The 55,389-nt window shown below is 73.1% G+C and carries 51 protein-coding genes, 4 pseudogenes and 1 riboswitch (1 of these 56 only partly in view); of the genes and pseudogenes, 24 read left to right on the forward strand and 31 right to left on the reverse strand.

The annotated features are described in order from the left end of the window. Positions 1–80: 80 nt before the first annotated feature. Positions 81–125 (forward strand): annotated as a pseudogene (locus ABD207_RS32060) (hypothetical protein); the annotation flags it as partial. A gap of 44 nt (positions 126–169) precedes the next feature. On the opposite strand, the pseudogene ABD207_RS01500 reads toward ABD207_RS32060, so the two are convergent. The 6 genes and pseudogenes from ABD207_RS01500 to bioB all read right to left on the reverse strand — a co-directional run. Next, a pseudogene (locus tag ABD207_RS01500) lies at positions 170–609 on the reverse strand (ABC transporter permease); the annotation flags it as partial. A 4-nt stretch (positions 610–613) separates the two neighbouring features. Then, positions 614–1,405: an ABC transporter ATP-binding protein gene (locus ABD207_RS01505; RefSeq protein ID WP_344009359.1), complete on the reverse strand. Its 792-nt coding sequence runs from the start codon at positions 1,403–1,405 to the stop codon at positions 614–616. Positions 1,406–1,546: 141 nt separating this feature from the next. After that, complete coding sequence (locus tag ABD207_RS01510) at positions 1,547–2,230, reverse strand: class I SAM-dependent methyltransferase (protein ID WP_344009361.1); 684 nt, start codon at positions 2,228–2,230, stop codon at positions 1,547–1,549. 375 nt (positions 2,231–2,605) lie between these two features. Next, positions 2,606–3,331, reverse strand: a complete 726-nt coding sequence (bioD, locus tag ABD207_RS01515; RefSeq protein WP_344009363.1) for a dethiobiotin synthase — start codon at positions 3,329–3,331, stop codon at positions 2,606–2,608. 6 nt (positions 3,332–3,337) lie between these two features. Continuing rightward, entirely contained in the window at positions 3,338–4,618 is a 1,281-nt protein-coding gene (locus ABD207_RS01520; RefSeq protein ID WP_344009365.1) for an adenosylmethionine--8-amino-7-oxononanoate transaminase, read from the reverse strand. After that, a complete protein-coding gene (bioB, locus tag ABD207_RS01525) occupies positions 4,611–5,912 on the reverse strand; it encodes a biotin synthase BioB (RefSeq protein ID WP_344009367.1) in 1,302 nt (433 codons plus the stop codon). Before bioB ends, ABD207_RS01520 begins: the two co-directional genes overlap by 8 nt. A gap of 146 nt (positions 5,913–6,058) precedes the next feature. Here bioB and ABD207_RS01530 point away from each other — a divergent pair, with 146 nt between their 5' ends. Beyond that, positions 6,059–7,186 carry an 8-amino-7-oxononanoate synthase gene (locus ABD207_RS01530; protein ID WP_344009369.1) on the forward strand — a complete coding sequence of 376 codons (1,128 nt, stop codon included), beginning with the start codon at positions 6,059–6,061 and terminating at the stop codon, positions 7,184–7,186. A 104-nt stretch (positions 7,187–7,290) separates the two neighbouring features. Here ABD207_RS01530 and ABD207_RS01535 read toward each other — a convergent pair whose 3' ends face one another. Together ABD207_RS01535 and ABD207_RS01540 are read right to left on the reverse strand one after the other, a co-directional pair. Beyond that, positions 7,291–7,521: a DUF397 domain-containing protein gene (locus tag ABD207_RS01535; protein ID WP_344009371.1), complete on the reverse strand. Its 231-nt coding sequence runs from the start codon at positions 7,519–7,521 to the stop codon at positions 7,291–7,293. 9 nt (positions 7,522–7,530) lie between these two features. Then, positions 7,531–8,391: a helix-turn-helix domain-containing protein gene (locus ABD207_RS01540; RefSeq protein ID WP_344009373.1), complete on the reverse strand. Its 861-nt coding sequence runs from the start codon at positions 8,389–8,391 to the stop codon at positions 7,531–7,533. A gap of 211 nt (positions 8,392–8,602) precedes the next feature. Between ABD207_RS01540 and ABD207_RS01545 the strand changes: the two genes are divergently transcribed. Further along, positions 8,603–9,064 (forward strand): ATP-binding protein, encoded by a 462-nt coding sequence (locus ABD207_RS01545; protein ID WP_344009375.1) that lies wholly within the window; start codon positions 8,603–8,605, stop codon positions 9,062–9,064. 135 nt (positions 9,065–9,199) lie between these two features. Here ABD207_RS01545 and ABD207_RS01550 read toward each other — a convergent pair whose 3' ends face one another. The 3 genes from ABD207_RS01550 to ABD207_RS01560 all read right to left on the reverse strand — a co-directional run bounded on the left by ABD207_RS01550 (position 9,200) and on the right by ABD207_RS01560 (position 11,190). Further along, entirely contained in the window at positions 9,200–9,673 is a 474-nt protein-coding gene (locus ABD207_RS01550) for a C40 family peptidase (RefSeq protein ID WP_344009377.1), read from the reverse strand. Positions 9,674–9,676: 3 nt separating this feature from the next. Continuing rightward, positions 9,677–9,858, reverse strand: a riboswitch (cyclic di-AMP (ydaO/yuaA leader). A 386-nt stretch (positions 9,859–10,244) separates the two neighbouring features. Next, positions 10,245–10,553 carry a hypothetical protein gene (locus tag ABD207_RS01555; protein WP_344009379.1) on the reverse strand — a complete coding sequence of 103 codons (309 nt, stop codon included), beginning with the start codon at positions 10,551–10,553 and terminating at the stop codon, positions 10,245–10,247. 7 nt (positions 10,554–10,560) lie between these two features. Beyond that, entirely contained in the window at positions 10,561–11,190 is a 630-nt protein-coding gene (locus tag ABD207_RS01560; protein WP_344009380.1) for an ATP-dependent Clp protease proteolytic subunit, read from the reverse strand. 84 nt (positions 11,191–11,274) lie between these two features. Here ABD207_RS01560 and ABD207_RS01565 point away from each other — a divergent pair, with 84 nt between their 5' ends. The 4 genes and pseudogenes from ABD207_RS01565 to ABD207_RS01580 all read left to right on the forward strand — a co-directional run bounded on the left by ABD207_RS01565 (position 11,275) and on the right by ABD207_RS01580 (position 14,902). Beyond that, entirely contained in the window at positions 11,275–11,577 is a 303-nt protein-coding gene (locus ABD207_RS01565; protein WP_344009382.1) for a type II toxin-antitoxin system Phd/YefM family antitoxin, read from the forward strand. Positions 11,578–12,297: 720 nt separating this feature from the next. Then, positions 12,298–12,874, forward strand: a pseudogene (locus ABD207_RS01570) (urease accessory protein UreF); the annotation flags it as partial. Between the two features lie 85 nt (positions 12,875–12,959). After that, positions 12,960–13,067: pseudogene (locus ABD207_RS32065) on the forward strand (urease accessory protein UreG); the annotation flags it as partial. Positions 13,068–13,294: 227 nt separating this feature from the next. After that, positions 13,295–14,902 carry an alpha/beta hydrolase gene (locus ABD207_RS01580; protein WP_344009384.1) on the forward strand — a complete coding sequence of 536 codons (1,608 nt, stop codon included), beginning with the start codon at positions 13,295–13,297 and terminating at the stop codon, positions 14,900–14,902. An 85-nt stretch (positions 14,903–14,987) separates the two neighbouring features. Here the strand turns inward: ABD207_RS01580 and ABD207_RS01585 are convergent, their stop codons facing one another. Then, positions 14,988–15,713: a lysophospholipid acyltransferase family protein gene (locus ABD207_RS01585; RefSeq protein WP_344009386.1), complete on the reverse strand. Its 726-nt coding sequence runs from the start codon at positions 15,711–15,713 to the stop codon at positions 14,988–14,990. Positions 15,714–16,045: 332 nt separating this feature from the next. Between ABD207_RS01585 and ABD207_RS01590 the strand changes: the two genes are divergently transcribed. Then, positions 16,046–16,495 carry an RpiB/LacA/LacB family sugar-phosphate isomerase gene (locus ABD207_RS01590; protein ID WP_344009388.1) on the forward strand — a complete coding sequence of 150 codons (450 nt, stop codon included), beginning with the start codon at positions 16,046–16,048 and terminating at the stop codon, positions 16,493–16,495. Beyond that, a complete protein-coding gene (locus ABD207_RS32070) occupies positions 16,411–16,638 on the forward strand; it encodes an integrase core domain-containing protein (RefSeq protein WP_425580608.1) in 228 nt (75 codons plus the stop codon). Before ABD207_RS01590 ends, ABD207_RS32070 begins: the two co-directional genes overlap by 85 nt. 61 nt (positions 16,639–16,699) lie before the next feature. Here ABD207_RS32070 and ABD207_RS01600 read toward each other — a convergent pair whose 3' ends face one another. The 4 genes from ABD207_RS01600 to ABD207_RS01615 all read right to left on the reverse strand — a co-directional run bounded on the left by ABD207_RS01600 (position 16,700) and on the right by ABD207_RS01615 (position 22,008). Next, positions 16,700–19,198: a SpoIIE family protein phosphatase gene (locus ABD207_RS01600; protein WP_344009390.1), complete on the reverse strand. Its 2,499-nt coding sequence runs from the start codon at positions 19,196–19,198 to the stop codon at positions 16,700–16,702. A 146-nt stretch (positions 19,199–19,344) separates the two neighbouring features. Beyond that, a complete protein-coding gene (gene rocD / locus ABD207_RS01605; protein WP_344009392.1) occupies positions 19,345–20,571 on the reverse strand; it encodes an ornithine--oxo-acid transaminase in 1,227 nt (408 codons plus the stop codon). Then, entirely contained in the window at positions 20,568–21,380 is an 813-nt protein-coding gene (gene ddaH / locus ABD207_RS01610; RefSeq protein ID WP_344009394.1) for a dimethylargininase, read from the reverse strand. Before ddaH ends, rocD begins: the two co-directional genes overlap by 4 nt. A 124-nt stretch (positions 21,381–21,504) precedes the next feature. Beyond that, the gene (locus ABD207_RS01615) at positions 21,505–22,008 is read right to left on the reverse strand and encodes an Lrp/AsnC family transcriptional regulator (protein WP_344009396.1); all 504 of its coding nucleotides are present in this window, start codon (positions 22,006–22,008) and stop codon (positions 21,505–21,507) included. Between the two features lie 99 nt (positions 22,009–22,107). On the opposite strand from ABD207_RS01615, the gene ABD207_RS01620 reads away from it, so the two are divergent. The 4 genes from ABD207_RS01620 to ABD207_RS01635 are packed head-to-tail and all read left to right on the forward strand — an operon-like array spanning position 22,108 to position 26,163. Beyond that, on the forward strand, positions 22,108–22,863 hold the full coding sequence (locus ABD207_RS01620; RefSeq protein WP_344005138.1) for a LytR/AlgR family response regulator transcription factor: 756 nt from the start codon (positions 22,108–22,110) through the stop codon (positions 22,861–22,863). A 10-nt stretch (positions 22,864–22,873) separates the two neighbouring features. Then, positions 22,874–23,233 (forward strand): hypothetical protein, encoded by a 360-nt coding sequence (locus ABD207_RS01625; protein ID WP_344009398.1) that lies wholly within the window; start codon positions 22,874–22,876, stop codon positions 23,231–23,233. An 18-nt stretch (positions 23,234–23,251) separates the two neighbouring features. Further along, positions 23,252–24,964 carry a sodium/solute symporter gene (locus ABD207_RS01630; protein WP_344009399.1) on the forward strand — a complete coding sequence of 571 codons (1,713 nt, stop codon included), beginning with the start codon at positions 23,252–23,254 and terminating at the stop codon, positions 24,962–24,964. Further along, entirely contained in the window at positions 24,961–26,163 is a 1,203-nt protein-coding gene (locus tag ABD207_RS01635; protein WP_344005147.1) for a sensor histidine kinase, read from the forward strand. The genes ABD207_RS01630 and ABD207_RS01635 overlap by 4 nt, the downstream gene beginning before the upstream one ends. A gap of 51 nt (positions 26,164–26,214) precedes the next feature. On the opposite strand, the gene ABD207_RS01640 is transcribed toward ABD207_RS01635, so the two are convergent. From ABD207_RS01640 to ABD207_RS01660, 5 genes are all read right to left on the reverse strand, one after another. Then, complete coding sequence (locus ABD207_RS01640) at positions 26,215–26,391, reverse strand: hypothetical protein (protein ID WP_344009401.1); 177 nt, start codon at positions 26,389–26,391, stop codon at positions 26,215–26,217. Between the two features lie 141 nt (positions 26,392–26,532). Then, a complete protein-coding gene (locus ABD207_RS01645; RefSeq protein ID WP_344009403.1) occupies positions 26,533–27,483 on the reverse strand; it encodes a cytochrome c oxidase assembly protein in 951 nt (316 codons plus the stop codon). 130 nt (positions 27,484–27,613) lie between these two features. Further along, positions 27,614–28,639 carry a 6-phosphofructokinase gene (locus ABD207_RS01650; protein ID WP_344009405.1) on the reverse strand — a complete coding sequence of 342 codons (1,026 nt, stop codon included), beginning with the start codon at positions 28,637–28,639 and terminating at the stop codon, positions 27,614–27,616. Positions 28,640–28,899: 260 nt separating this feature from the next. Next, positions 28,900–29,628, reverse strand: a complete 729-nt coding sequence (locus tag ABD207_RS01655) for a type 1 glutamine amidotransferase (protein ID WP_344005158.1) — start codon at positions 29,626–29,628, stop codon at positions 28,900–28,902. Positions 29,629–29,645: 17 nt separating this feature from the next. Further along, positions 29,646–30,884, reverse strand: a complete 1,239-nt coding sequence (locus ABD207_RS01660; RefSeq protein WP_344009407.1) for a Mur ligase family protein — start codon at positions 30,882–30,884, stop codon at positions 29,646–29,648. Positions 30,885–31,032: 148 nt separating this feature from the next. On the opposite strand from ABD207_RS01660, the gene def reads away from it, so the two are divergent. Beyond that, complete coding sequence (gene def / locus ABD207_RS01665; protein ID WP_344009409.1) at positions 31,033–31,596, forward strand: peptide deformylase; 564 nt, start codon at positions 31,033–31,035, stop codon at positions 31,594–31,596. A gap of 741 nt (positions 31,597–32,337) precedes the next feature. Here def and ABD207_RS01670 read toward each other — a convergent pair. Further along, a complete protein-coding gene (locus tag ABD207_RS01670) occupies positions 32,338–32,979 on the reverse strand; it encodes a TetR/AcrR family transcriptional regulator (protein ID WP_344005167.1) in 642 nt (213 codons plus the stop codon). Positions 32,980–33,152: 173 nt separating this feature from the next. Here ABD207_RS01670 and ABD207_RS01675 point away from each other — a divergent pair, with 173 nt between their 5' ends. Together ABD207_RS01675 and ABD207_RS01680 are read left to right on the forward strand one after the other, a co-directional pair. Continuing rightward, positions 33,153–34,379, forward strand: a complete 1,227-nt coding sequence (locus ABD207_RS01675; protein ID WP_344009411.1) for an acyl-CoA dehydrogenase family protein — start codon at positions 33,153–33,155, stop codon at positions 34,377–34,379. Between the two features lie 169 nt (positions 34,380–34,548). Beyond that, positions 34,549–35,211 (forward strand): TenA family protein, encoded by a 663-nt coding sequence (locus tag ABD207_RS01680; protein ID WP_344009573.1) that lies wholly within the window; start codon positions 34,549–34,551, stop codon positions 35,209–35,211. Between the two features lie 22 nt (positions 35,212–35,233). Here ABD207_RS01680 and ABD207_RS01685 read toward each other — a convergent pair whose 3' ends face one another. The 5 genes from ABD207_RS01685 to ABD207_RS01705 all read right to left on the reverse strand — a co-directional run bounded on the left by ABD207_RS01685 (position 35,234) and on the right by ABD207_RS01705 (position 40,058). Beyond that, the gene (locus ABD207_RS01685) at positions 35,234–35,470 is read right to left on the reverse strand and encodes a DUF6213 family protein (RefSeq protein ID WP_344005176.1); all 237 of its coding nucleotides are present in this window, start codon (positions 35,468–35,470) and stop codon (positions 35,234–35,236) included. A 25-nt stretch (positions 35,471–35,495) separates the two neighbouring features. Next, a complete protein-coding gene (locus tag ABD207_RS01690; RefSeq protein ID WP_344009413.1) occupies positions 35,496–36,881 on the reverse strand; it encodes an NADP-dependent succinic semialdehyde dehydrogenase in 1,386 nt (461 codons plus the stop codon). A 73-nt stretch (positions 36,882–36,954) separates the two neighbouring features. Beyond that, positions 36,955–37,419: an NUDIX hydrolase gene (locus ABD207_RS01695; RefSeq protein ID WP_344009415.1), complete on the reverse strand. Its 465-nt coding sequence runs from the start codon at positions 37,417–37,419 to the stop codon at positions 36,955–36,957. Beyond that, positions 37,416–38,954 carry an ATP-dependent DNA ligase gene (locus tag ABD207_RS01700; protein ID WP_344009417.1) on the reverse strand — a complete coding sequence of 513 codons (1,539 nt, stop codon included), beginning with the start codon at positions 38,952–38,954 and terminating at the stop codon, positions 37,416–37,418. The genes ABD207_RS01695 and ABD207_RS01700 overlap by 4 nt, the downstream gene beginning before the upstream one ends. Before the next feature lie 117 nt (positions 38,955–39,071). After that, entirely contained in the window at positions 39,072–40,058 is a 987-nt protein-coding gene (locus ABD207_RS01705; protein ID WP_344009419.1) for an NAD(P)/FAD-dependent oxidoreductase, read from the reverse strand. A 79-nt stretch (positions 40,059–40,137) separates the two neighbouring features. Here ABD207_RS01705 and ABD207_RS01710 point away from each other — a divergent pair, with 79 nt between their 5' ends. The 6 genes from ABD207_RS01710 to ABD207_RS01735 all read left to right on the forward strand — a co-directional run bounded on the left by ABD207_RS01710 (position 40,138) and on the right by ABD207_RS01735 (position 45,561). After that, positions 40,138–40,722 (forward strand): helix-turn-helix domain-containing protein, encoded by a 585-nt coding sequence (locus tag ABD207_RS01710; protein WP_344009421.1) that lies wholly within the window; start codon positions 40,138–40,140, stop codon positions 40,720–40,722. A 169-nt stretch (positions 40,723–40,891) separates the two neighbouring features. Then, positions 40,892–41,869 (forward strand): NADPH:quinone oxidoreductase family protein, encoded by a 978-nt coding sequence (locus tag ABD207_RS01715; protein ID WP_344009423.1) that lies wholly within the window; start codon positions 40,892–40,894, stop codon positions 41,867–41,869. Further along, complete coding sequence (locus ABD207_RS01720) at positions 41,866–43,047, forward strand: acyl-CoA dehydrogenase family protein (protein WP_344009425.1); 1,182 nt, start codon at positions 41,866–41,868, stop codon at positions 43,045–43,047. The genes ABD207_RS01715 and ABD207_RS01720 overlap by 4 nt, the downstream gene beginning before the upstream one ends. Beyond that, positions 43,044–44,138, forward strand: a complete 1,095-nt coding sequence (locus ABD207_RS01725; protein WP_344009427.1) for an acyl-CoA dehydrogenase family protein — start codon at positions 43,044–43,046, stop codon at positions 44,136–44,138. The genes ABD207_RS01720 and ABD207_RS01725 overlap by 4 nt, the downstream gene beginning before the upstream one ends. Positions 44,139–44,388: 250 nt before the next feature. After that, positions 44,389–45,252 carry a phosphatidylinositol-specific phospholipase C/glycerophosphodiester phosphodiesterase family protein gene (locus ABD207_RS01730; RefSeq protein ID WP_344009429.1) on the forward strand — a complete coding sequence of 288 codons (864 nt, stop codon included), beginning with the start codon at positions 44,389–44,391 and terminating at the stop codon, positions 45,250–45,252. Positions 45,253–45,366: 114 nt separating this feature from the next. Then, the gene (locus tag ABD207_RS01735; protein ID WP_344009432.1) at positions 45,367–45,561 is read left to right on the forward strand and encodes a hypothetical protein; all 195 of its coding nucleotides are present in this window, start codon (positions 45,367–45,369) and stop codon (positions 45,559–45,561) included. 361 nt (positions 45,562–45,922) lie between these two features. Here ABD207_RS01735 and ABD207_RS01740 read toward each other — a convergent pair whose 3' ends face one another. Both ABD207_RS01740 and xylB read right to left on the reverse strand, forming a co-directional pair. Further along, positions 45,923–47,134: an ROK family protein gene (locus ABD207_RS01740; RefSeq protein WP_344009434.1), complete on the reverse strand. Its 1,212-nt coding sequence runs from the start codon at positions 47,132–47,134 to the stop codon at positions 45,923–45,925. A gap of 103 nt (positions 47,135–47,237) precedes the next feature. Further along, positions 47,238–48,683, reverse strand: coding sequence for a xylulokinase (gene xylB / locus ABD207_RS01745; protein WP_344009436.1), 1,446 nt, complete (start codon positions 48,681–48,683; stop codon positions 47,238–47,240). A gap of 139 nt (positions 48,684–48,822) precedes the next feature. On the opposite strand from xylB, the gene xylA reads away from it, so the two are divergent. Together xylA and ABD207_RS01755 are read left to right on the forward strand one after the other, a co-directional pair. After that, positions 48,823–49,989, forward strand: coding sequence for a xylose isomerase (gene xylA / locus ABD207_RS01750; protein ID WP_344009438.1), 1,167 nt, complete (start codon positions 48,823–48,825; stop codon positions 49,987–49,989). A gap of 460 nt (positions 49,990–50,449) precedes the next feature. Further along, on the forward strand, positions 50,450–50,953 hold the full coding sequence (locus ABD207_RS01755; RefSeq protein WP_344009440.1) for a hypothetical protein: 504 nt from the start codon (positions 50,450–50,452) through the stop codon (positions 50,951–50,953). Between the two features lie 52 nt (positions 50,954–51,005). Here the strand turns inward: ABD207_RS01755 and ABD207_RS01760 are convergent, their stop codons facing one another. Then, the gene (locus ABD207_RS01760; protein WP_344009575.1) at positions 51,006–52,469 is read right to left on the reverse strand and encodes an SWIM zinc finger family protein; all 1,464 of its coding nucleotides are present in this window, start codon (positions 52,467–52,469) and stop codon (positions 51,006–51,008) included. Between the two features lie 5 nt (positions 52,470–52,474). After that, positions 52,475–55,389: the 3' portion of a DEAD/DEAH box helicase gene (locus ABD207_RS01765; RefSeq protein ID WP_344009442.1), read on the reverse strand. Its footprint extends 163 nt past the window's final position; the window shows 2,915 of its 3,078 coding nt (coding positions 164–3,078); its start codon lies off the right edge, out of view; its stop codon occupies positions 52,475–52,477.

Consider the following 55,389-nt stretch of genomic DNA (forward strand, 5'->3'; position numbering starts at 1 on the left):
CCGAACCCCGTGCACACCAGCCCACCTGACGTGCAGTTTTCACGATGCACACTGCTCACTGGGAGGCCATCGCCGACCTGATGCCGAAGCTGCGCAAGGGCGACCCGCGGAAGGTCGTCGAAGGGCTGCTGTACAAGGCGCGGACCGGCGTGACGTGGTCGAAGCTGCCTGCCGACCCCGGCCCGCGCGGCGCCCGGCCCGAGGTCAGCTTCACGACGCTGCGCTCGTCGGCGTACCAGTCGACGGCGAGGGTCGGCGCACCCCCTATCGGCTTCACCGGCTCGTTGTCCTTGCCGGTGACCGTGATGTTCCCCGCCTCGACATCCGGATATGAGCCGCCTGGACGCCCTCGACCCCCGTCAGCCGCTCCGCGACCGAGGCCGGCAGGGTCTGCACCGCCCCCGTGGGCACCGACGACTCCAGATCCTCCTTCGGCAGGACCGTCACATCGGCGGAGGTGGAGGCGAACAGCCGGTCGAAGGTGCGCGAGACCGTGTCCGAGAAGATCAGGCTGCCCGCGACGAACGCCACCGACAGCAGCACGGCCAGCGCCGACAGCACCAGCCGCCCCTTGTGGGCGAGGAAGCTCCTGAGCGTCGCCTTCAGCACCGCGTCAGTCCCTCTCGGCGTCCGACTGGAGCCGGATCACATCGAAGCGCTTCATCCGCTCCAGCACGGCCTCCGCGGTGGGCCGCTGCATCTCGTCGACGATCCGCCCGTCCGCCAGGAACAGCACCAGATCGCTGTGCGCGGCGGCCCCCGGATCATGCGTGACCATCACGACGGTCTGACCCAGCCCGTCCACCGCCTCCCGCAGAAAGCCGAGCACCTCCAGACCGGCCCGCGAGTCCAGATTCCCTGTCGGTTCGTCCGCGAAGATCAGCTCCGGCCGCGAGGCCAGCGCCCGTGCGCAGGCCACCCGCTGCTGCTGCCCACCGGACAGCTGCGCCGGCCGGTGCTTCGACCGGTCCCGCAGACCCAGCGTGTCGATCACCCGGTCCAGCCACGCCTGATCGGGCTTCTTGCCCGCGATGTCCATGGGCAGCGTGATGTTCTCGAGCGCGTTCAGTGTCGGAATGAGGTTGAACGACTGGAACATGAACCCGACCCGGTCCCGGCGCAGCCGGGTCAGCTCACGGTCCTTCAGCCCGGTGATCTCGGTGTCGGCGAGCCACACCTGACCGGCCGAGACGGTGTCGAGCCCCGCCAGACAGTGCATCAGCGTCGACTTCCCCGACCCCGAGGGACCCATCACCGCGGTGAACCGCCCGCGCGCGATGTCCACGTCCACCGAGTCCAGGGCCAGCACGGTCGTCTCACCCGAGCCGTACGCCTTGGTCAGACCGCGGGCCCGGGCCGCGATCCCGTCGGCCGAGGGCTCATGCTCCGCAGCAGGTGTGGACAAGGCCGCCTCCTTGAGGAGAGGACGTCAGCTGTCGCGCCCGAGGGTAAGTGCCCCGCCCCGCAGCCGATATCCCCCGTGAGTGCAGCACCGCCTCCACCCCAGGAAGGTCCCCGGACAGCCGGTGTAAGGGCCACCTACCCCTCAGTCCGACACCGGCCGCCACGCCGTGCCGATCACACAGAACGACTGAGGCAGCGCCGGCCCGTTCTCGGGCATCATCATCCGCCGGTACGGCCCCAGTTCGAACCCCGCCGCGCGCAGCGAGCCCACGGGGTCCCTGGCCAGGTGGCAGCCGCCGGCCAGAGGCGGCCAGACCGTCGCGTCCATCGCGCGCTGGGTGAACCGCATGACTTTGCCGCCGCCGGCGCCGTGCTCGAAGAAGCGCAGCTCGCCGCCCGGCCGCAGCACGCGCCGGATCTCCGACAGCGCCCGCGGAACGTCCCGCACGCTGCACAGCACCAGGGACACCACGGCCGCGTCGAACGCCTCGCTCTTCACCGGCAGCGCCTCGGCGGCGCCGGGGGCGACGTCCACGGGCATCTGGGCGCGCAGGGCGGCGTCGACGGCCAGCTTGCGCAGGTGGCGCTCCGGTTCGATGGCGACGACCTCGGAGACGGTGCCGGGGTAGTGGGCGAAGTTCAGGCCGTTGCCGGCGCCGATCTCGATGACTCTGCCGGAGAGGCCGGTCAGGAGGCGCCGGCGGACGTCGGCCATGTGCATGCGGGTCTCGGCGGCGACGCTGGCGCGGGCGTAGTAACGGGCGAACAGGGGATGGTGCACGGCATCCCGCGGGGCCTTGGTGGATCCAGCTGACCGCAATGGCATCGGTACCTCCCCGGGAACGGGCCCTACCGCGATTCTCCCCCGCGCGGGGCGCGAGATGCGCCCTCGGTGCGCATCTAGTTGCGTGTCATTCGGTTTGGGGTGCTGCGGCGACGGCGGCCTTTGCTGGTAGGGCACCCCGGTGCCGTTGCTGGCCGGGGGGTGGGGTGCGCTGGCCCCGCTGAAGGGGTGCCTCCCCCACTCTCGGCTGCGCTCGAGCTGGGCACCCCATCGCCCCAGCGGCACGAATGCCCGCAGTGACGTGGCCGCACGCGGATACCACCGCCCCGGCCCCGACTCACCCACCCACCGTTGGGCGCTACGCGCACCCCCACCGGAGGGGCAGTTGCCCCGCAGGCATCAGACGCGCACCCCCACCTAGCCCGCAGCCGCACGCGTACGGAATGCCTCCGCGTCCCAGGTGCCGTCGAGCTGGGGGGCCAGCCACTCCGGGGACCGGGTCCGGAACGTCTCCGGGCGGAGGGATGCCGCGGCCTCGGGTACCGCGCCCAGCAGGGGGACGCCGGTCACGTCGGGGAGGTCCAGGAGGTTGCAGCGGGCGGCGAGATCCGGGGACGTGGGCCAGCTGCCGACCACCAACCCCGGCACCTCCAGCCCGCGCCGCTGCAGCTCACGTACCGTCAGTTCGCTCACGTTGAGCGTCCCCAGCCCCGCCGACGTCACCACCAGCACCGGCGCCCCGAGCAACTCCGCCGCATCCGCAAGCGTGCCCCCCGCCGCATCGAACCGCACCAGCAGCCCACCCGCACCCTCCACCAGCACCAGATCGAACTCCGCCGCCAGCTTCGCCGCCCGCTCCGCCACATCCTCCGGATGCACCGGCACCCGCCCGGCCCGCCGCGCCGCCGTCGCCGGCGCCAGCGGCTCCGGGTACCGCGCCAGTTCCCCGGCCCGGACACCGCCCCCCGCCAGCCGCGCGACCTCCTCCGCGTCCCCGGCCTCGCCCGGCCCCACCCCCGTCTGCGCCGCCTTCAGCACCGCCACCGACCGCCCGGCCGCAGCCACGGCCGTCGCAGCGACCGCCGCCGTGACGACCGTCTTGCCGACCTCGGTCCCGGTCCCCGTGATCACCAGTACCGGCACGTCACGTCACCCCACCCTCGCCGCGGCGCACACCGCACGTGCGATCCGGGCGACATCATCGTCAGCCGTGACATACGGCGGCATCGTGTAGATCAGATCCCGGAACGGCCGCAGCCACACCCCCTCGGCCACCGCGGCCCGCGTCGCCGCCGCCACGTCCACCTCGTGATCGAGCTGCACGACCCCGATCGCCCCGAGCACCCGCACGTCCCGCACGCCCGGCAGCCCCGCCGCCTCGGCGAGCCCGTCCCGCAGCCCCGCCTCGATCCGCTTGACCTCCGCGGCCCAGTCCTGCCCCAGCAGCAGCTCGATCGACGCACACGCCACCGCCGCCGCCAGGGGATTGCCCATGAACGTCGGCCCGTGCGCCAGCACCGGCACCTCGCCGCGCGAGATCCCCTCGGCCACCCGCTCCGTGCACAGCGTCGCCGCCATGGTCATGTAACCACCGGTCAGCGCCTTGCCCACGCACATCACATCCGGCGCCACGGCCGCATGCTCAGCGGCGAACAGCGCACCCGTGCGCCCGAACCCGGTGGCGATCTCGTCGAACACCAGCAGCACGTCGTGCGCGTCGCACACCTCGCGCAGCACCCGCAGATACGCGGGGGAGTGGAACCGCATGCCCCCCGCACCCTGTACGACCGGCTCCACGATCACCGCGGCCAGCTCCCCGGCGTGCCGCTCGACCATCTCCCGCAGATGCCCGGCGTACGCCTCCTCGTACCCGGCGGGCGGCGCGTCCGCGAACACCTGCCGGGGCAGGGCACCGGCCCACAGCTCGTGCATCCCGCCCTCGGGGTCGCAGACCGACATCGGGTGCCAGGTGTCCCCGTGATAGCCGCCCCGCCAGGTCAGCAGCCGCCGCTTCTCGGGCCGGCCGAGCGAACGCCAGTACTGCAGGCACATCTTGATCGCGACCTCGACCGACACCGACCCGGAGTCGGCCAGGAACACATGCTCCAGCCCCTTGGGCGACATGTCGGCAAGCAGCTTCGCCAGCCGCACGGCGGGCTCGTGCGTGAGCCCGCCGAACATCACATGGCTCATCCGCGCCAGCTGCTCACGGGCCGCCTCGTTCAGCACGGGGTGGTTGTAGCCGTGGATCGCCGACCACCAGGACGACATCCCGTCGACCAGCTCGCCCGAGCCGTCGGCGAGCTTCAGCCGCACCCCGCCGGCCGACTCCACGACCAGCGGCTCCCGCTGACCCGGCATCGGCCCGTACGGATGCCACACATGCCGCCGGTCGAGTTCCAGAACCTCGGAGAGGGACAGCTCAGGCATTGGGCGCGAGATCCGTCCCGGCACCCCGGCGCCGCACCGCGACCAGATCGGGCCGCGGCCCGGAGACCGGCGCCGCCGCACCTTCCTCATGCGACCCGCACGCACCCCCCGCATGCGCCCCGCGAGCGTCACCGCCACCCGCATGAGCCCCGCACACGTCACCGTCATTCGAATCCGCGCCGCACACGCCACCATCACCCGCATGCGACCCGCAGGCATCACCGCCACCCGCGTGCGAGCCGCACACATCACCACCCGCACCCGCCCCGCACGCTCCCCCGGAGCGCTGGGCCCGATGCTCAGGCAACGTCACCTCATCCGCACCCTCCACCTCGAACCCGGCATCCGCGATCATCTCCAGGTCCGCCTTCCCCGCCTGCCCCTCACTGGTCAGGTAGTCCCCGAGGAAGATCGAGTTGGCCAGGTGCAGCGCCAGCGGCTGCATCGTCCGCAGATGCACCTCACGCCCGCCCGCGATCCGCACCTCCACATCGGGGCACACGAACCGCACCATCGCCAGGATCCGCAGGCACCGCTGCGGCGTCAGGTTCCACTCCTTGGCCAGCGGCGTCCCCTCGAACGGGATGAGGAAGTTCACCGGCACCGAGTCGGGGTCGAGCTCCCGCAGCGAGAAGACCACGTCCACCAGGTCCTCGTCGCTCTCGCCCATGCCGGCGATCAGCCCGGAGCAGGCCGAGAGCCCCGCCGCATGCGCCTTCTGCACGGTGTCCACCCGGTCCGCGTACGTGTGCGTGGTCGTGATGTCCCCGTACGTCGCCTCGGACGTGTTGAGGTTGTGGTTGTACGCGTCCGCCCCCGCCTCGCGCAGCCGCTCCGCCTGGCCGTCGGAGAGCAGACCGAGGCAGGCGCACACCTCGACGCCCTCGTTCTGCTCCTTGATCGCCTTGATGGTGTCGGACACCCGCTCGACGTCCCGGTCGGTGGGGCCGCGCCCGGAGGCCACCAGGCACACCCGCTTGGCCCCGCCCGCGAGGCCCGCGGCGGCGACCTTCGACGCCTCGTCCGGCTTGAGCCAGGTGTACTTCAGGATGCCGGCCTTCGAGCCGAGCCGCTGGGAACAGTAGGAGCAGTCCTCGGGGCACAGGCCGGACTTGAGGTTGACGAGATAGTTGAGCTTCACCCGTCGCCCGAACCAGTGCCGGCGCACCTTTCCGGCCGCGGCCACCACGTCGAGCAGCTCGTCGTCGGTCGTCCTCAGGACGGCCAGCGCTTCCTCGCGGGTCGGCGTCTCGCGCCGAAGCCCCTTGTCCACCAGCGTGTTCAGCAGGTCCATGAGAGCCGATCCTGTCCTACCGGACCGTCCGAGGCCAAGGAGAGTTCGTACAACAGAGCCGGATGGCGGTGTGGGTATTGCCACACCGTGCCCCGCCCGGCCTGCCGCTAATGTCTGTGCACTGCCTACAAAAGCCCGGAGGAGCCATGGCGTTCGGCTGGATCGACGAGCAGGCGCGGCTGCGCCGCCGCGCCGGACTCGTACGGACGCTGCGGCCGCGCGCCGCCGACACGCCGCTGCTCGACCTGGCGAGCAACGACTACCTGGGTCTGGCCCGGCACCCGGAGGTCGTCGAGGGTGCCGCGCGGGCCGCGCGGACCTGGGGCGGGGGCGCCACGGGGTCCCGGCTGGTCACCGGCAGCACCGAGCTGCACGCCGAGCTGGAGCGCGAGCTGGCTGACTTCTGCGGCTTCGAGGCGGCCCTGGTCTTCTCCTCCGGGTACGCGGCCAACCTGGCCGCCGTCACCGCGCTGGCCCCGCACGGTTCGCTGATCGTCTCCGACGCGGGCAACCACGCCTCCCTGATCGACGGCTGCCGGCTGGCCCGGGGCACCACCCAGATCGCGGCGCACGCAGACCCCGACGCGGTGGGCAAGGCTTTGTCCGGGCACGACGGGCCGGCCATCGCGGTGTCGGACACGGTGTTCTCGGTGGACGGCGACGCGGCACCGCTCGCCGGCCTCGCCGCCGCCTGCCGGGAGTACGGTGCGGGCCTGGTGGTCGACGACGCCCACGGTCTGGGCGTACTGGGCGAGGGCGGGCGCGGCGCCCCGCACGCGGCGGGCCTGGCCGGCGCGGACGACGTGGTGGTGACCGTGACGCTGTCCAAGTCGCTGGGCAGCCAGGGCGGAGCCGTGCTGGGCCCGGCCCGGGCGGTGGAGCATCTGGTCAACGCGGCCCGGACGTTCATCTTCGACACGGGGCTCGCCCCCGCGGCCGCGGGCGCGGCCCTGGCGGCCCTCCGGCTGCTGCGCCGCGAGCCGGAACGGGCGGCGCGGGCGGGCGCCGTGGCGCGGGAGCTGCACACCCGGCTGACGGCGCTGGGGCTCGAGACGGTGCGCCCGGACGCCGCGGTGGTCTCGGTGCGCGCCCCGTCCCCGGAGCAGGCCGTACGGTGGGCGGCCGACTGCCGGGCGGCCGGTCTGTCCGTGGGCTGTTTCCGTCCTCCTTCCGTGCCCGACGGCATCTCACGGCTCAGACTGACCGCCCGCGCCGACCTCTCCGGGGCGGAGATCGATCGCGCTGTACAGGTGATCGGCGAGACGCGACCGTGAGTCGGCGTGGCACGGCCGTGCGTCGTCCGATGCGGGGGACCGGTGGCGTCGGCCACCAGGTCGCGGGAGTTCAGCGGTTCAGCTGGTCCCAGAGGAGCGGCGGGTCAGCTGATCGCGGACAGGAACCGCGCCCAGCTCCCGCGGGAGAAGAGCAGTGCGGGTCCGGCCGGATCCTTGGAGTCGCGCACGGCGAGCAGTCCGTCCGCGCGGCCGGTGACCGGTGCGGCCGTCTCGACGCAGTTGTTCGCGCCCGTGCTGTAGCTGCTGCGCAGCCACCGCACGCCGTGCAGTTCGGTGCTGGAGAGGGAGGAAATGGTCCGAGGCGGTGCAGGCATCATGCCTCCTTACACGCCGGCGGCTGTCCCGGCGATGAGATCCAACGAGTCCTCGGGCGAAAGGGCGTGGATGGAAAGGGCGTTGAAGGCCTCCGTGTACGCCCTGAGGTCTTCTTTCCGCTCCAGATAGAGGCTACTCGTCAAGTGGTCGAGAACAACCACGTCCAGATCGGAAGTGCGCGAAAACGAAAAGATGACGAAAGGGCCCGTGACGCCGATGTGCGCCCCGGCCGAGAACGGCAGCACCTGCAGCCTGACATGGGGCAACCGGGCCGCCTCGACCAGTCGTTGACGCTGACGGGCCATCACACCCGGGCCGCCCACCTCCCGGCGCAGCACCGCCTCGTCCAGCACCGCGCTCAGCTCCAGCGGGGGATCGGCCCGCAGCACGTCCTGCCGTGCCAGCCGCACATCCACCAGCGCGTCCAGCCGTTCCTCCGAGGCCCCTTCCAGGGCGGCCGCGGTCACCGCCCGCGCGTACTCCGGCGTCTGCAGCAGACCGGGGACCACGGTGGTCTCCAGGGTGCGCATGGCGCTCGCCTGTGACTCCAGGCTGATGAAGTCCCGGTAGGTCGGCGGCAGTACGCCCCGGTACGCCTGCCACCAGTGATGCCGGCCCCCGCCGTCGCCGGAGCCGGCCAGCACCAGCAGCAGCCGGCGCAGCTGCGGATCGGACACACCGTAGGTGTCGAGCAGTAACCGTACGTCGGCCGGTTTCACCCCGCTCGTTCCGGTCTCGATCCGGCTCACCTTCGACTGGTGCCAGCCCACCAGCCGGGCCGCCTCGCCACTGGTGAGCCCCGCCGAGGTACGCAGCGCGCGCAGTTCGGCGCCCAGCTTGCGGCGGCGCACCGCGGGACCGTGCTGCATGGGTCTCCCCTTACTCCCTCGAGGCCGCCCAAATACGGTCTCCCGTCGTAGAGTTCACCGCTTTGAGCGACAGATATATGCATATCCCGGTGGATCGCTGCCCTGCGCCGTGCGGTGATGGCACTCTGGCGACGAAGCACCAGTGCGGGACCGTACTCGAACCATCCGCTCCGTGTCGGACTGCGGTCCCGTGGAAAGGGACGACGTCGCCATGGCAGACCATCTGGAAGCATCCGTCACTCTGCCGAGCGATCCAGCCTCGGTCGCCGCGGCCCGCACCCACGTGGTGGGCACGCTGGCGGAATGGGGCATGCCCGAGGACACGGAAGTGTCGGACACGGTACGGCTGATCGTCTCCGAACTGGCCACCAACGCCGTGCAGCACACGTTCGGGCAGTCGCCCACGTTCACGGTGCGACTGGTCCTCGACCGGGACGAGCGGCTGTGCATCGGGGTGACCGACAGTCACCCCCGGCTGCCCAAGCGGCTGCCGGCGGCGGTCCAGCAGGACAACGGCCGCGGCCTGGTCATCATCCGCTGGCTGACCGCGGAGTGCGGCGGCCGGCTGCGGGTCCGCCGCACCAGGGAGGGCGGCAAGACCGTCCTGGTGGAACTGCCGTGGACCGCCGCCCCCGCGGAGCCGGTCGCCACGACCGGTCAGCCCGAGCTTTGAAGGGGGCAGCCGGAGCCGGTGAAGCCCGCGGCCACGCGGACTGTCGGGAGAACTCCGCGGAGAGCATGGAGCCGGAGACCGCGGAGAAGGGGAAAGGCGGGGCGGCGACGCGTTCCCGCCCCGCCGCCCTCGTGATTACTTGACCCGGCCGTAATAGACGCTGCTGGTCCAGATCTTCTGCAGTCGCACGACGTCCCCGGTCCTGGGGGCGTGCCAGATCTTGCCCTTGCCCGCGTATATGCCGACGTGGTAAATGCTGCGGCCCGAGTGGAAGAACACCAGGTCTCCCGCCCTGCGCTTGGAGGCGGAGATGTGGCGCGTCCTGTTGTACTGCTGGGCCGCGGTGCGCGGCAGCTTCTTGCCGGCCTTCCTGAACGAGTACAGGGTGAGCCCGGAGCAGTCGAATCGGTAAGGCCCGGCGGCTCCCCACTGGTAGGGCGAGCCCTTCTTGGAGGCCGCGACCTTCAGGGCCTTGGTGCCCAGGCTTGCGGCGGCCGCCTCCGAGGCGGCGCCGGGGATCACGATGGTGCCGCCCACGGCGGCGAGAGTGAGGGCCGAGGCCGTACCGGCCCGGGCCATCAGAGACGGGACACGATTGAGCGCAGTCATGCGCAACCCTTCGTCAGCCGCCTGTGAAGGATGACCTGTCGGATTCGGGCTGGCGAAGTGGCCCGGCCGCACATGTGCGGCTTCACCCCAAGGGCTGCTCGGAACCTCGCGGTTCCGGCGACCCGTCGTGCTTGGGTCCTCCACTCCTGCCGATCCACTTCCTGTCGACCGGGCATCCGGGCGGCGGCAGGACTCGGCGTCCGCCCGGATCGCCCCGCCGCTGCGGCGGGGTCTTGTCGTCAGTCACGGATCTTGACCCATGGCCCGCCCGATTTCCCAACGGAACCGGGGATTTGTGTTGTTACTCACCACTCACCCGTTCGGGTGGACACACGTGCGGACAGAGTCCGGTCCGGGGCGCCAACGCGCCCCGGACCAGCGGCGGAATATTCCGTTCCGCCCTCCGCCCGCACCCCCGGACGCAACTTCGGCACCCCGCAAACTCATGGTTTTTCTACGCCGGATGGGGGTACGCCGTTTGGTCCGTTTCAACTCCGGTTGAACGCCTGGTGTCGGCGCCGCGGACGCCGGCTCCGCCGGTGTCGGGGTCCCGGCGGTCGGTCAGCCGGTGTCAGCTCGTGGAGACCGGCGGCAAGGTCACGCGGGCGGTGCGGCGTTCGCCGTCCAGCACCCGCAGCGCGCGGGCCAGCGTGGCGGAGTGCAGCTCGGTCTCGCCGCGCCGGTGCATCAGCGCCAGGGCGTCGCGCAGGGCGGCCGCCTTGCCCACCAGGGCCTGTGCGGCGCGCAGTCCGCGGTAGGTCTCGCCCGCGTGTGCCGGGTTGATCCGGCCGAGCAGATCGACGACTTCGAGGTAACGGTCGATCAACTCGGCCTCGGCGCGAGTCAGTGCGGGCAGCGGGGGAAGTTCGGGTGGCAGCATCGGCGGCTCACCTCGTGCCGGGACGCGCGCCCTTGCGGCTGGGCACGATGCGGTCCGCGAGGCCGTAGTCCACCGCCGCCTGCGCGTCGAGCACGGTGTCCCGCTCCGTGTCGGAGCGGACCTGCTCCGCACTGCGTCCCGTGTGCCGGACCAGGATCTCCTCCATGCGGGCCCGGATGCGGTTCAGTTCCTCGGCCTGGATGGCCAGATCGCTGGCCTGCCCCTCCACCGGTTCCGTGAGCGCCGGCTGACGCAGCACCATGCGCGCCCCGGGCAGCACGTACCGCTTGCCCGGTGTCCCGGCGGCCAGCAGCAGCGCCGCGGCACCCTCCGCCTGCCCGAGGCAGATCGTCTCCACGTCGCAGTTCACGTACTGCAGCGTGTCGTAGATCGCCGACATGGCGTGGAACGAGCCGCCGGGGGAGTTGATGTACAGCGAGATGTCCCGATCCGGTGCCTGGTGCTCCAGGTACATGAACTGGGCCATCACATCGTTGGCGGAGGTCTCGTCGACGGGGGTCCCCAGGAAGACGATCCGCTCCTCCATGAGCTTCGAGTAGGGATCACTCGTCCGCTGCCCGGTCGCCGTGCGTTCGGTGAACTCGGGCAGGACGTGACGGGCGTACGGCCGGTCCATGGGTACCCCTCCTCGGGTCGGAACGCGTCGCTGCGGTCTCTCTGTAAAAAATGTACAGGATGTACGTGACGTTATGATGGGGGCATGGCTTACGAGATTCCGGTGACCCAGGCCAGGGCCGAGCTCGCCGACCTGATCAACCGCGTGGTCTACGGCGGGGAGCGGGTCGTCGTCACCCGGCACGGAAAGCCCCTCGTCGCCCTCGTCTCCGGCGATGACCTGCGACGACTTGAGGAGCTCGAGCAGCTCCAGGAGCCGGCGGCCTCCGCCGAGGAGCCGGTGATCAGTGCCGTGTCGACCGTCCGGGAGATCTCCCCGGCGTCCGCTGCGGGCGAACGCCGCCGGTTCGGCATCGCCGCCGAGCACCGGGGGCCGGCCCCCTCCTGACTCCGGTCAGGCACCGCGCCCGCACCCTGCCAGGCACCCGCGGCTCCCCGCGCCCCGACTCCGCCGGGCTCCGGCTGCCGTTCCTCGCCAGGCGCTCGAGCCCCGATCCGACGCCCGCTCGGGGCCGCTCCCGCCAACTACCCGTGCCCCGATGCTGTCGGGCGCCCGGGGTCGCTCCGCGTGCCCCTTCCTCGCCGGGCACCCGATGCGGGTCCCCGCCCCGCACCAGGGCCTTGATCCCGGCGAGCGCCTGGGCCGTTTCCGCCCGGCATCAACGCCCTGATCCCGGCTGGCCTCCGTGACCGTTCCCCGCGTGGCGCTCGTGCGCTGATCCGCTGGGGCGTCCGGGGCCGCTCTGCGTGCCCCGACTCCGCCGGGCCTGTGCCGTTCTTTGCGCGGCGCCAGCGCCTTGATCGCGCTGGGGCAACCGGAACCGCCCCCGTGCCCAGACCCCATCGGCTCCTGGGGCCGTTCCTCGCCCGCGCCGGCGTCCTGATCTCGGCGGGCTCCTCGGGCCGTTTCCCGCTGGGCACCAGCGCCCTGATCCCGGTTGGCGCCCGCGGCCGGTTCCCGCTTGGGCTCGTGCCGTGATCCCGCTGGGGCGTCGGGCAGTTCCGCGTGCCCCGACTCCGCCGGGCCTGGGGCCGTTCTTCGCCCGGCGCCAGCGCCTTGATCCCGCCGGGCACTCGAGGCCGCTCCCTGTGCCCAGACCCCTCGGGGCTCACCACATCCGGTCTGGTGGCGGCGTCCCTGGCGGCGGCAGCCGCGCTCGGCGCCGATCCCAAGGCGCTGGACGCCGCGGCCGATGCGCGCACACCGTCGCCCGCACTGCGCACGGCCGCCCGGAAACTGGGCCGGCAGCTGCTGCGGGCGGCGCGCGCGACCTGGCCGTGCGGCGAACTCGACGCACTGGCGGGCCGGTTCCCCAAGGGCGCGCACCAGCCGGTGGTGCTCGGCGTCGTGGCACGGGCGGCGGGGCTGGACGCGCGGGACGCCGCCCGTCGTGGCACGGGCGGCGGGGCTGGACGCGCGGGACGCCGCCTGCTGCGCCGCCTACGAGAGCGTGAGCGGAGCGGCGTCGGCGACCGTGCGGCTGCTGAGCCTCGACCCGTTCGACGCCACGGGTGTGCTGGCCCGGCTCGCCCCGGACCTGGACGACGTGGCGGACCGGGCGGTGCGAGCGGCCCGGACGGCGGCCGAAGAGGGCGTCGACGTCCTGCCCGCGTGCTCCGCGCCCCTGCTGGAGATCGGGGCGGAACTGCACGCGGGCCGTCCGGTGCGGCTGTTCGCCTCGTAAGAGACCTCGCCCTCACTTCCCGCTGAACCTCCTTGAGCTCCCCGGAACCGACAAGACACACACCGCGAGACAGGAGCCGTCTCCCATGCATCTCGACCACGCCCACCCGGGTCCGGCCGCCGTCGGCGCCGACGCCCGCCGCCCGGACGGCAGCCGCCGTCCCCTGCGGATCGGCCTCGGCGGGCCCGTGGGCCGCTGGCCGGACCGGCCGTCCTTGTCACCGCCCTCGCCCCGGACGCCCTGCTGCTGCGGCGCCGGCTGAACGCGGCGCTGGACCTGCTCAATCCGGTGTCCGCCTGACCGAACTCCCTTATCCGGTTATCGGATTGGCAAAGAAGCGCGGCCGCCCCTGTCGCCGGACACCTCGCAGCGGCGAGGATCCCCCGTACCCATCGCGACGATGAAACGGGGAGGCCCCACTTGAGGGACACCAGACCGAAGCGGCGGGCGACCGCGCTCGGCTCGGCCGGAGTGCTCGTCACCGCGACGCTCATAGCCGGCGCCGTCACGGCGCCCACCGCCAGCGCCACGGCGGACCCGACCAGCCACCGTGGCAAGGACCGTGAGGCCAGGGGCGTCGCCCTCGCCGCCGCCAAGGCCGCCAGGACCGGCATCGACTGGCAGGACTGCCCCGCCGACTGGAACCTGCCCAAGCCCGTCCAGTGCGGCTGGGTCACGGTGCCGCTCGACTACGCCAAGCCCCACGGCAAGCAGATCAAGCTGGCCGTCGACCGCATCGCCAACACCGGCGGCACGAGGGAGCGTCAGGGCGCGCTGCTGTACAACCCGGGCGGCCCCGGCGGCTCCGGACTGCGCTTTCCGACCCGCGTGACGAGCAAGAACCCGGTCTGGGCGAACGCCGCCAAGGCCTACGACTTCGTGGGCTTCGACCCGCGCGGCGTCGGCAGATCCGCACCCATCTCCTGTGCCGACCCGCAGGAGTTCGTCAAGGCGCCCAAGCCGGACCCGGTGCCGCGCTCCGAGGCCGACAAGCGCCACCAGCGCCGGCTCGCCCGCGCATACGCCGAGGGCTGCTACGAGCGCAGCGGCGCCATGCTGCCCCACATGACCACCCCGAACACCGCGCGCGACCTCGACGTCATCCGCGCCGCCCTGGGCGAGAAGAAGCTCAACTTCCTCGGCGTCTCCTACGGCACCTACCTCGGCGCCGTCTACGCCACGCTCTTCCCGGGCCACGTCCGCCGCATGGTCGTCGACAGCGTGGTCAACCCCTCCCGCGAGAAGATCTGGTACCAGGCCAACCTCGACCAGAACGTCGCCTTCGAGGGCCGCTGGAAGGACTGGCAGGACTGGGTGGCGAAGAACGACGCCACCTTCCACCTGGGCGCCACGCGCGAGGCCGTCCAGGCCCAGTGGCTGAAGCTGCGCGCCACCGCCGCGAAGAAGCCGCTCGGCGGTGTCGTCGGACCGGCCGAGCTCATCTCCTACTTCTCCAGCGCCCCGTACTACGACTCCGCGTGGGCGCCGGTGGCGAAGGTGTTCAGCGAGTACGTCGCCGGCGACACCCAGGCGCTCGTCGACGCCGCCGCCCCCGACATGTCCGACACCGCGGGCAACGCCGCCGCGGAGAACGGCAACGCCGTCTACACGGCCGTGGAGTGCACCGACGCCAAGTGGCCCGCCAACTGGAAGAAGTGGGACCGCGACAGCACCCGGCTGCACCGCGACCACCCGTTCATGACCTGGGCCAACACCTGGATGAACCTCCCGTGCGCCACCTGGCCGGTCAAGCAGCGGACCCCGGTGGACGTGAGGACCGGCAAGGGCCTGCCGCCGGTGCTGATCGTCCAGGCCGAGCGGGACGCGGCCACCCCGTACGGGGGCGCCGTCGAGCTGCACAAGCGGCTCAAGGGCTCCCGGCTCATCACCGAGAAGGACGCCGGCTCGCACGGCGTCACGGGGCTCGTCAACGCCTGCGTCAACGAGCGCGTGGACGCCTATCTGCTCCGCGGTGAGCTGGACCGCTCCGACGTGACCTGCGCACCGCACGCCACGCCCAAGCCGTAGCCGGTCCAGCAAGCTCACAACTGGCATGACGAGGGGCGGCCGGGACACTCCCGGCCGCCCCTTCGTCGTGTCCGCCGCGCGAGCGCTACGAGGCCCGGCGCAGCCGCCGCTTCTCCCCGCCCGCGCTCTTGCGCTCCGCCTCCTCGGCCTTGACCACGGCGGCGTACTTGTCGACGTACTCCTGCCCGGACAGGGCGAGGATCGCGTACATGATCTCGTCGGTGACGGCGCGCAGCACCGCCTTCTCGTTCTCCATCCCGGCGTAGCGGGAGAAGTCGAGAGGCTCGCCGAAGCGGATCCGCACCGGGCGGATGCGCGGGATGACCTTCCCGGGCGGCTGCGCCTCGAAGGTGCCGATCATCGCGCACGGGATCACCGGGACACCGGCCTTGAGCGCCATCACCGCGACGCCGACCTTGCCCTTGTAGAGACGGCCGTCGTGCGACCGGGTGCCCTCCGGGTAGATGCCCAGCAGCTCGCCCTTGGACAGGACGCCGAGGCCCTCGCGGATCGCCGCCTGCCCGGCCTCCTTGCCGGAGCGGTCCACCGGGATCTGGCCCGCGCTGTGGAAGAAGAACGCGGTCAGCCTCCCCTTGAGGCCGGGGCCGGTGAAGTACTCGGCCTTGGCGAGAAAGGTGATGCGCCGTTTGAGCACCGCGGGCATCAGGAAGTGGTCGGAGAACGACAGATGGTTGCCCGCGACGATGGCCGCCCCGGTCGACGGCACATGCTCCAGGCCCTCTATTCGCGGCCGGAACACCAGTCTCAGCAGCGGGCCCAGCAGCACATATTTGAGCAGGTAGTAGAACAAGGGCACGCTCCTCGACTCTGGCGGACCCTCGTCCGCCGTGTTCCAGCAGGTCAACCGGCACGTCGTAGGGGTGCCAGTCTAGGTCCGGGCCATGCGGCCCGGCACCACGTCCGACCGGAGCGGCCCTTGGGGCCGCGGCCCGGCGCCTGAACGCCCGTCAGCGCCTGCGCCGCCAGGGACGTGTGCGGCTGGGGAGGACCGCAGCGACAGCCTCTTCCGATCACCGCGTCAGGGCAACACCCGGCCGGCGGCATGACCGGATCATGACGGTGATCGCCGCGCCGCCGGTCACCGGTTCCGGGCGGGCCGGAGGGCCGAGTAGGCTCACAGACATGAGGATCTCCGTCTCCTCCGACATGGACGAACCCGTGGCCCGGGCGCTCGTCGCCGAGCTGCGCGAGCGAGGGCACGAGGTGCGCCCGCACGGCGCACTGAGCCCCGGGGACGACGCCCAGTGGGCCGCCTGCAGCGAGGCCGCCGCCCGCGAGGTCGCCAACGGCACGGCCGACCAGGCGGTGGTGTGCTGCTGGACCGGCACCGGTGCCTCCATCGCCGCGAACAAGGTGCCCGGCGTGCGGGCCGCCCTGTGCACCGACGCCTACACGGCGGACGGGGCCCGCCGCTGGAACGACGCCAACGTTCTGGCCCTGAGCCTGCGCCTGACCTCCGAGCCGCTGCTGAAGGAGATCCTCGACGCCTGGTTCGCGGGCGCCCCCAGCGACGACCCCGAGGACCGGCAGAACGTCGCCCGAGTCGCCGGCATGGACGCCTCACGCGCCTAGGTGTGCTGTCCCGGGACGTTGGTGACACGCGTGCAGCGTTGCCCGCCTGGCTGGACTGGTACAACTACCACCGACCCCACACCGGCATCAGCGGCCACACCCCAGCCAGCCGCGTCACCAACCTCTCCGAACAGCACACCTAGCGCACGGCGAAGTCCCGTCTGCCCCGCGTGCCCCCTGGCGGCCCCGGAAAGCCGTCCGCCCTCAGTCGGCCCCGCCCGTGAGGGTCAGCTCGGCCCAGATGATCTTGCCGTCGGGCACGAAGCGGGTGCCCCAGCGTTCGGCCAGCTGGGACACCAGGAGCAGGCCCCGGCCGCCCTCGTCCATGGCGCGCGGATGGCGCAGATGCGGGGCGGTGGCGCCGCCGTCGAAGACCTCGCACACCAGCGCACGCTCGCGGATCAGCCGCAGGCGGACCGGGCCGGGGGAGTACCGGATGGCGTTGGTGACCAGCTCGCTCACCAGCAGCTCCGCGGTGAAGACCAGCTCCTCCAGCCCCCACTCGGCCAGCTGCCGGGTGACCGTCCTGCGGGCCTCGGCCACCATCTCCGGGTCCCCGGGCAGCTCCCAGACGGCGATCTGCCCCGGATCCAGCCGCTTGGTGCGGGCCATCAGCAGCGCCACGTCGTCGTAGGGGTGGGCAGGGGCCAGCGTGTCCACCACGGCCCGGCACTGCTCGTCCAGGGTGGCGGAGCGCCCCGTCAGCACCGCACGAAGCCGCTCCAGCCGCTGCTGCTCCGCCGGCTTGGGCAGGCAGGCCTCGGCGGCCGGCCGGGACCCCTCCTCGCCATGGGCCAGCAGACCGTCGGTGTGCAGGGCGAGCGTCGTGCCCTCCTCCAGGGTCATCTCCACCGACTCGAACGGCGGCCCGCCCACGCCGAGCGCCGGGCCCTGCGGAAGCTCCACGAACCTCACCGTGCCGTCCGGCGTCACCAGGGCCGGCGCGGGATGCCCGGCGGCGGCCATGGCGCACCGGCCGTCGACCGGGTCGTAGACGACGTAGACGCAGCCGCTGCCGACGGGCTCCACGAAGGGGCGCTCGCCCTCGTCGTCCCCGTCGAGCGGGCCTTCGTCGCGGGCGGTGCGGGCCACCAGGTCGTCGAGGTGCGCCAGCACCTCCTCGGGCGGCAGGTCCAGCGCGGCCAGCGTCCGCACCGCCGTCCGCAGACGGCCCATCCCCGCCGCGGCGTCGATGCCGTGCCCGGGCACCTCCCCGACGACCAGCGCGACCCGGGCACCGGACAGCGGGATCAGGTCGTACCAGTCGCCGCCCAGCCTGGTCAGCTCGTCGGCCGGCCGGTAGTGGGCGGCCACCTCGACGGCGTTCTGCTCGGGCATCCGCCGGGGCAGCAGGCTGCGCTGCAGCACCAGCGCCGCGTCCCGCTCCCGGGTGTAGCGGCGGGCGTTGTCCACGCAGAGGGCGGCGCGCGAGACCAGCTCCTCCGCCAGATGCACGTCGTCCGCGTCGAAGGGCATCTGGCGGAGGCGGCGGAAGAACGTGGTGACGCCCAGAGTGACCCCGCGGGCGCGGATCGGCACGATCAGCACGCTCTGCAGGCCCAGCTCCAGGAAGGTGTGCTCCCGGTCGGCCGCCGTGCCGACCGCCCACTCCAGGGCGAGCGGGGTCAGCTCGTCCTGCCGCCAGGAGCGGCCCGAGGTCAGGCAGCGCACCGGCGGCGAACCGGCCCCGTAGCCGGCCACCTCGCCGATCTCCACCACGGAGTCGGGCAGCTTGCCCTGCGAGGACTTCTGGCCCGCCCGGCGCAGCGCCACGGTACCGGTCCCCGCCAGCGGTCCGGGCGGCAGTTCGGCGCCGCGCAGCACGGTCTCCAGCAGATCCACGGTGACCACGTCCGCGAGCCCGGGCACGGCGACATCGGCCAGCTCCTGCGCGGTGCGCATGATGTCCAGGGAACGGCCGATGTGTTCGCCGGCCCGGTCCATCAGCGCGAGCCGCTGGCGGGCGCGGTGCCGCTCGGTGATGTCGACGACCGTGTAGTACACGCCCATCGGGCGGCCCTGCTCGTCGTCCAGACGGTTGAACGAGATCATATGGGCCGTCTCGCGCAGCGGCGCCGAGCGGACCCGGCCGACGTGCTCGTAGCCGACCACCGGTTCGCCGGTCGCCAGCACCTGCCGCATCCGGTCCTCGACGGCCTCGGCGTCCATGCCCGGCTGGATCTCGGCGAACCGCAGTCCGAGGCGCTGGTCCGCGCCGCCGCCGAACTGCTCCATGGCCGCGTTCGACCACACGTACCTCAGGTCCGTGTCCACGATCGCGATGCCGATCGGGGATCCGGAGAGCATCTGCTCCAGCACCGTGCGGCTCATCGCCCAGCCGGAGTCCTCGCCCGGCTCCGACAGCAGGACCAGCAGGGACGCATCGCGCCGCGGGTCCACCGTCGGTGTGACGCGCACGGTGAGTTCCACGGTCCGCCCGTCGCGGTTCCGGGCCCTCAGCAGCCCGGTCCAGCCGCCGTCGGCACGGCTCCGCTCGACCAGCTCCGGTACTCGCAGGGCGTCCTCGTCGGTCAGCAGTTCGGCGAGCTTCCTGCCGACGGCCTCCGACGCCGTGTACCCCAGCAGCCGCTCGGCCCGTGCGGTCCAGCTCGCCACCACGCCCGCCGGGTCGAGCAGCAGGGGAGCGGCGTCGGCCACATCGAACCCCTGCCGGGCCGCGTCCTGCTCGTTGTGTCCGCCCACGGCCGACCTCTCTGTCGCCTGAGAGTGGTCTATCACCTCATGCCCCAATCTTCACCCTTGCCGGGAATCGGGGCGCCTCGGGCGGGACCGGGTCTCAGGGACTGGAACGGCCGTGGGCGGAGCGAGCGGATCATGGGTCCTGCCGGTCAGGCCCCCTGGACCAGCACCTTCTCCAGCGTCTGCAGGGCGCCCTGCAGCTCGTCCGCCGTGATGGTCAGCGGCGGCGCCAGACGGATCGTGGACCCGTGGGTGTCCTTGACGAGGATGCCCTCCCGCATCAGGCGCTCGCTGATGTCACGGCCCGTTCCCAGCTCCGGGTCGATGTCCACGCCGGCCCACAGCCCGCGCGCGCGGAAGCCGACGACGCCCCTGCCGACCAGGGACTGAAGGCCCCCGCGCAGCACCACGCCCAGCTCCGCCGCCCGGCGCTGGAACTCACCCGTCTCCAGCAGGTCCACCACTGCCGAGCCGACCGCCGCGGCGAGCGGATTGCCGCCGAAGGTCGACCCGTGCTCACCCGGGTGCAGCACCTGCAGCACCTCGCGGCGGGCCACCACCGCCGACACCGGGACGATCCCGCCGCCCAGCGCCTTGCCGAGCAGCACCACGTCCGGCATCACCGACTCGTGCTCCACGGCCAGGGTGCGGCCGGTGCGGCCCAGCCCCGACTGGATCTCGTCGGCGATGAACAGGCAGCCCTTCCGGCTGGTCAGCTCCCGCACGCCCGCCAGATAGCCGTCGTCCGGGACGATCACGCCCGCCTCGCCCTGGATCGGCTCGATCAGCACCGCGGCGGTGGTGTCGTCGATCGCCGCCTCCATGGCCGCCAGGTCGTTGTACGGCACGATCCGGAAGCCGGGCGTGAAGGGGCCGAAGCCGCTGCGGGCGACCTCGTCCGTGGAGAAGCTGACGATGGTCGTGGTGCGGCCGTGGAAGTTGTCCGCCGCGACCACGATCGTGGCCCGGTCCGCCGGGACGCCCCTGACGTCGTAGGCCCACTTGCGGGCCACCTTCACCGCGCTCTCCACCGCCTCCGCGCCGGTGTTCATGGGCAGCACCATGTCCAGCCCGATCAGCGCGGCCAGCCGCTCCGCGAACTCGGCGAGCCGGTCGTTGTGGAAGGCGCGCGAGGTGAGGGTGAGCCGGTCCAGCTGGCGGTGCGCCGCCTCGATCAGCGCCGGATGCCGGTGGCCGAAGTTCAGCGCCGAGTAGCCGGCCAGCATGTCCAGGTAGCGGCGGCCCTCCACGTCCTGCACCCAGGTGCCCTCCGCGCGGGCCACGACCACGGGCAGCGGGTGGTAGTTGTGCGCGAGAACCGGTTCCTCCGCCCGGATCAGCTCGGCGGACGAACGGGTACGGGCGACAGAGGTCATGAGCGGATCTCCTGAGTGCAGCACTTGATGCCGCCGCCTGCCTTGTGGAACTCGGACAGATCGACGGGGACGGGGACATAGCCGCGGTCGGCCAGCCGGTCGGCGAGCGCCGTCGCGCCCGGCGAGATGAACACATGGCGTCCGTCGGAGACGGAGTTCAGCCCGAAGGCCATCGCGTCGTCACGGGTGGCGATCACCGCGTCCGGGTACAGCCGCTTCAGCACCTCGCGGCTGCCGGGCGAGAACGCCTCCGGGTAGTAGGCGATGTTCTCACCGTCCAGCACGAACAGCGCCGTGTCCAGGTGGTAGAAGTACGGATCCACCAGCGTCAGGCTGATCACCGGTACCCCGAAGAACTCCTGCGCCTCACGATGCGCCTCCCGCGTCGTGCGGAATCCGGTGCCCGCGAGGATCCAGCGGCCGGCCGGCACCAGATCGCCCTCGCCCTCGCACACCGACTCGGGCTGATGGACGTCGAAGCCATGGTCCTTGAACCAGGCCTGGTACGGCACGGACTCCGGGCGCCGCTCGGGCGCGTGGAACAGCGAACCGAACACCCGGCCCTCCACGACGACCGCCGCGTTCGCGGCGAACACCATGTCGGGGAGACCGGGCACCGGCTCCACCCTCTCCACGGTATGCCCGTGGGCCCGGTAGGTGTCGACCAGCGTGCGCCACTGCCGCTGCGCGAGCGCCGTGTCGACGGGCCGGTCGGGATGCATCCAGGGGTTGATCGCGTACCGCACGGCGAAGAATCTGGGTTCGCAGACGAGGTATCGCCGTGCGGACGCCACACGTGATCCAGGCACGAAGGGGTTCCTCCGCTTCCACGCGCTGTCGACTAGGGATGACTCCACGTTAGGAAGCGACCCCGTGGGGCGACAAGGAACAAGAGCTGCGTCTTCATGCAGCAATACTGCGTATTGCCCCTGCTCAGCGCACGTCTGTTGCGCCATCCGGGGCGAGCTGGCTGGCGCCGGCCTCCGGGCTATCCGGCAGCAGATGGGACAGCACCATCACGCTGATCGTCTTCCGGATGAACGGCTCGGCCCGGATCCGCTCCAGTACCTCCTCGAAGTGCTCCACGTCCCGCGCCCGCACATGCAGCAGCGCGTCCGCACCGCCGGTCACCGTCATCGCCGCGGCGATCTCCGGATACCCGCGCACCACCTCCGCCAGCCGCCGCGGCGGCGCCGCGCCCTCGCAGTACACCTCGACATAGGCCTCGGTGCGCCAGCCGAGAGCCGAGGGACGCACGGTCGCGGTGAACCCGGTGATGATCCCGCTCTCCCGCAGCCGGTCCACCCGGCGCTTGACCGCCGTCGACGACAGCCCGATCGCCGCGCCGATCTCGGCGAAGGACGTCCTGGCGTTCGCCATCAGGGCGGTGACGATCTGCCGGTCGAGTTCGTCGAAGGAGGCGGGCCTGCTGTTCATGCGGGCACTGTATCCAGCGCCCGCCGGGATGCGTCTCCGCCGAGAACGCCCACGTCCGGGCATGTACCCGAGGCGGACCCCGCCCCTAAACTCCGCATCATGCTGCGCGCCCTGGCCGTCGACGACGAACGTCCCTCACTGGAGGAACTGCTGTACCTGCTCAACGCCGACCCGCGCATCCGCAGCGCCGAGGGCGCCGGAGACGCGACCGAGGCGCTGCGCCGCATCAACCGCGCCCTGGAGTCGGGACCCGACGGCCCCGACGCCATCGACGTGGTCTTCCTCGACATCCAGATGCCCGGCCTGGACGGCCTGGACCTCGCGCGCCTGCTCACCGGCTTCGCCCGGCCGCCGCTCGTCGTGTTCGTCACCGCCCACGAGGACTTCGCCGTCCGCGCCTTCGACCTCAAGGCCGTCGACTACGTCCTCAAGCCCGTGCGCAAGGAGCGGCTGGCCGAGGCCGTCCGCCGGGCCGCCGCCCAGCGCGGCGCCGCCCCGCGCATCCCGGTCAGCGAACCCGACCCCGATCACATCCCCGTGGAACTCGGCGGGGTGACCCGGTTCGTCCCGGTGGACGACATCACCCATGTCGAGGCCCAGGGCGACTACGCCCGCCTGCACACCGACCGGGGCAGCCACCTGGTGCGCATCCCCCTGTCCACGCTCGAGGAGCGCTGGCGCTCGCGCGGCTTCGTCCGCATCCACCGCCGCCATCTGGTCGCCCTGCGGCACATCGCCGAGCTGCGGCTGGACGCGGGCTCGGTGAGCGTCCTGATCGGGTCCGAGGAACTGCAGGTCAGCCGGCGGCACGCGCGTGAGCTGCGGGATCTGCTGATGCGCCGCACGACGAGCTAGGGAAACCCCCATGCCCCAGGATCCGACCGAACACCGCGTGGTGGTCACCGGCCCGCCCCGCCGGGCCCGGCGCACCACCGGCTACTACCGGCCCCGTACCGAGATCGACGAGCAGACCACCCTAGGTCACACCTACGTCCGCTCCCTCATCCGCATCCAGCTGCGCACCGGACTGACCGTGTTCGCCGTCCTGGTCCTGCTCATCGGCCCGCTCCCGCTGGTCTTCGCCGCCGCTCCCGACGCCCGCCGCCTCGAATGGGCCGTCCTCGGCTTCGGGCTGTACGCCCCGCTCGTGCTGCTCGCCCGCTGGTACGTCCGCCGCGCCGAACGCAACGAACGCGACTTCGTGCGGCTCGTCGAGGACCGCTGAGACAGGACCGGACGGGCCGTGAACTCCAGCTACGCCGTACCCGCCGTCGCCCTGGTGGTCCTGGCGACCGTCCTCGTGGGCGCCTTCGGCCTGCGCATATCCCGCACCACCTCCGACTTCTACGTCGCCTCCCGCACCGTCGGCCCCCGCCTGAACGCCGCCGCGATCAGCGGCGAGTACCTCTCCGCCGCGTCCTTCCTGGGCATCGCCGGGCTCGTCCTGGTCCAGGGCCCGGACATGCTCTGGTACCCGGTCGGCTACACGGCTGGCTATCTGGTGCTGCTCCTTTTCGTCGCCGCCCCGCTGCGCCGCTCCGGCGCCTACACCCTGCCCGACTTCGCCGAGGCACGGCTCGCCTCGCAGACGGTGCGCCGGATGGCCGGCGTGCTGGTGGTCGGCGTCGGCTGGCTGTATCTGCTGCCCCAGCTGCAGGGCGCCGGGCTCACCCTGACCGTGCTCACCGGCACGCCCGACTGGCTCGGCGGGGTGATCGTCGCCGTGGTGGTGACCGTGATCGTCGCCGCCGGCGGCATGCGCAGCATCACCTTCGTGCAGGCCTTCCAGTACTGGCTGAAGTTCACCGCGCTGCTGGTCCCCGCGTTCTTCCTGGTCCTCGCCTGGCAGGGCGACGGCGCCCCCACCCACGCCTTCGACGAGCCGGCCTCCTTCCGCGAGCAGCGGGCCGTACGCGTCGAGGACAGCCTCGACCTGCGGCTGGACAAGCCGCTCACCGTGACCGTGGACGGCACCGTCGACGGCACCCCCCACGACGGCGCCGAGCTGGTCCTGCCGGCCGGCACCCACCACATCGAGGACGGCACCCGGCTGACCTTCGCCGAGGACAGCGAGGTGCCCGCCGCCGGACGCGGCACCGACGACGCCGTCTCCCCGTCCCGCGCCGAGTCCCGCGAGGAGCGCCCGCTGTACGCCACGTACGGCCTGATCCTCGCCACCTTCTTCGGCACCATGGGGCTGCCGCACGTCGTGGTCCGCTTCTACACCAGCCCGCACGGGGTCGCCGCCCGCCGCACCACCGTCGCCGTCCTCGGCCTGATCGGCGCCTTCTACCTGCTGCCGCCCGTCTACGGCGCGCTGGGCCGCCTGTACGCACCGGAGCTGACCCTCACCGGCAACGCGGACGCCGCCGTGCTGCTGCTGCCCGACCGGATGATCGGGGGAGTGGGCGGTGACCTGCTCGGCGCGCTGGTCGCCGGCGGCGCCTTCGCCGCGTTCCTGTCCACGGCGTCCGGACTGACCATGGCGGTCGCCGGGGTGCTCACCCAGGACATGCTGCCCTCGCGGGGCGTGCGGCACTTCCGGCTGGGCACGGTGCTCGCCATGGCCGTACCCGTGACCCTGACCTTCCTGCTCGGCGGGCTCCCGGTCGCCGACGCCGTGGGTCTCGCCTTCGCCGTGTCGGCCTCGTCGTTCTGCCCGCTGCTCGTCCTCGGCATCTGGTGGCGCCGGCTCACCCCGCCCGGCGCGGCCGCCGGGATGCTGGTGGGCGGCGGCTCGGCCTTCCTCGCCGTCGCCGCGACCATGACCGGCTACCCGGGCAAGGGCCCCTGGCACGCCCTGCTCGCCTGGCCCGCCCTCTGGTCGGTGCCGCTGGGCTTCCTCACGATGATCCTGGTGTCCCTGGCCACCCCCGGCCGGGTTCCGCCCGGCACCGCGGCCGTGCTGGCCCGCTTCCATCTGCCCGAGGAGACGCGGACGGAGGTGTCGCCATGAGCGGATTCCTCGCGGGGCTCCTGGTCGCCGTGCTGCCGCTGCTGGCCGCCGGGTTCTGGCTGGGCCGGCGCACCGCCCGCCCGTCCAGCCTGGCCGGCCTCGGCACCCCCGTCGAGCACGCCACCTTCGAGACCCTGCACACCGCCTCCCTGGCCACGCCCCCGCTGCGGGCCGGCCTCACCGAGGAGACCGCGCGCAAGGCCGCCCGCAAACTGCGCTCCCTGCTCGGCACCGACGCCCTGTGCCTCACCGACCGCGAGCGGGTGCTGGTCTGGGACGGCGTGGGCTCCCATCACCGCGAGGAGGTCATGGCCCGCCTCGCCGGCCCGCTCGACACCGGCCGAGGCGAGGCCTTCCCGCTCGGCTGCGACACCCCCGACTGCACCGTGCGCTGGGCCGTCGTCGCCCCGCTCACCGTCGACGACCGGGTGCACGGCGCGCTGGTGGCCTGCGCGCCCCGTGAGTCGGCGGTGCTGGTCCGGGCGGCCGGGGAGGTGGCCCGCTGGGTCTCCGTCCAGCTGGAGCTGGCCGACCTCGACCGGTCCCGCACCCGGCTCATCGAGGCCGAGATCCGCGCCCTGCGCGCCCAGATCTCCCCGCACTTCATCTTCAACTCGCTCGCGGTGATCGCCTCCTTCGTGCGCACGGACCCCGAGCGGGCCCGTGAGCTGCTGCTGGAGTTCGCCGACTTCACCCGCTACTCGTTCCGCCGGCACGGCGACTTCACCACCCTCGCCGACGAGTTGCACGCCATCGACCACTACCTGGCCCTGGTGCGGGCACGCTTCGGCGACCGGCTCTCCGTCACCCTGCAGATCGCCCCCGAGGTGTTGCCGGTGGCCCTGCCGTTCCTGTGCCTGCAGCCGCTGGTGGAGAACGCCGTCAAGCACGGCCTGGAAGGCAAGTCGGACAAATGCCATATCCAGCTCACCGCGCAGGACGCCGGCGCCGAGGCCCTGGTCGTGATCGAGGACGACGGCGCCGGCATGGACCCCGAGGTGCTGCGCCGCATCCTCGCCCGCGAACCGGGCCCCTCCGGCGGCATCGGCCTGTCCAACGTCGACGACCGGCTGCGCCAGGTCTACGGCGACGACTACGGGCTCGTCATCGAGACCGCCGTGGGCGCGGGCATGAAGGTCACCGTCCGGCTGCCGAAGTACCAGCCGGGCGTGCACTCCGCCGGACGCCTCGGCGGGTGAGGACGCGGTGCGGGAACCGCGGCGCGGGATATCGCCACGCGGGATCGAGGATCAGGTGCTGCGGGTGGCCACCATCCCGAGGGTGATCAGCCCCAGGACGACCCAGCCGAACCACAGCCAGCCGTTGCTGCCGAGCGCCACCGTGTAGGCCGTCACGGCGACCAGACCGCCGACCGTGAGCACTGCCATGGTCTTCGTGGAGGTGGAACCGTTCGTGGAACCGGGCATCGCAACACCCTCCTCATGCGGTTCCCTCCATGGTGCCCCGCCGGACAGGATCCGCACATGCGTTCAGACACCCACTTTCCGGGGCGTCCGGCACGGGCCCGGCCAATCGAGGCGTCCGGATGGGCCGCCTGCCGAGGTGGCTCAGTTGCCGCGGGCGTGCAGTGAGGCGAGGTAGGCGTTGTACGCCTCCAGCTCCTTGTCGCCGTCCCGGTCGGCCGCGCGGTCCTTGCGGCGGGCCTGCCGCTGGTCGGAGGCGTACCACTGGAACAGCAGCGCGATCAGCACCAGCACCGAGGGGATCTCGCTGAACGCCCAGGCGATGCCGCCGGCCGCGTTCTGGTCGGACAGCGCCTCGATCCCCAGCGAGGCGGGCGGGTGCTCGAAGGTCGACACCATCGGCGTGGACGCCATCATCAGCGCGATGCCGAAGAACGCGTGGAACGGCATGCCCGCGAACAGCTCCAGCATCCGCATCAGATACCCCGGCCGGTGCGGACCCGGGTCCACGCCCATGATCGGCCAGAAGAACACCAGGCCGACCGCGAGAAAGTGCACCATCATCGCGACGTGCCCCGTCTTGGAGCCCATCAGGAAGTCGAACAGCGGGGTGAAGTACAGCGCGTACAGGCTCGCGATGAACATCGGGATGGTGAACGCCGGGTGCGTGACGATGCGCAGGTACCGGCTGTGCAGCAGCTTCAGCAGCAGCTCACGCGGCCCCGTGCGGCCCCGCCCCGCCGTCGGCAGCGCGCGCAGCGCCAGCGTGATGGGCGCGCCGAGCAGCACCAGGATCGGGGAGACCATGCTGATCACCATGTGCTGCACCATGTGCACGCTGAACATGACCATGCCGTAGTCGTTCAGCCCGGTGCACATCACCAGCGCGACGCTCAGCACGCCGAGCGCGAAGGCGACGGTGCGCCCCACGGGCCACTTGTCGCCGCGCCGGACCAGCCGCGCCACGCCCCAGCCGTACAGGGCCAGCGCCAGCAGGCAGGCGACGAGGAAGAAGGGGTCCGCCGACCAGGCGAGGCCTCGCCCCAGCGTGAACGGCGGCAGATCCATGGTCATGCCGTGCCCGCTGTGATCCATCCACCGGCTCCTGATTCGTGGGGGTTGTGCGCAATGTCCGCCCCACAGACTACGGCGGACTCCGGCCGCCGCCCCGACCGGGGTCCGCCGTGAGCACCGCGCGGTGGCTGGAACACGCGAGTGCCGGTGTCTAGAGCACGCACTCCGCCTCGGCGTACCGCTCCTCGGGCACCGTCTTCAGGCTGGCGACGGCCTCGGCCAGCGACACCATCTCGATGTCGGTCCCCTTGAGCGCCGTCATCTTGCCGAACTCGCCCCGGTGCACGGCCTCCACCGCGTGCCATCCGAACCGGGTGGCGAGCACACGGTCGTAGGCGGTGGGCGTGCCGCCCCGCTGCACATGCCCGAGGATCACCGGCCGCGCCTCCTTGCCGAGCCGCGCCTCCAGCTCCTGGGCGAGCTGCCGGGCGACACCGGCGAAGCGCTCGTGGCCGTAGATGTCCTTGCCGCCCTCGTCGAAGTCCATGGTCCCGGGCCTGGGCTTGGCACCCTCGGCGGCGACCACGATGGCGAACCGCTTGCCCGCCGAGAACCGCGCGCCGACCTTCGCGGTCAACTCGTCGATGTCGAAGGGCCGCTCGGGCACGACGATGGCGTGGGCGCCGGCCGCCATGCCGGAGTGCAGCGCGATCCAGCCGGTGTGGCGGCCCATGACCTCCACGATCAGCACCCGCTGGTGGGACTCGGCGGTGGTCTTCAGCCGGTCCAGGGCCTCGGTGGCGACGCCGACGGCGGTGTCGAAGCCGAAGGTGACATCCGTGACCGCGATGTCGTTGTCGATGGTCTTCGGCACACCGACTATCGGCAGCCCGTTGTCGGACAGCAGCCGGGCAGCCTTGAGCGTGCCCTCGCCGCCGATCGGGATGATCGCGTCGAGGCCGAGGTCGCGGACGTGCCCCTTGGCGCGCTCCACGCCGTCCCGCAGATGCTCGGGACGGACCCGGGAGGAGCCGAGGATGGTGCCGCCGCGTGCCAGGATGCCGCTCACCGCGTCCAGGTCGAGCTTGAGGTAGTCGCACTCCAGGAGGCCCTTCCAGCCGTCCCTGAACCCGATGACCTCGTCGCCGTGGTCGACGACGGCACGGTGCACGACGGACCGGATGACGGCGTTCAGGCCGGGGCAGTCGCCGCCGGACGTGAGGACACCAATGCGCATAGCCCGAAACAACCTTCTCGAAGTGGGCCGGGACCGGACCGCGCTGTCCGGCTCGATCCCCGCCACCCTAGCGGCTGAAGGGGGCAGGGCCGCACCTCGCGTCCGCCTGCTGGACGAGCCCGCTCACCTGTGCGGACCAGGCGTCAGACGGGCTCTCCGGCGGGTTCTCGCAGGGGTCCTGGAGGCCGGACACGACGGCGGCGCGGCGGGGTGCGGAACACCCCGCCGCGCCGTCGTGTCACCGCACAGGCGCAGCAGATTCACCCGGGCTGCTGCGCGGCGGCGATGCGCTCGTTGCGCAGCGCCTCGTACCACCGGTCGTCGGTCGGCGGGAGCGCGTTGACGTCCAGCGCCAGCTTCAGCAGCAGGTCGGCGATCTGCGGGTTGCGGGCCAGCACCGGGCCGTGCATGTAGGTGCCGAACACCGTGTCGTTGTACGCGCCTTCGGTGCCGTCGCCGGTGCCGTTGCCGTTGCCGAACCGCACCCGGGCGAACGGGCGGGCCGTGGGGCCCAGGTGGGTGACGCCCTGGTGGTTCTCGAAGCCGGTCAGCGGCGGCAGCCCCAGCTCCGGGTCGATGTCGGCCAGCACGTCGCCGACGCAGCGCGCGCCCTCGCCGCGTACCGAGACCACGTCCAGCAGCCCGAGGCCGGGCTCGCGCTGGCCGAGGTCGTTGATGAACTCGTGGCCGAGGATCTGGTAGCCGGCGCACACCGAGAACACGATCGCGCCGTTCTCCACCGCCCGGTTGAGCCCGCCGTCCCGGCGCAGCCGCTCGGCCGCGAGCCGCTGCGGCCGGTCCTCGCCGCCGCCGATCAGGTAGATGTCGCCGGACGTGGGGACCGGCTGGTCGCTGCGCACGTCGAGCCGGGCGACGTCCAGGCCGCGCTGCCGTGCGCGGCGCTCCACGACGAGCACATTGCCCTGGTCGCCGTAGGTGCTGAGCAGGTCGGGGTAGACCCAGACGACCCGCAGGCTGTTGTCACTCACAAAAGTCCCCTGAGTTGTCAGTTGCCGACGCGGCGGCGCAGGTCCTGGAACGCGGTGTAGTTGGCGATGACCTCGATACGGCCCGGCGGGCAGGCCGCCACCGCCTGGTCGAGGTTCTCGCACACCTGGAACTGCTGATCGGCCACCTCGAGGCGCACCGCGAGGTCCAGCTTCCGGTCGCCGATGACGCAGATCGGGTGCCCGGTGAGCCGGGTGTAGTCGACGTCCCACAGCCAGGAGGTGTCGGTGCCGTCCGCGGAGCGGGCGTTGACCGAGAGGATCACCGGCGTGGGCGGCGGGTCGATCAGCGAGAACGTCTCCAGCCAGCCCGCGGGGTTCTTGGCGAGCAGCAGCCGCAGGTCACGGCCCTGGAACTGCACCACGTCGTAGCGCCCGGCCACGGCCTGCACCTGGTACATCCGCTCCAGCGCCACCTGCGGCGGCACTCCGAACACCGCGGCGACGGCGGCGGAGGTCGCGGCGTTGGCCTTGTTGGCGCGGCCCGGCAGCTGCAGGTGGATGGGCCAGGCGGAGCCGTGCGGGTCGATCACATGGTCGCCGGAGAGCGCCCAGCTCGGCGTCGGCCGGCGGAAGCCGCACTCGCCGCAGAACCAGTCGTCGCCGGGACGCTGCATCACACCGCCGCAGGAGGGGCAGGACCAGGCGTCGTCCTTCCACATCTGGCCCGCGGCGACCCAGATCACGTTCGGTGACGAGGAGGCGGCCCAGACGACCAGGGGGTCGTCGGCGTTGGCGACGATGACGGCCTTGGACCCGGCGAGCCCCTCGCGCCAGTTCTCCGCGAGCATGCGGGTCTCCGCCGCGCGGTCCAGCTGGTCGCGGGAGAGGTTCAGCAGGGCGATGCACTTGGGGTCGGTGTCGCGGGCGACGCCGGAGAGGTACTTCTCGTCGACCTCGATGACGCCGAACTTCGCGTCCGAGCCGCCGGCCAGCGCGGAGGTGATGCCGGCGGGCATGTTGGCGCCGAGCGCGTTGGAGACCACCGGCCCGGCGGCGCGCAGCGCCTCGGCGATCAGCCGGGTCGTGGTGGTCTTGCCGTTGGTCGCCGAGACGAGAACACAGTCCAGGTTCTGCGCCAGCCGCGCGAGAAGATCGGGATCGAGTTTCAGCGCCACCCGGCCACCGATCACCGAACCGCTGCCGCGCCCCGCGGCGCGGGATGCCGCTGCGACCGCCTTGCCCGCGGTCACGGCCAGCTTGGCCCGCGGCGTGAGCGGGTCCGAGTTGCCTGCCATCAGTTCTCGATCCTCCTTGCGTACGCGCCGCGCCTTGTGCCTGACGGCCACGTGGTGTGGGCCTCAGCCTATCGAGATCCTTTGGCGGCCCAGAACCGTGGCTCCCGGTAGTGACGGGCGCCGATGCGAGGACCGTACCCTGACCGCCATGCGACACGGCCCCATCCCCGGCGTCCACGGACGCGTGCGCCCCCTCACCCTGCTCGGCGAGCCCGTCCTGCACACGCCGTGCCGTGAGGTCACCGACTTCGGTCCGGAACTGGACCGGCTGGTGGAGGACTTGTTCGCCACGATGTACGCGGCGCAGGGGGTGGGCCTGGCGGCGAACCAGATCGGGGTGCCGCTGCGGGTGTTCGTCTACGACTGCCCCGACGACGAGGACAACCGGCACCTCGGGCATGTGGTCAACCCGCGCCTGGTCGAGCTGGACGGCGTGACGGTCCGCGGCCCGGAGGGCTGTCTGTCCCTGCCGGGCCTGGAGGCGGGCACCGAACGCCACGACCACGCGGTGATCGAGGGCGTGACCAGGACGGGCGAGCCCGTGACGGTGCACGGCACCGGCTGGTTCGCCCGCTGCCTGCAGCACGAGTACGACCACCTCGAGGGCCGCGTCTACGCGGACCGTCTCACCGGCTGGCGCCACCGCCGCCTGATGCGCCAGGCCTCCCGGGCCTCATGGGGCCGGGGCACCTCATGGGGCCGGGGCCGGTGAGGTGACCGGGCCCCAGGCGGTACCGCGCACTCCGAGGCTGCCGCGCCGGGTAGGTGAGGTGACCGGGCCGCCCGGGCGGCCCGGCGCACCGCGAGGCTGCAGGGCACTCTGAGGCGGCCGCGCACGGCGAGGCTGCAGCGCGCTGCGCCGGGCGGCTGGCCGCGGCGAGAGGGCGCTGCGGTCGCAACCTGCTTGGCGAGTGCGCCCTGGCGCGGGCCGCCCGGCATGTCCGCCGCGCGGGGCGAGGCCGCAGCGCACCCCCGCCGGGTCACATCCCGGGCCGCCGCGCACCTCGCCTGGGCGGAATCCCGGGCCGCCGCGGGCTTCGCCGGGTTGGAATCCCCGGCCCGCCCGCCGCGACTTGAGACCAGCACCGAAGGGTGCGCATGTGCGGGGCGGCATGCCACCGCCGGGCCGGAAGCCCAGGCCGCCACGGGCTTCGCGGGGTCGGGATCCCGGGTGGCCGTGGGCCCGCGGGGTCGGAGTCTCGGGCCACTGCGGGCTTCGCGGGGTCGGAGTCTCGGGCCACTGCGGGCTTCGCGGGGTCGGGATCCCGGGTGGCCGTGGGCCCGCGGGGTCGGAGTCTCGGGCCACTGCGGGCTTCGCGGGGTCGGAGTCCCGGACCATTGCGGGCTTTGCCGGGTCACATCCCGGCCCGCAGCGCACCCCGCCGGGCCGGAATCCCGGACCGCCCGGGGCTTCGCGGGGCCCGAATCCGACGCCACCGCAGGCTTCGCGGGGTCAGAATCCCGGGCCGCCCAGCTTGTCCCCGGCCGCGGCCAGCCGTCCCCACAGCAGATCGGCGAGGCTGCGCACCAACTCGGCGCGGGAGCAGGGGCGTTCGCCCAGCCACCAGTCGCCGGCCGCGTGCATCATCCCGACGATCCCGTGGCCCCAGACGCGCGCCAGCTGCTGCGAGTCCGGCCCGAGGTCGACGCGCTCCTCGATCACCTGCGCCAGTTCCTCGCCCATGCGCCGCAGCAGGGGCGCCGAGTGCTTGCCGACGTCGAATCCCTGGTCCCCGGAGGACCCCTCGGCCGGGTGCATCAGGAACCGGTACACCTGCGGCCGCGCCTCGATCGCCGCGAGATAGGTGTCGAGCGTGTTCTCCACCCGCTCCCGCCGGTCGGCCGGGGCGTCCAGCGCGGCGCGCAGCGAGTCGAGCAGGGCGTCGGTGTGCCGCTTGGCCAGTGCCGCGTACAGGCCGCCCTTGTCGCCGAAGTGCCGGTACAGGATGGGCTTGGTGATCCCCGCCTCCGCGGCGATCGCATTCATCGACGCCTGCGGGCCGTCGCGCAGCACCACCCGGTCGGCGGCCTCCAGCAGCTCGCGCCGGCGGCGGTCGGCGGCCCGCTGCTGATCGGTCCGCTGTGTGGTGTCCATGAGCTCTCCCCACCCGTGCTCGGTTCGGTGACGCCTGCGCAAAGTAGCACTGACCTTGTCCGGCCCGTCGAACGGGATGCCGGTCTGTCCTCGGAGGTTGACTTTTCCTACCCACCGGTAACAGACTGCGGTTACCGCAAGTAACACGCATGTGCGCCGCCGCAGGAGGGGACATGGCCGAGTTCACCATGGAGCTCAACGACGAACAGAAGGAGGTGCGGGACTGGCTGCACGGCTTCGCCGCCGATGTCATCCGCCCCGCGGCCGCCGAATGGGACGAGCGTGAGGAGACTCCCTGGCCGGTCATCCAGGAGGCCGCCAAGGTCGGAATCTACTCCCTCGACTTCTACGCGCAGCAGTACTTCGACCCGACCGGTCTCGGCATCCCCATGGCGATGGAGGAGCTCTTCTGGGGCGACGCGGGCATCGCCCTGTCCATCGTGGGCACCGGCCTGGCCGCCGTGGGCGTCCTCGCCAACGGCACCGAGGAGCAGATCGGCACCTGGATCCCCCAGATGTACGGCGACGTCAACGATGTCAAGGTGGCCGCCTTCTGCTCCTCCGAGCCCGACGCCGGCTCCGACGTCGCCTCCATGCGCACCCGCGCCGTCTACGACGAGGCCAAGGACGAGTGGGTGATCAACGGCACCAAGACCTGGGCGACCAACGGCGGCATCGCCAATGTGCACGTGGTGGTCGCGGTCGTCGACCCCGAGCTCGGCTCCAAGGGCCACGCCTCCTTCATCATCCCGCCGAACACCCCCGGCCTGTCCCAGGGCCAGAAGTTCAAGAAGCACGGCATCCGCGCCTCGCACACCGCCGAGGTCATCCTGGACAACGTGCGCGTGCCCGGCTCCTGCCTGCTCGGCGGCAAGGACAAGCTCGACGAGCGGCTCGCCCGCGCCCGGGAGAAGGCGAAGAAGGGCGGCGAGCGCGTGAAGAACGCCGCGATGGCCACCTTCGAGGCGTCCCGCCCGGCGGTCGGCGCGATGGCGGTGGGCACGGCCCGCGCCGCCTACGAGGTGGCCCTGGAGTACGCGCAGACCCGTGAGCAGTTCGGCCGCCCGATCATCGACAACCAGGGCGTCGCCTTCCAGCTCGCCGACATGCGCACCCAGATCGACGCCGCCCGCCTGCTCGTCTGGCGGGCCTCCTGGATGGCGGTCAACGGCAAGCCGTTCACCGCGGCCGAGGGCTCGATGTCCAAGCTCTTCGCCAGCGAGACGGCGAAGAAGGTCACCGCCCAGGCCATCCAGATCCTCGGCGGCAACGGCTACACCCGCGAGTACCCGGTGGAGCGCATGCACCGCGACGCCGCGATCTACACCATCTTCGAGGGCACCAGCGAGATCCAGCGCCTGGTCATCGCCCGCACCCTCTCGGGCATGCCGATCCGCTGACCCGCCCGGCCGAACGGCTCACACACCCCCCACGGGCCGGGACGGCCCCTCCCATCCGCCGGGAGGGGCCGTTCCCGTGGACGTGCTCCGGGCATCCCCCCGGCTGCCGGGTTGCCCACGCCCGGTCCCCGGGCACATCTCATGCGTGAGCGACGCCACGGAGGACGCGATGACACGTACGGCCCGGGAGCTGCTGAAGACGATCGCCGCCGAGCTCGCGCCCGACCCGCGCGCCAACCCGCTGGTGCCGCTGATCGCCTCCGGTGAGGCGGACCGGGAGGTGCTGGCCACGCTCGCCCTGGAGCAGATGCGGGTGATCCCGGCGGACCGGCGCGCCTTCCTCCAGCTGGCCCTGCGCTCCTCGGCCGAGCCGGAGGCGGACGCCTACTTCACCGCACTGGCCGAGGGGGAGGCGATCGCTCAGCGGCGGCTGCCGGCCTTCGCCGCGGCCTGCGGTGCCGACGAGGCCCGCGCCTCGGCGTACACCCCGCTGCCGGGCTGCCAGGCCTACCCCGCCTATGTCGCCTGGCTGGCCCTGAACGCCGCCCCGGCCGACGCGGTGCTGGCGGTCACCGCCAACTTCTCGGCGTGGGGCGGCTACTGCGCGACCATCGCCGGCGCCCTGCGCACCCACTACGGCTTCACCGACGGGGCGTGCGCCTTCTTCGACTTCTTCGCCGAACCGGCCCCGGACCTGGACCGCGCGGCCGAGAACGCCGTCCAGGCGGCCCTGGACACCGGCCGCCTCGACGAGACGCGGGCCCGCTCCTACGGGCGTCTGCTGCAGAGCTACGAGGCACTGTTCTGGCGAACCCTCCAACGGCCCGCCTAGGAGCGCCACCACGGGCTGCGGATCACGGCGTGCGGCCGCTGCTGTGCGCGATGCAGGCCACGTCGATCCGGTCGGCCAGCTTGGCCAGCTCGATGGTGAGCGCGGCCACCGTGTCCTCGTCGAGCCCTTGCTCCCCGGCCTCGACCAGCCGCACCCACCGGCCGCCCACCGTCCGCAGCAGCTTGCTGACATCGGCCGCGGCCACCTGCAGGGTCCCGCGGTCGTCGACGATCAGAGGCAGAGTCACTTCGCGGTTCACAGATCGGATCGTAGCCCCGGAAGCCTCACGCACCCTGCCAAACCGTGGTGATGTTGCAGAACTCCCGGATTCCGTGCCCGGACAGCTCACGCCCGTAGCCGGAGCGCTTCACCCCGCCGAACGGGAACGCCGGGTGAGAGGCCGTCATGCCGTTGAGGAAGACCCCGCCGGCCTCCAGGTCCCGCGCGAACCGGTCGACTTCGGCCTCGTCACGCGTCCAGACGTTCGAACTCAGCCCGAACGGGGTGTCGTTGGCGATCAGCACCGCCTCGTCCAGGTCCGCGGCGCGGTACAGCGTCGCCACCGGGCCGAACGCCTCCTCCCGGTGGATGCGCATCTCCCGGTCGATGCCGGACAGCACCGTCGGCGGGTAGTACCAGCCCGGGCCCTCGGGGCGCTCGCCGCCGCACAGCACCTCCGCTCCGGCGCGCACCGCGTCGTCGACCAGCTCCTCCAGGTCGCGGCGCCCCTGCTCGCTCGCCAGCGGCCCGACCTCGGTCTCCTCCTCCATCGGGTCGCCCACCTTCAGCGCCTTCATACCTGCGGTGAAACGCTCGGCGAAGGCGTCGTAGACGTCCGTGTGCACGATGAAGCGCTTCGCGGCGATGCAGGACTGCCCGTTGTTCTGCACCCGCGCGGTCACCGCGACCTCGGCGGCCCGGTCCAGGTCGGCGGAGGGCATCACGACGTAGGGGTCGCTGCCGCCCAGCTCCAGCACCGTCTTCTTGATCATCTCCCCGGCGGTGGACGCCACCGCCCGCCCGGCCGGCTCGCTGCCGGTGAGGGTGGCCGCCTTGACCCGGTCGTCCCGCAGGATCTCGTCGACCGCGCCGGAGCCGATCAGCAGCGTCTGGAAGCAGCCCTCGGTGAAGCCCGCGCGATGGAACAGGTCCTCCAGGTACAGGGCGGTCTGCGGCACGTTCGAGGCGTGCTTGAGCAGGCCCACGTTGCCCGCCATCAGCGCGGGCGCGGCGAACCGCACCACCTGCCACAGCGGGAAATTCCACGGCATCACCGCGAGCACCGGACCGAGCGGCCGGTAGCGCACCACCACCCGCTTGGCGCCGGAGTCCCGCACGTCGGAGGCGTCGGGCTCCTCATCGGCGAGCAGCCCGGCCGCGCGGTCGGCATACCAGCGCATGGCCTTGGCGCACTTGGCGGCCTCCGCGCGGGCCTGCTTCACCGGCTTGCCCATCTCGGTGGTCATCACCTGTGCGATGCTCTCGTTGTCCTCGTCGAGCAGGCCGGCGGCGCGGCGCAGCAGCGCGGACCGCTCGTCGAAGCTCGTCGTCCGGTACGTACGGAAGGTGGCCTCGGCGAGCTGGAGCCGGCGCTCGATCTCCTCCTCACCCATGGCCTCGTACGTCTTGAGCGTCTCGCCGGTCGCCGGATTCACCGTTGCGATGGGCATCGCGGACCTCCCTGGGGACGGGCTTGTTTCGACCTTCCCGCGCGGCCGGGGGCCGCGCAACGCGGGAGGGCTCTCAGAGCGAGTGCTCCGCCAGGCGGTCGAGAAACGCCGTCTGCGCTTTGACGATCACCTCACGGGCCCGGTCCAGCCCGAACCACGCCACCCGGTCCAGCTCCGGGAACTCCTGCATCCGCCCCGACCGCGGCGGCCACTCCATCTCGAACGTCCCCGGCACGACCGCCGCCGGGTCGACATCCCCCTCCACGGCCCACGCCGTCACCACCTTGCCGCCGGACTGGCGCACCTCGCCCAGCGGGATCGCCTCCCCGTCCGGCGGGGGCAGGCCCAGCTCCTCCTCGAACTCCCTGCGGGCCGCCTCCCAGGCCGGCTCGTCCGGGTCGTACTCGCCCTTGATCACGGTCCAGGCGCCGGCCTCCCGGCGGGCGAAGAACGGGCCGCCCATGTGACCGAGCAGCACCTCAATGCCCTCACCGGTGCGCCGGAACACCAGCAGGCCGGCGCTGCGGGCGCCGGTCACGGCCGCACCTGCGGATGCGCGGCGAGCACCGTCTCCACCGTGTCCGCCTCCTCCGGGCGCTTGTCCTCGCGGTAGCGGACCACGCGCGCGAAGCGCAGGGTGACACCGGCCGGGTAGCGGGTGGAGCGCTGCAGGCCGTCGTAGGCGATCTCCACGACGAGTTCGGGGCGCACGGTGACCACGTACCCGTTCTCCTCGACGGCCAGCTCGCGCAGCCGTTCGGTCTGCCAGGCCAGCATCTTGTCGGTCATGCCCTTGAAGGTCTTGCCGAGCATCGCGTAGCCGCCGTCGGCGGTGCGGGCGCCCAGGTGCAGATTGGACAGCTTGCCGGTGCGGCGGCCGTGGCCCCACTCGGCGGCCAGCACCACCAGGTCCAGCGTGTGCACGGGCTTGACCTTCAGCCAGGAGGCGCCGCGCCGGCCCGCGCTGTAGGGGGCGTCCAGGCTCTTGACCACCACGCCCTCGTGGCCGCGCTCCAGGGTCTCGGCGAGGAAGGTCTCCGCGGTCGCCACGTCGTCCGGTCCGGACACCACCGTGCGCCGCACCCGCATAGGCTCCGGCACCAGCCGGGCCAGCTCGGCGTGCCGCTCGGTGAACGGCAGGTCCAGCAGGTCGCGGCCGTCGACGCTCAGCGCGTCGAAGAAGACGGGGGAGACGGGCACCTCGCGGGCGACGGTGGCCACGTCCACCCGCGAGCCGACCCGTCCCGCGGTCTCCTGGAACGAGCGGGGGCGGCCGTCGGCGTCGAAGGAGATGACCTCGCCGTCCAGGATGAACCGCTCGCCCGGCAACTCCCGTGCCACCCGGGTCACTTCCGGCAGGCGGTCCGTGATGTCGTCCAGGGTCCGGGTGTGCACCCGCACGGTGTCGCCGTCGCGGTGCACCTGCACCCGGATGCCGTCCAGCTTCTCCTCCACCACACAGGCGCCCAGCTTCTCCACCGCCTCCGCCACCGAGGAGGCGCTGTGCGCCAGCATCGGCAGCACCGGCCGCCCGACCGTGAGCCGGAACCGCTCCAGCGCTTCAGGCCCCTGCGACAGCAGCGCTTCCGCCACCGTCTGCAGCGAACCCGCCAGCATCACCGCCCGCCGCACGGCATCAGGAGGTGCCTCCGTAGCCCGGGCCAGCCCTTCCACCGCGACCGCGTCCAGCGCACCCTGCCGCACCTCCCCGGTGATCAGCCCGAACAGGAAGCGCTGCTCCTCCTCGGTCGCCGCCCCCATCAACTCCCCGACCAGCCGGGCCCGCTCGGCCTGCGACCCCGGCCCCGACACCTTCCCCAGCGCCCCGAGCAGCGCGTCGACCTCACGCACGGTCAGCGCCGGCTCGGCGGCCGGGGGCACCGGTCGGCTCAGCACCTTCCACCCCACGCCGAGCCGCCCCTGCGGCAGCCTGCCCGCGAGATACGGGATGACGATGCGCGCGTCCTCCGGCTCCGCCTCACGGAACAGCTCGGCGAGCAGAGCGATCTTGTGGGACCGCGCAGAGGTGGCAGCGACCTCCTGGGACACACCGGCCAGCCGGGACAGCAGCATGCAGCCATGGTGCAACGGAGGCGTGGGCTCCACACCCGGGCGGTGCCCCCGGATTCGGCCCGCTGTCCGGCCTGGCCTGCTCTCCGGCGGCCTCGGTCCGGTTCCCGGCGGCGGGGTCTACCCGGCCACGGCGTCCAGCTCGCTCATCAGCAGGTCGCCCACGATCGCCGTGGCGGCCCGGTAGCCGCCGCTCGCTGCGTGGATCACCTGCTCGGAGAAGCCGATGGCGTTGCCCGCCGCCCAGACTCCCGGCACCGATGTCAGGCCGGTGGCGTCGACCACCGGGTATGTGCCGAACGGGGTTTCGTCCATCTGCGCGCCCAGCCGCTTCAGCAGGGCCGTCCGGGGCACGGGGCGCGGGGCGACGTAGAGGACGGAGCGGGCGTGGAAGGAGCCGTCGGCGAGCCGGACGCCGGTGAGCCGGTCGTTCTCGATCACCAGTTCGGTGACCTCGCCGGGCACCAGCTTCACGCCGGCGGCGGACAGCCGGCGCCGGTCCTGGTCGGTCAGTTCCTCCTCGGCGACCGTGTGCAGGAAGAACGTCACGTCCTTGGACCACTGGGACACCATGAGTGCCTGGTGCACGCTCGCCGCGCCGGACGCCAGCACGCCGAACGGCTCGTCCCGCACCTCCCAGCCGTGGCAGAACGGGCAGTGCAGCACGTCCCGGCCGAACCGTTCGGCGACACCGGGGACACCGGGCAGCTCGTCCCGCAGCCCCGTGGCGACGACCAGGCGCCGGGCGCGCACCTCGCGCCCGTCCTCCAGGGAGACGGCGAAGTCCTCGCCCCGCGCCACGTCCGTCACCCGGCCCCGCACCAGCTCGACCCCGTATCGTGCGATCTCCTCCCGGCCCACCGCGAGGAACCCGGCCGGGGCCATGCCGTCCCGCGACAGATAGCCCTGCATGTGCGAGGAGGGCGCGTTGCGCGGCTCCCCGGCGTCCACCACCAGCGTCCGGCGCCGGGCCCGGCCCAGCACCAGCGCGGCGGACAGCCCGGCCGCGCCGCCTCCGACGACGACCACGTCGTACCGCCCGCCGGCGTGCCCCTTCGGTCCCTTGCCGATCAATCCCCTGTCGGTCGGTCCCTTGCTGTTGGTCATGCCGACCACCTCCACGCCCTACGGTCGCCCGGCACCTGCCGTGTTGACAAACATCTTTGCCGAAACTGCAATGTCCGGCATGACGACGACGGACGAGACGGACGACGTTCTCGCGAACGTGGGTCCCCGGCTGCGCCGGATCCGCAAGGAGCGGGAGGTGACCCTGGCCGCGCTGTCCGAGGCGACCGGGATCTCCGTGAGCACCCTGTCGCGGCTGGAGTCCGGGCGGCGCAGGCCCAGCCTGGAGCTGCTGCTGCCGATCGCGCGGGCGCACCAGGTGGCGCTGGACGAACTGGTCGGCGCGCCCCCGGTGGGGGATCCGCGGGTGCGGACCAAGCCGCTGGTGCGGCACGGGCGCACCTACTGGCCGCTCACCCGGCAGCCAGGAGGGCTCCAGGCCTTCAAGGTGCTGGTGCCGCGGAGCACCGAGGAGCCCGAGCCGCGCGCGCACGAGGGCTACGAGTGGCTGTACGTGCTGTCCGGGCGGCTGCGGGTGGTGCTCGGCGAGCACGACGTGGTGATGACCGCGGGCGAGGCCGCGGAGTTCGACACGCGTGTGCCGCACTGGTTCGGGTCGACGGGGGAGGGGCCGGTGGAGTTCCTCAGCCTCTTCGGCCCGCAGGGCGAGCGGATGCATGTGCGGGCGCGGCCGAAACCGGCGTGACCTCGCGGGCGGAATCGGCGTGACCTCGCGGCCGGGGCCCGCCTGATCCGCCGACCCGCGAAGCCCGGCCGGCTGCCGAAGATGCCGCGGGCTGTTCCCTCATAGGCAAGCGACCGCTTAGTATGCCAACCGACCCGGTCCGACGAAGCAGTCCCCCGTGGAGGCCCGCATGCAGGCATGGCAAGTGCACGAGAACGGTGAGCCGGGTGAGGTGATGCGGCTCGCGGACGTGGAGCAGCCGGTCCCCGGCGAGGGGCAGGTCCTGCTGAAGGTGCGCGCCGCCAACATCAACTTCCCCGACGCGCTGATGTGCCGGGGCCTCTACCAGGTCAGGCCGCCCCTGCCGTTCACCCCGGGCGTGGAGATCTGCGGCGAGACCGAGGACGGCCGCCGTGTGATCGCCAACCCGGCCCTGCCCCACGGCGGCTTCGCCGAGTACGCCGTCGCCGACGCCAGGGCACTGCTGCCCGCACCCGAGGCGCTGGACGACGCCGAGGCGGCGGCCCTGCACATCGGCTACCAGACCGGCTGGTTCGGCCTGCACCGGCGGGCCCGGCTCGAGGCCGGGGAGACGCTGCTCGTCCACGCCGCGGCCGGCGGCGTCGGAAGCGCGGCCGTGCAGCTCGGCAAGGCGGCCGGCGCCACCGTCATCGGCGTCGTCGGCGGGGCCCGGAAGGCCGAAGTCGCCCGCGAGCTGGGCTGCGACGTGGTGATCGACCGGCGCGAGCAGGACGTGGTGGCCGCCGTGAAGGAGGCCACCGGGGGCCGCGGCGCCGACGTGATCTACGACCCGGTGGGCGGCCAGGCCTACGCCCAGTCCGCCAAGACCGTCGCCTTCGAGGGGCGGATCGTGGTCGTGGGCTTCGCCAGCGGCGAGATCCCCAGCCCCGCGCTCAACCACGCCCTGGTGAAGAACTACTCGATCCTCGGCCTGCACTGGGGCCTGTACAACACCAAGAACCCGAAGCTGGTCCAGCACTGCCACGAGCAGCTCGTCGAACTGGCCGCACGCGGCGCCGTCAAGCCGCTGGTGAGCGAGCGCGTCCCGCTCGCGGCCGCCGCCGACGCCGTCCAGCGCGTCGCCGACGGAGCCACCACCGGCCGCGTCACCGTGCTGCCCTCGCTGGAGAACGGAGCCGCAGCATGACCGACGCCGCCGAACTGCGCCGCCGCACCCAGGAGTTCCTGGCGGCGCACCCGCCCGCCGCCACCGACCGCCTCGACTTCCTGCGCGCCCGCTTCGACGCCGGACTCGCCTGGGTGCACTTCCCCGAAGGCCTCGGCGGCCTCGGCGCCCCCCGCGCGCTCCAGGCCGTCGTGGACGCCGAACTGGAGGCCGCCGGGGCACCCGACAACGACCCCCGCCGCATCGGCATCGGCCTCGGCATGGCCGCGCCGACCATCCTCCAGTACGGCACCGAGGAGCAGAAGCGCCGCTTCCTGAAGCCGCTGTGGACCGGGGAGGAGGTCTGGTGCCAGCTGTTCAGCGAACCCGGCGCCGGATCCGACCTGGCCGCCCTCGGCACCCGCGCCGTCCGCGAGGGCGACGAGTGGGTGGTCAACGGGCAGAAGGTGTGGACGTCCAGCGCCCATGCCGCCCGCTGGGCCATCCTCATCGCCCGCACGGACCCGGACGTGCCCAAGCACAAGGGCATCACCTACTTCCTGTGCGACATGACCGACCCCGGCGTCGAGGTGCGCCCGCTGCGCCAGATCACCGGCGAGGCCGAGTTCAACGAGGTCTTCCTCACCGACGTCCGCATCCCCGACTCGCGCCGCCTCGGCGAGGTCGGTGACGGCTGGCGCGTCGCGCAGACCACGCTGAACAACGAGCGCGTCGCCATCGGCGGCATGCGGCTGCCCCGCGAGGGCGGCATGATCGGCCCCGTCGCGAAGACCTGGCGGGAACGCCCCGAGCTGCGCACCCACGAGCTGCACCAGCGGCTGCTCAAGCTCTGGGTGGACGCCGAGGTCGCCCGCCTCACCGGCGAACGCCTGCGCCAGCAGCTCGTCGCCGGACAGCCCGGACCCGAGGGCGCCGGGATGAAGCTCGGCTTCGCCCGCCTCAACCAGGAGATCAGCGGACTGGAGGTGGAACTGCTCGGCGCCGAGGGCCTGTTGTACGACGACTGGACCATGCGCCGCCCCGAGCAGGTCGACTTCACCGGCCGCGAGGCCGGCTACCGCTACCTGCGCGCCAAGGGCAACAGCATCGAGGGCGGGACCAGCGAGGTCCTGCTGAACATCGTCGCCGAGCGCGTGCTGGGCCTGCCGGCCGAGCCGCGCACCGACAAGGACGTCGCCTGGAAGGACCTCGCCCGATGAGCACACAGCCGGACCTTCTGTACTCGGAGGAGGAAGAGGCGCTGCGCGGCGCCGTCCGTGACCTGCTCACGGACCACTGCGACGCGGCGGGCGTGCTCGCCCGCGCCGAGACGGACACCCCGCACGACCTGTCGCTGTGGAAGGCGCTCGCCGACGGCATGGGCCTCGCCGGGCTGCTCGTCCCCGAGGACCGGGGCGGCCAGGGCGCCACCCACCGGGAGGCCGCCGTCGTCCTGGAGGAGCTCGGCCGCGCCGTCGCCCCCGTGCCGTACCTCACCAGCGCGGTCGTGGCCACCGAGGCGCTGCTCGCCTGCGACGGGGACTCCGGGGGGCAGGAACTCCTCGGCGATCTGGCCTCCGCGCGGAAGATCGGAGCGCTCGCCGTCGGGCTGCACACCGCCGCGGGCGGCGCCTTCCCGGCCGTCCGGGCGGAGAACGGCGCGCTGAGCGGCACGGTGACCGGCGTCGCGGACGCCGCCGTCGCCGACGTGCTGCTGGTCCCGGCGGACGACGGCGGGCTGTACGCGGTGGACGCCGACGCGGCCACGATCACCCCGCAGACGTCCCTGGACCTCACCCGCCCCCTCGCCGAGGTGCGGCTCGACGCCGCCCCCGGCCGCCGGATCGGCGACGCGGAACCCGCGATACGACGCGCCCTGCGCGCCGGTGCCGGACTGCTGGCCTCCGAACAACTGGGGCTCGCCGACTGGACGTTGTCCGAGACCGTGCGCTACCTGAAGGACCGCAAGCAGTTCAACCGCCCGGTCGGCGGCTTCCAGGCGCTCAAGCACCGGCTCGCCCAGCTGTGGCTGGAGGTCGTCAACCTCCGCGCCGCCGCCCTCGCCGCCGCCGACGCCCTGGCGACCGGCGCGGACACCGATGTCTCGGTCGCCGTGGCGCAGGCCTACGCGGCGCCCGTCGCCGTCCACGCGGCCGAGGAGGCCCTGCAACTGCACGGCGGCATCGGTATGACCTGGGAACACCCGGTCCACCTCTACCTCAAGCGCGCCAAGGCCGACTCGATCGCCTACGGCACCGCGGGCGCGCACCGCGCGGCCCTGGCCGAACTGGTCGACCTGCGGGCGCCCTGACCCGCGAGCACACGCGGAGAGAGCCGGAGCCCGTCCCCGCCGGGGGGCGGGCTCCGCCCTGTTCCCGTTGTGCGGTCTCTGCCCTGTTCCTGTTGTGCGGTCTCTGCCCTGTTCCTGTTGTGCGGTCCCTGCGCCGGTGAGGTGAACACCCGGCGGCGGACCGGCCAACTCCGTGCACGGCTCTGCTGTTTGGCACCCGACGGCCCGCATACTCCTTGGGGTCCCGCAGGCCCTTCCAGGGAGGCAGAGCATGGCCCTCACCACCCGCCGCAGAGCCCTCACCACCCTCGGCGCCGCCCTCGCCGGTTCCTTCGCACTGCCCGCCACCCAGGCGCTCGCCGGTGAACAGCGCCACCGGCCACGGCCGTTGTGGCGCGCCCACGCCCACAACGACTACGAGCATCCCCGTCCCCTCCTCGACGCCCTCGACCACCGCTTCGGCAGCGTCGAGGCCGACATCTTCCTGGTCGGCGACCAACTCCTCGTCGCCCACGACCCCGTGGACCTCGACCCGTCCCGCACCCTGGAGTCCCTGTACCTCAAGCCCCTGGCCGCCCGGGTGCGCGCCAACCGCGGCACGGTCCACCGAGGACACCACCGGCCGCTCCAGCTGCTCATCGACATCAAGACCGAGGGCTCGTCCACCTACCTCGAACTGGACCGCCAACTGCGCCGCTACCGGCACCTGTTCACCACGTATGTGCACGGCCGGGTGCTGCCCGGACCGGTCACCGCCGTCATCTCCGGCGACCGCGCCGCCCGGCTGCCGATGGAGGCGCAGCGGGTGCGGCGGGCCTTCTACGACGGCCGGCTCGCCGACCTCGGCGGCCCGGCACCGGCTTCCTTCATGCCGTTGATCAGCGACAACTGGTCACTGCACTTCACCTGGCTCGGGTCCGGCGCCTTCCCGGAGGCCGAGCGGGCGAAGCTGCGGCAGATCGTGCGCACCGCCCACGCGCGCGGCCAGAAGGTGCGCTTCTGGGCCACCCCGGACCTGCCGGGCCCCGAGCGCGAGGCGGTGTGGCGTGAACTGGTCGCCGCGGACGCCGACTTCCTCAACACCGACGACCTGGCGGGCCTGGAATCCTTCCTGGACTCCTACCGTCCGGCATAGCGCCGGCGCAGACACCACACGTTCGGAGGACACCTCAGCTGCCCGGACGAACCCTCCGCTACGCCACACTTGCGGCCGAACGCCGCGAAGCGGACGTGGCGGAGGAGGTAGACGATGGCGATTTCCATCTCTGTGGTGCTGCTGCTCGGGATCCTGGCGGTGATCTTCCTGCGCAACGGCGGGCTGAAGTTCTCCCACGCCCTGGTGTGTCTGCTGCTCGGCTTCTACCTGGCCAGCACGAGCATCGCCCCCACCATCCACAGCGGCCTCACGGCGACGGCGGACATCGTCAGCAACCTGCGGCCGTAGACCCGCGGCCGGTGGCGGCTTGCGGTCGTGGAACCGCGTGGGCGCGAGGGGTGGGCGGCAGCTTGCCGCTGTGGATCCGGCGTGGAGGGCCGGGGGTCGGCGGCAGCGTGCGGTCGTGGACCCGCGTGGGGGCGCCAGGGCCGGCGGCGGCCTGCAACCTGGATCCGCGTGGGGCGCCGGGGTCGGCGGCGGCCTGCGACCTGGATCCGCGTGGGGCGCCGGGGTCGGCGGCAGGTTGGGGCCGTGGATCCGCGTGGGGCGTCGGGGGCGCCGAGGGTCTGCGGCCATCGCTCCTCGTCGGGCGCCGGGAGCGGCAGCTTGCGGTCGTGGACCCGTGCAGGGCAGGTGGGTGGGCCGGGTGTCAGGCGAGTTCGGACACGGCGGCCGGGTCGTCCAGCACGCCCCGCACCACCGAGTGCGCCGCGCCGAGCAGTGGTCCCTCCGGGCCCAGCGAGGAGACCGTGACGGGGCAGGCCGGCCCGGCCGTCCGGCGGGCCAGCTCCGAGCGCAGCGACGGCAGCAGCCAGGGGGCCAGGCCCGCCAGCGCGCCGCCCAGCACCACGCTCTGAGGGTCGAGCAGATTCACCGCGCCGGTCAGCGCGATGCCGAGCGCGGTCCCCGCGTCGCGCAGGGCGTCCCGCACGGCCCGGTCGCCCTGTTCGGCGCGGGCCGCGAGCAGGCCCACGCGGTCCTCGCCGGGCTCCAGGCCCGCCGCGCGCAGCACCGCCTCCTCACCGGCGTACTGCTCCAGACAGCCGCGGCCCCCGCAGGGGCAGGCGGGGCCGTCCGGGTGCACCGGCACATGGCCCAGCTCGCCCGCGAAGCCGCGGTTGCCGTACAGCAGCCGCCCGTCGACGACCACGGCCGCGCCGATGCCGATCTCCGCCGACACATGGAGGAAGTCGCGCGGGGCCTCCTTGCCGAGCCAGAGCTCGGCCAGCGCGCCGAAGTTGGCCTCGTTGCCCACGGTCAGCGGCCACCGCGCCGGGAGCAGGGCGGCGAGGTCGGTGTCCTGCCAGCCGAGGTTGGGTGCGCGGACCACCGTCCGGGCGTCCCGCGCCACCAGACCGGGCACGGCCACGGCCAGCCCCGCCGGCCACAGGCCCGCGCCGTCCGCCTCGGTGACGACCTGGTCGATCAGTTCCCTCAGCTCCGCGATCACGGGCTCGGGCGCCCGGTCCCGGTTCGCCGTCTGCCGCACCGCCCGCGCCCGGACCTCGCCGCGCAGGTCCATCGCGCAGACGGCGAGATGGTCGACCCCCACCTCGGCGCCGATGCCCGCCGGACCGTGCCCGCTCACCGCGAGCGCAGAGCCGGGCCGGCCCACCCTGCGGGGCCGCTCCGGACCCAGCTCCTCGAGCAGGCCGGAGCGGATCAGCTCGTCCACCAGGGTGGACACCGCGGCGCGGGTCAGACCGATGCGTGAGGCGACGGCGGCCCGGGACAGCGGCCCCTCGGCGCTGACGGTGTGCATCACCCGCGCCAGGTTGCGGCGGCGCATCCCCTGCTGGGTGTCGGGCAGCGCCCGCCCCGGACCGGCCGCGGGTCGTGCGTGGTGCAGCGGTGCGCTCATGCCTCCGTCAGTCCTCGGTCAGTGGCGCCCCGGTGGGGCAGCCGCGCGGTCCCGCCCGCGCCGCTCCCGTCCACCGGCGGAGCGGCCGGGCCGGCCCGCGCCGTCAGTCCGTGCCCGCCGCGCGATCCAGCAGCGGCGCCGCGTCGGAGCGTACCCCGGCGATCCGGGCCAGCGTCTCCTCGTCCCGCTCCACGGGCTCCAGCACCGGCCCCACCGCCGTGTTCCAGCGCCGGGCGACCGCCGCCGGGTCCTCCCCGGTCAGCAGCCCGGCCGCCTGGGCCGCGGCGCCGAGCGCCACCAGCTCCTTCGCCTCCGGCACCTGGACGGGACGCCCCGACAGCCGCCGCACGGTCTCCTGCCAGGCCCTGCCGCGCGCCCCGCCGCCGATCAGCAGCAGCGGAGCCGACGGGTCGGCGTCCTCGTCGAGCACGAGATCGAGCGCGTCCAGCAGCGAGTGCACGGCGCCGTCGTAGGCAGCCTGGAGCAGCTGCCCGCCGGTGGTGTCGTGGCGCAGCCCGTACAGCAGGCCGGAGGCGTGCGGGAGGTTCGGGGTCCGCTCGCCGTCGAGGAACGGCAGCAGGGTGACCCCGCCTCCCGGCTCGACCGCCTCACGGTCCAGGCCCAGCAGCGCCGCGACGCGGTCCACGGCGAGTGTGCAGTTGAGCGTGCAGGCCAGCGGCAGCCAGTCGCTGCGGGCGTCGGCGAAACCGGCCACCGTCCCGCTGGGGTCGGCGGGCCGCCGGCGCGACACGGCGTAGACCGTGCCCGAGGTGCCGAGGCTCATCACCGGCATGCCCGGCCGCAGACCCAGGCCCAGGGCCGCCGCGGCGTTGTCGCCGGTGCCGCACGCCACCAGGGTGCCCCTGGAGAACGGCAGGTCGTGGCTGCCGCGGACGGTGCCCGCCACCTCGCCGGAGCGCACCAGCCGGGGCAGCATCGCCGGGTCGAGGCCCACGTGGGCGAGGATCTCCTCGTCGTACGTCTCGGTCGCCGAGGCCCACCAGCCGGTGCCGGAGGCGTCGCCCCGGTCGGTGGTGCCCTGACCGGTGAGGCGCTCGGTCAGATAGTCGTGGGGGAGCCGCACCGCCCGCGTGGCGCGGACCGACTCCGGCTCGTGCTCGGCCAGCCAGGCCCACTTGGTGACCGTGAAGGAGGCGGTGGGGACGCTGCCGGTGCGCTGGGCCCAGAACTTCGCGCCGCCCAGTTCCTCGACGAGGCGGCGGGCCTGGGGCGCCGAGCGTACGTCGTTCCACAGCAGCGCCGGACGCACCGGCTCGCCGTGCTCGTCCAGGGTGACCAGGCCGTGCTGCTGCCCGCCGACGGACACCGCGGCCGCCTCGTGCGCCGGCTCGCCGCACTGCCGCAGCGCCGCGCACAGCGCCTCCCACCACTGGCGCGGATCGCTCTCCCGGCCCGCGCCCGAGGTCACCGTGTGCGGCGCCTGACCGCTCGCGACCACCCTGCCGGTGGCCACGTCGACGACCAGCGCCTTGGTGGACTGGGTGGACGTATCCACGCCGACGACGAGCGGACCCTCGGCTGCTGACATCGGACTCTCCCTCTTCCGGGCTCGGTCGGGACGCGTCACGGACGGACAGGGAACACCTTGTGACTTCCCAGGAGTGCGCCCGCATACTAATTTGTAAATCGCCATGACGAAATAGCCTCAGCGACCAAGGAGCCGCGGCATGAGCCTCCAGCCCACCCCCGAGGACAAATTCACCTTCGGCCTGTGGACCGTCGGCTGGCAGGGACGGGACCCCTTCGGCGACGCCACCCGGCGCGCCCTCGACCCCGCCGAGACGGTGCGGCGCCTGGCCGAGCTGGGCGCCTACGGGGTCACCTTCCACGACGACGACCTGATCCCCTTCGGCTCGAGCGACAGCGAGCGCGAGGAGCACATCAAGCGGTTCCGGCAGGCGCTGGACGCCACCGGCATGAAGGTGCCGATGGCCACCACCAACCTCTTCACCCACCCGGTGTTCAAGGACGGCGCCTTCACCGCCAACGACCGCGACGTGCGCCGCTACGCGCTGCGCAAGACCATCCGCAACATCGACCTCGCGGTCGAGCTGGGCGCACAGGTGTACGTCGCCTGGGGCGGGCGCGAGGGCGCCGAGTCCGGCGCGGCCAAGGACGTCCGGGTGGCCCTGGACCGGATGAAGGAGGCCTTCGACCTCCTCGGCGAGTACGTCACCTCCCAGGGCTACGACCTGCGCTTCGCCATCGAGCCCAAGCCGAACGAGCCGCGCGGCGACATCCTGCTGCCCACCGTCGGGCACGCGCTGGCGTTCATCGAGCGCCTGGAACGGCCGGAGCTGTACGGCGTGAACCCGGAGGTCGGCCACGAGCAGATGGCCGGGCTGAACTTCCCGCACGGCATCGCCCAGGCGCTGTGGGCGGGCAAGCTCTTCCACATCGACCTCAACGGCCAGTCGGGCATCAAGTACGACCAGGACCTGCGCTTCGGCGCGGGCGACGTGCGGTCCGCCTTCTGGCTGGTGGACCTGCTGGAGTCGGCCGGCTACACCGGCCCCCGCCACTTCGACTTCAAGCCGCCGCGCACCGAGGACCTGGACGGCGTGTGGGCCTCGGCCGCCGGCTGCATGCGCAACTACCTCATCCTCAAGGAGCGCGCGGCGGCCTTCCGGGCCGACCCGGAGGTGCAGGAGGCGCTGCGCGCGGCCCGGCTGGACGAGCTGGCCCGGCCGACGGCCGCGGACGGGCTCCAGGCCCTGCTGGAGGACCGGTCGGCCTTCGAGGAGTTCGACGTGGAGGCCGCGGCGGCCCGCGGGATGGCCTTCGAGCGGCTCGACCAGCTGGCCATGGACCACCTGCTGGGCGCCCGCGGCTGAGCGGCGCGCGCCGGGGACGTCCGGTTGCTGTTGCGGTCCGCCTTCGCTTGTCGTTGTGGTCCGCCTCCGCCCCGTCTGGTGCCGGGCGGGCCCGGCGGCGTTCGGGGCGTGGGGGACGGGGGTGAGCAAGCTCCGGTGGGTGACGTTCCGCCGGGGCTAGCTGTCGGGGTGGCGTGAGGTCGGGGTGGCGCGACGTCGGGTGTCGGCTTGGGTCGTCGCGTGTCGGCTCCGGATGCCGGGCGGGCGGGTGCCCCGGACGCGTGCGGGGGGCAGGTGCGAGGTGTGCGGCTGCTCGGATGCGCGGCGGGCGGTTGCGCGGACGGGCGGTTGCGCGGACGGCGGGTCGGGTGTGCGCCGGGCGTGTGGCCGGGGCGTGCCCATGGGTGTGACGGCCCCCGTGACACCTCCGTTCCGCGCGGCATCCTCGCGCCGCGCGCCGCCTGCGGCGACCATGGGGCCCATGGCCACTCCACCCGTACCGCCCCAGCCGCCGGCCGGACCTCCGGGCGATGCGCCGCCTCCGGGCGGCGGTTACGGACCGCCCTCCCACGGCGGAGCCCCGCCGCCGGAACCTCCCGACGACCACGGGGACGGGGGAGGGCACGGGCCCGGCGGACGCCGGATCCTGCTCGTGCTGCTCGCCGCGGTCGTGGCCGTCACGGCGCTGTCCCTGATCGTGCTGTTCGCCACCGGCGACGACGACTCCCCGGACACGGAGCCGACCAGCACGGGCACCGAATCACCCGGCCCCTCGCTCGACCTCCCGTCCGGCTTCCCCAGCGGTCTGCTGCCCTCCGGGTTCCCGAGCGAGCTCCCGTCGGAGCTGCCGTCGGGATTCCCGTCCGAGCTGCCGTCCGAGCTGCCGTCCGGCTTCCCGACGGCGTGGCCCTCCGGCTTCCCCAGCCATCTGCCGAGCGGCCTCGAGTCCCTGCTGCCGTCCCTGGGCGAGGCCGCGGCGCGCTGACCTGCCCGCCCAGGGAACGTAGGTGTGCTGTGCCTACGGACCGGCGATGCCCTCAGCTCAGGGACCGGCGGCGTGCTCGACCTAGGGACCGTCGGTGCGCTCGGCCCAGGGATCTGCGCGCGCTCGCCTGGAAACCGGTGGCGCCTTCCGCCCAGGGACCGGCGGCGTGCTCGGTCCAGGGACCGGTGGCGCCCTCCGCGGCCGCCAGCGCGGTCGCCGGGTCCTGGGCGGGCGCTCCCGCCGGGGTCCAGCGGCCGCGTTCCTTGCGATAGGGCCACCAGCGCCCGTCCCGGCTCAGGCGCAGCTGGACGGGCGCGCCGACGACGGTCCACCGGTTGGCGCGGGCCTTCAGGGGTGGCCGCTCGTCCTCATCCCAGGCCGTGTCGAGCGCGGCACGCGCCCGGGCCAGGGCTTCCCGGTCCAGCGTCCACTCCTCGTCGAGCATCTCCAGGGCCTCCGCCCCGCTCAGCTGCCACGCACGGACCGCCACGGCCAGCCCGTCCCGGCCGCGCCCCGAACCCTCGGCGAGCCGGATCGCCATCTCCGGCGCGGGTTCCCCGGCGGCCAGCCGCACTGCGTCCTGAGCGACGGTCGCTCCGGGCACAGTCAGGTGCTCCTGGCGGCCCGACTGCCCCTCCCGCAGGGCCTCCGAGAGGAGCCGGTGTGCCTCCGCCGCGGTCCGGTCGGCCAGGAACTCCAGCGCGCCCGGGTCGATCCCGGCGGGTGGCGGAGTCTCCGTGTCCAGCGACGGGGGTGCGCCCGGCGCGGCAGGGAGCGCCGGAAGGTCCGGCAGCGGAGGCAGGACGACCCCGGTTGCGAACGCCTCGCCGGCGTCCACCCCGTGCCCGTCGTGCGCCCCGTGCATCCCGTTCGACTCGTGCGCACCGTCGGCCCCGGCGGGTCGGTCGTGCGGCCCCGACGTCCCGGCGCGCGACTCCAGCGCCTCCAGCAAGGCGCGTTCACTCCGCCCCCGCATCAGCAGCAGGACGAACGGGTCCTGGTCGAGCAGCCTGGCCGTCTGGTAGCAGAGCGCCGCCGTGTGACCGCAGTGGTCCCAGGCCCCGCAGTCGCACTCGGCCTCCAGATCGCCGAGCCCCGGCAGCAGCTCCACCCCGGCCAGCTCCGCGTCCTCCACCAGATGCGTCGGCATCTCCCGGTCGAGCAACGCCGCGACATGTCCGGCCCGTTCGGCCGCCATGTCCGCGAAGCGGTCCCACTGCTCGTCGGTCAGCTGCTGCAGCAGCACATCCGCCCGGTGCCCGGTGCCGTCGCGGTCCTGGACGACCGCCGTGATGCGCCCCGGCCGCACGGACACCGCGCCGACCGCGCCCGCCCGCGCGAGGCTGCGGCCCGCCTTGAGCTGCCCCGGATCCAGCGCCGTGCTCTCCAGCGCGGCCAGCCAGGCGCGCCCCCACCAGGTCAGGCCGAAGGCCCGCCCGCGCGCGGGCGGCAGCGCGGCGAACGTCCGCTGCGCACCGGCGCCTTCACCGCCGTGCTCACCGTCGTACCGGGTCATCGCCGTCATCGCCGTCCCCCTCGTTCGTCCTGGCGCAGCGCCACCAGGTCCGCCAGCTCCGCGTCCGTCAGCTCGGTGAGCGCCGCCTCGCCCGAGCCCAGCACCGCGTCGGCCAGCTCCCGCTTGCTCTCCAGCAGGGCGGCGATGCGGTCCTCGATGGTCCCCTCGGCGATGATGCGGTGCACCTGCACCGGCCGGGTCTGGCCGATGCGGTACGCCCGGTCCGTCGCCTGCGCCTCGACGGCGGGGTTCCACCAGCGGTCGTAGTGCACGACATGCTCGGCGCGCGTCAGGTTCAGGCCGGTGCCCGCCGCCTTGAGCGACAGCAGGAACACCGGCACCTCGCCCTCCTGGAAGCGCCGCACCATTTCCTCGCGCGCGGCCACCGGCGTGCCGCCGTGCAGGAGCTGGGCCGGAACGCCCCGTGCGGCGAGGTGCCGCTCCAGGATCCTGGCCATCGCCACGTACTGCGTGAACACCAGCACGCCCGCCTGCTCGGCGAGCACGGTGTCGAGCAGTTCGTCCAGCAGCTCCAGCTTGCCGGAGCGTCCCGCGACCACCGGGCGTTCCTCCTTGAGGTACTGCGCCGGGTGATTGCAGATCTGCTTCAGACCGGTCAGCAGCTTCACGATCAGGCCCCGGCGCGCCATCCCGTCCGCCTCGGCGATCTCGGCCAGCGCCTCGCGCACCACGGCCTCGTACAGCCCCGCCTGCTCCTGCGTGAGGGACACGGCGTGATCGGTCTCGGTCTTCGGCGGCAGCTCCGGCGCGATCCCCGGGTCCGACTTGCGGCGGCGCAGCAGGAACGGCCGCACCAGCCTGGCCAGCCGCTCCGCCGCGGCCGGGTCCCGGCCGGCCTCGACGGCATCCGCGTACCGGCTGCGGAAGGTGCCGAGCCGGCCCAGCAGACCGGGCGTGGTCCAGTCGAGGATCGCCCACAGCTCGGTCAGGTCGTTCTCCACCGGCGTGCCGGTGAGCGCCACCCGGGCGCGGGCGCCGATGGACCGCAGCTGACGGGCCGTCGAGGCGTACGGGTTCTTCACGTGCTGGGCCTCGTCGGCGACCACCATCCCCCAGTCGACCCCGGCGAGCCGGCCGGCGTCCAGACGCATCGTGCCGTACGTGGTGAGCACGAACTCGCTGCCCGCCAGACCGTCCAGGGAGCGGCGCGCCCCGTGGAAGCGCCGCACGGCGGTGCCGGGCGCGAAGCGTTCGATCTCGCGCTGCCAGTTGCCCATCAGCGACGCCGGGCAGACCACCAGCGTGGGTCCGGCCGCCGCCGGGTCGCTCTGCCGGTGCAGATGCAGCGCGATGAGCGTGACGGTCTTGCCGAGACCCATGTCGTCGGCGAGGCAGCAGCCGAGGCCCAGCGAGGTCATACGGGCCAGCCAGTCGAGACCGCGCCGCTGATAGTCGCGCAGGGTGGCGGCGAGCCCGGCCGGCGGCTCGACCGGCTTCTGCGCCTCGGGTTCCGCGAGCCGGTCGCGCAGCGCCGCCAGCCATCCGGTCGGCCGGACCCCGATCCGCCCCCCGTCCACCTCCACGGAGCCGGTCAGCGCCGCGCCGAGCGCCTCGACGGGCGTGACCTTGTGGGCCCGGCGGGCGCGGGCGCGCTCGATCTCCTGAGGGTCGATCAGCACCCACTGGTCCCGCAGCCGCACCACCGGACGGTTCGCCTCGGCGAGCCGGTCCAGCTCCGCCCGTGTGATCTGTTGCCCGCCGACCGCGAACGACCAGTCGAACGCCAGCAGTGCGTCCGCCGACAGAAACGACGGCCCCTGCGCGAAGCCGGCCGGCCCGGACTCCCGCTCCTCGTGGGCGGGGCCGACCTCCGCGCGGGTGGTCAGCCTCCGCGTCAGATCCTTCGGCCAGTGCACCTCGACGCCCGCACCGGCCAGCGCCCGCGTCCCCTCGCCGAGCAGATCGACGACCTCCTCGTCGGCGAGCTCCACCGCGTCAGGAACGGTGGTCGACAGCAGGGGCGCCAACGGCGGCCAGGCACGGGCCGCCCGCCGCAGAGCCAGCAGGGCGTCCCTGCACTCGGCCGCGCCGAAGGCGCCGCCGGAGGTGCCGCTCGAGGCCGTGGACCAGACGTCGGCGGCATCCGAGACGAGGGTCGGGTCGCTGACGCTGCGCACCTGGAGCACGGCACGGAAGGTCACCGGGGGTGAGGTGATGCCGTCGTCCGCGGAGGCGGTGCTGTCTTCCGGAGCGGCGGTGTCGTCAGGGGAGTTGATGGTTTCGTCCGGTGTACGGGCAGGTGGCACGGCCGCGTCCGCTGGGTCGTCGGTCAGTCCGTCCACCTCGATACGCAGGGAGAGCCGGACGCCCGCGTCATGGCCCGCGGCGACATCGGCGGCCCAGGCCCGCAGCTCCGGCAGCCGCTGCGGCCGCGGCGCGGTGTAGGCGGGGGTGCCGGTGACCAGGGGTGCGGCGGGGGTGCGGGGGAGGGTGTCGGCGACGGCGTCCAGGAAGGCGCGCAGCAGGCGTTCCGGGCCGGGCAGCCGCAGCGGCGCGTCGGAGTCCACGGGGACGGAGGTGGCCCTGCTGGAGTCCACGGGGACGGAGGTGGCCCTGCTGGAGTCCACGGGGACGGAGGTGGCCCTGCTGGAGTCCACGGGGACGGAGGTGGCCCTGCTGGAGTCCACGGGGACGGAGGGGTCCCCGCTGGAGTCCACGGGGATGGCGTGGGCCTCGGGCGGCATGGCGGCGGCCAGTCGGCGCACCGCCTCGATGTCCTCGGGGCCCAGTGGTCCCACGCGCCAGGCGTCGTGATCGGTGGGGGAGAGGCCGGGCAGCAGCAGCCCGCGGGCCACCAGCTGCAGGGCGTGCAGGGCGGCGGCGCCCCAGAAGACGGTGGCCCGATGGCCCTGACCGGAGGTGCGCGCGTGGAGGAGAAGGGGCAGGGCGGCACGCACCG

It is taken from the genome of Streptomyces thermospinosisporus (assembly GCF_039526425.1).
In the GTDB taxonomy this organism is placed as follows: domain Bacteria; phylum Actinomycetota; class Actinomycetes; order Streptomycetales; family Streptomycetaceae; genus Streptomyces; species Streptomyces thermocarboxydovorans.

Excerpts from the sequence above, each read along its gene's own strand:
- ABD207_RS01510 (WP_344009361.1), bottom strand. The coding sequence starts at position 2,230 with ATGCCATTGCGGTCAGCTGGATCCACCAAGGCCCCGCGGGATGCCGTG.
- ABD207_RS01520 (WP_344009365.1), bottom strand. The coding sequence starts at position 4,618 with ATGCCTGAGCTGTCCCTCTCCGAGGTTCTGGAACTCGACCGGCGGCAT.
- bioB (WP_344009367.1), bottom strand. The coding sequence starts at position 5,912 with ATGGACCTGCTGAACACGCTGGTGGACAAGGGGCTTCGGCGCGAGACG.
- ABD207_RS01530 (WP_344009369.1), top strand. The coding sequence starts at position 6,059 with ATGGCGTTCGGCTGGATCGACGAGCAGGCGCGGCTGCGCCGCCGCGCC.
- ABD207_RS01535 (WP_344009371.1), bottom strand. The coding sequence starts at position 7,521 with ATGCCTGCACCGCCTCGGACCATTTCCTCCCTCTCCAGCACCGAACTG.
- ABD207_RS01540 (WP_344009373.1), bottom strand. The coding sequence starts at position 8,391 with ATGCAGCACGGTCCCGCGGTGCGCCGCCGCAAGCTGGGCGCCGAACTG.
- ABD207_RS01545 (WP_344009375.1), top strand. The coding sequence starts at position 8,603 with ATGGCAGACCATCTGGAAGCATCCGTCACTCTGCCGAGCGATCCAGCC.
- ABD207_RS01550 (WP_344009377.1), bottom strand. The coding sequence starts at position 9,673 with ATGACTGCGCTCAATCGTGTCCCGTCTCTGATGGCCCGGGCCGGTACG.
- ABD207_RS01555 (WP_344009379.1), bottom strand. The coding sequence starts at position 10,553 with ATGCTGCCACCCGAACTTCCCCCGCTGCCCGCACTGACTCGCGCCGAG.
- ABD207_RS01560 (WP_344009380.1), bottom strand. The coding sequence starts at position 11,190 with ATGGACCGGCCGTACGCCCGTCACGTCCTGCCCGAGTTCACCGAACGC.
- ABD207_RS01565 (WP_344009382.1), top strand. The coding sequence starts at position 11,275 with ATGGCTTACGAGATTCCGGTGACCCAGGCCAGGGCCGAGCTCGCCGAC.
- ABD207_RS01590 (WP_344009388.1), top strand. The coding sequence starts at position 16,046 with ATGAGGATCTCCGTCTCCTCCGACATGGACGAACCCGTGGCCCGGGCG.
- rocD (WP_344009392.1), bottom strand. The coding sequence starts at position 20,571 with ATGACCTCTGTCGCCCGTACCCGTTCGTCCGCCGAGCTGATCCGGGCG.
- ABD207_RS01615 (WP_344009396.1), bottom strand. The coding sequence starts at position 22,008 with ATGAACAGCAGGCCCGCCTCCTTCGACGAACTCGACCGGCAGATCGTC.
- ABD207_RS01620 (WP_344005138.1), top strand. The coding sequence starts at position 22,108 with ATGCTGCGCGCCCTGGCCGTCGACGACGAACGTCCCTCACTGGAGGAA.
- ABD207_RS01625 (WP_344009398.1), top strand. The coding sequence starts at position 22,874 with ATGCCCCAGGATCCGACCGAACACCGCGTGGTGGTCACCGGCCCGCCC.
- ABD207_RS01635 (WP_344005147.1), top strand. The coding sequence starts at position 24,961 with ATGAGCGGATTCCTCGCGGGGCTCCTGGTCGCCGTGCTGCCGCTGCTG.
- ABD207_RS01640 (WP_344009401.1), bottom strand. The coding sequence starts at position 26,391 with ATGCCCGGTTCCACGAACGGTTCCACCTCCACGAAGACCATGGCAGTG.
- ABD207_RS01645 (WP_344009403.1), bottom strand. The coding sequence starts at position 27,483 with ATGGATCACAGCGGGCACGGCATGACCATGGATCTGCCGCCGTTCACG.
- ABD207_RS01650 (WP_344009405.1), bottom strand. The coding sequence starts at position 28,639 with ATGCGCATTGGTGTCCTCACGTCCGGCGGCGACTGCCCCGGCCTGAAC.
- ABD207_RS01660 (WP_344009407.1), bottom strand. The coding sequence starts at position 30,884 with ATGGCAGGCAACTCGGACCCGCTCACGCCGCGGGCCAAGCTGGCCGTG.
- def (WP_344009409.1), top strand. The coding sequence starts at position 31,033 with ATGCGACACGGCCCCATCCCCGGCGTCCACGGACGCGTGCGCCCCCTC.
- ABD207_RS01670 (WP_344005167.1), bottom strand. The coding sequence starts at position 32,979 with ATGGACACCACACAGCGGACCGATCAGCAGCGGGCCGCCGACCGCCGC.
- ABD207_RS01675 (WP_344009411.1), top strand. The coding sequence starts at position 33,153 with ATGGCCGAGTTCACCATGGAGCTCAACGACGAACAGAAGGAGGTGCGG.
- ABD207_RS01680 (WP_344009573.1), top strand. The coding sequence starts at position 34,549 with ATGACACGTACGGCCCGGGAGCTGCTGAAGACGATCGCCGCCGAGCTC.
- ABD207_RS01690 (WP_344009413.1), bottom strand. The coding sequence starts at position 36,881 with ATGCCCATCGCAACGGTGAATCCGGCGACCGGCGAGACGCTCAAGACG.
- ABD207_RS01700 (WP_344009417.1), bottom strand. The coding sequence starts at position 38,954 with ATGCTGCTGTCCCGGCTGGCCGGTGTGTCCCAGGAGGTCGCTGCCACC.
- ABD207_RS01705 (WP_344009419.1), bottom strand. The coding sequence starts at position 40,058 with ATGACCAACAGCAAGGGACCGACCGACAGGGGATTGATCGGCAAGGGA.
- ABD207_RS01710 (WP_344009421.1), top strand. The coding sequence starts at position 40,138 with ATGACGACGACGGACGAGACGGACGACGTTCTCGCGAACGTGGGTCCC.
- ABD207_RS01715 (WP_344009423.1), top strand. The coding sequence starts at position 40,892 with ATGCAGGCATGGCAAGTGCACGAGAACGGTGAGCCGGGTGAGGTGATG.
- ABD207_RS01720 (WP_344009425.1), top strand. The coding sequence starts at position 41,866 with ATGACCGACGCCGCCGAACTGCGCCGCCGCACCCAGGAGTTCCTGGCG.
- ABD207_RS01725 (WP_344009427.1), top strand. The coding sequence starts at position 43,044 with ATGAGCACACAGCCGGACCTTCTGTACTCGGAGGAGGAAGAGGCGCTG.
- ABD207_RS01730 (WP_344009429.1), top strand. The coding sequence starts at position 44,389 with ATGGCCCTCACCACCCGCCGCAGAGCCCTCACCACCCTCGGCGCCGCC.
- ABD207_RS01735 (WP_344009432.1), top strand. The coding sequence starts at position 45,367 with ATGGCGATTTCCATCTCTGTGGTGCTGCTGCTCGGGATCCTGGCGGTG.
- ABD207_RS01740 (WP_344009434.1), bottom strand. The coding sequence starts at position 47,134 with ATGAGCGCACCGCTGCACCACGCACGACCCGCGGCCGGTCCGGGGCGG.
- xylB (WP_344009436.1), bottom strand. The coding sequence starts at position 48,683 with ATGTCAGCAGCCGAGGGTCCGCTCGTCGTCGGCGTGGATACGTCCACC.
- xylA (WP_344009438.1), top strand. The coding sequence starts at position 48,823 with ATGAGCCTCCAGCCCACCCCCGAGGACAAATTCACCTTCGGCCTGTGG.
- ABD207_RS01755 (WP_344009440.1), top strand. The coding sequence starts at position 50,450 with ATGGCCACTCCACCCGTACCGCCCCAGCCGCCGGCCGGACCTCCGGGC.
- ABD207_RS01760 (WP_344009575.1), bottom strand. The coding sequence starts at position 52,469 with ATGACCCGGTACGACGGTGAGCACGGCGGTGAAGGCGCCGGTGCGCAG.